Genomic DNA, 54,437 nt, shown 5'->3' with positions numbered 1-54,437 from the left:
GCCTGGCACGTGTCCGACGGAAGGCGAGTGCCCCGCGTTGCGCCTCGTCGACGGCACGGTGCTGAGGCGGCCCGCGACCCGCGAGCTTGCGGGACTGCTCGGCCTCCAGACGCAGCCGCGTCTGGCCGGATACGACACGGCGATCATCGGCGGCGGCCCCGCGGGGCTGGCTGCCGCGGTATACGGCGCGTCGGAAGGTCTGCGCACGCTGGTGCTGGAGCGCGAGGCGCCGGGCGGACAGGCGGGCACGTCCTCGCGCATCGAAAATTATCTCGGCTTTCCCAATGGTGTTTCCGGCGACGAACTCGCGAGCCGCGCGCTGCAACAGGCACGGCGGCTCGGCGCGGAGATCCTCGTGACGCGCTCGGTCGAGCGCATCGATGTGCAGGCGCGGCGGATTCATCTCGACGGCGGCGACGCCGTGCACGCTCGAACCATCATTCTCGCGACGGGCGTCACGTGGCGGCGGCTTGCGATCGACGGCTTCGACCGCTTTATCGGCAAGGGGATTTACTACGGCGCGGCGCGCAGCGAAGCGAGCGCGACGCACGGCCTCGATGTCCATCTGATCGGCGGCGGCAATTCGGCCGGCCAGGCGGCGTTGTACTTCGCCAATCACGCGCGCAGCGTGACGCTCGTCGTGCGCGGCGATTCGCTCGAAAAGGGCATGTCGCGCTATCTCGTCGAACAGCTAGCGGGCAAATCGAATGTCGCGGTGCGGCTGCGCTCCGAAGTCGTCGGCGCGCATGGCGATACGCATTTGACGGCCATCACCGTTCGCGATTCGACGAGCGACGCAGTGAGCCGACACGACTGCGGCGGTCTGTTCGTCTTCATCGGAGCGGATGCGCAGACGGAGTGGCTGCCGCCCGAAATCGCGCGCGATGTGCGCGGCTACGTTCTGACCGGCGATGACGTCGTCAAGGCCGGACGCTGGTCGCATCAGCGCGATCCTTCTCTGCTCGAATCCAGCGTGGCTGGCGTGTTCGCGTGCGGAGACGTGAGACTGAGTCCTGTGAAGCGCGTCGCTTCGGCCGTCGGCGAGGGCAGCATGGCGATTGCTTTCGCGCACAGGTATTTGCAGTCGGACGGAGCTTGAGTTCGTCGCGTGAGTCTGCTGCGCGATCGGGTTGCGCGGCCGCTATGTATTCGCAGGCAGCGCGACGCGTTCCAATACCGTCATCGGGCCGAGCCTTTCGATCACATCCAGCTGAGCCGCATCGCGCACGAACAGCGAACCCGCAAAGCCGAGCGCGTTGACCGACACGCCTTCGACTCGCTCTTGCGATCTCGGCACGAGCAACATCCAGCGCCGCGTGACCAGCAGGTTGTAGGGCGTCGCATGACAGCAGGCACGGTCGATTTCGAGCGCGCCGATATCCGCCGCGTCGAGCAGCGTGCGATAGCGGGAAAGCGCCAGCTTCGGCGCATCCGCGCGAGCCAGATCATCGGCGTGAAAGCGTGCGAACGCATGCCGAAACGGCAGATGCGCCAAGCCGTTCTCCGCACCGAGCAAGGGCTCGACAGGCACGGACGGATCGGCTTCCCCGAGCGGCAGCGGCACGATCTGCAGGTGCTTGTGCGGCTGGCTCGCGCCCGCCTGCGTGCCGGCGTTGTAAAAGCCGATGCCGTCGAATTCGGCCATGCACGCGAGCAGCGCTTCGAAATCGGCAAGATCGAGCAGCGCTTCCTGCCGTTCGAATTCGCGCGTGACGATCAGCAGATGATGATCGATCACGTTGAACTTATTCAGCAACGCGAGGTGAGTATCGGAGATGTCGGCGACGAACAGATCCGGCTCATAGGGAAGAAATGGGTTCGCCTGAGGGTGCTTTGCCGTCTGCAGCTTTCGCGTTTGCTCCCGTTGCTGTTCCTTGCGCGTCAGGCTCGACACCTGACGCACGAGAAAGCGGATGCCGCCGCTGTCGATCACGGACTGTTGCGTGTCGATCGGTCGCAGCGCGCCGCAGCTCAGCGCATGTCCGGTCTGTCGCACAACGGCGGGCCACAGCGTGCCCGGAATCAGGCGTCGTTGTCGTTCCATAGCATGTCGGCAGGCGTGGCGGCGTGCGTGAAGCGGGTGAAAGCGCAGCCGCTACAGCTTGTAGCCTATCGTGCGCAAAAGATCCTTGCGCCATTGAACGTCTTCCGCGCTTTCCGTGCCGACCGGCGAAAAACCATCGATCACGCCGACGATGCCTCGCCCCTGATCTGTTTCGGCGATCAACACTTCGACGGGATTCGCCGTTGCGCAGAAGATGCGGCAGACTTCCGGCACGGCCTTGATCGTGTTCAGCACGTTGACGGGGAAAAAGCCGTCGCCCAGAAACACGAAGAAGCTATGGCCGGCGCCGACGTTGGTTGCGTTCTGGCATGCCATCTCGACGAGGCTTTCGTCCGTGCCGGAGCGCCGCACGAGGCGCTTGCCGGAAGCCTCGCAAAACGCGAGACCGAACTTGATGCCGGGCACCGTGCCCACCATGGCCTCGTGAATATCCTCGACAGATTTGATGAAGTGACTTTGCCCGAGAATGAAGTTGGTCGCTTCGGGCTTGACGACCTTGACGGCGGACAATTGCATGGTGGACCTCGCTCCATTGCGGCAACACGCCGATGAAAACACGTCGAACACGGGCCAACGCGACCGTGGATGGTTCGCGCGTCAGCCGGTCTTCGTCGATCCGGCTTCTAGCCTAGTACTAACCGCGCGTGAGCGAAACCTCGACCGACCACGAGCCGCGGGATTCGAATGCGCCCTGACACCGCTTCCGAGTCGCGCCAGTCCAGGATCGAGCAGGCAGAGAAAGCCTGGCTTATGGCGGCACTGATCGACCAAAAGCCGATCCATCCTCATAGCGTTTTGACCCGCTTTAAACCCCATCGCACCGCGGCAAGCTCTCCGGGTCAACAAGGTCAACCGCCGGTTTACGCCCCCGACCGAGTGTGCAAGTATCTTCACCAAGCCGCATCCCGCACACTCTTGCGAGGTTCACGATGGCCTGGAAACTTTGGAAGACCGAGAAGCGGTACGACGAGACGCGAAGCTGGCCGAGCGGCACGCATGAGTCGTTGAAGCAGCTTCTGGATATGTACCTGGGCAGCGACTCGCCACCGTTTGCGAACTGGGCCGCGCCTGGAATTACTTTTGCGCCCGAAGTCGAAACGCTCGCGCGAAACGGAGTCCGGGGGTATCAGCTTGCCCTCTGGTTGTGGCTTTTCGCCGAGAAGCACGGCACGATCGCGGCAAAAATGGTGCGTGAGTCTTTGTGCCTGCTCGCCGGCGCGATGCAACCGTCGTCCGGCGACAAGATCGACTCGCTCCTCGACCTCGAAAACCGCCTCGCGCATTCTGTCGAGGACCTTTCCGCTCAACAGCGCACCTTCCGACTGGAGGGTCTGTCCGTCGAGCTACCCATGGAGTTTTTCCTCGCCACTGCTTTTCTCCGGCTCGCACCGGACTCGCCTTATGCCGGGAATGAAGGCACCGACCTGCAAGGCAACGACTTCAAACTGGCCGACTGTTTTCAGCATGCAACCGAAGAGGGGCTGGCGGTATTCCGGCCCATGATAGACGCGGTCGACTTCGACGCGAAATCGCTGCCCAACTGGAGATGGAGCGCTCATCCCGGCGCCGCCGAGCGACACCTGCAACGCCGCCACAAGAATCCCCTTTTCGCCCTTCATCGCCAGATGGTGACGGCTCACGAGGTCTATGAGGCACGGCTTGCCGACGCTCGGGCCATCGAGGACATCAGGACCGAGCTCAATGAGACTAGCCGGTCGTTCTCCGAGACGACCGAATTGCCCTTGAACTGGCAGCCCTTCCTCGAAGGATACCGGGACCACGTCGACAGGCTTGACGAACGCCGGCTCGTCGTTGGCGGACAGAGCACGTCGCTCGGCAATGCAATTGCAGCGTTGCGCGCCGACATACTTGCGACCTGGCGCGCTTCGATTCACAAGAACCGACACAGTCTCGCGACTCTGGAGCAGGAAGAAGCGAAACGGGCTGAGCGACGGACGCTGCTGTATGGATGCGAGTGGACGGCCCAGCTTTTGAGCCACGGATCGCTGATCCCGCCGGAAGAGGTGGTTCCCGCCCTGCTAAGCGAGCCCCCCTCCGAGCTGGAAAAGGTGGTGACCGGTCTGCGGGGCGAACCGCGACTGCATGAGACGCTTGCGCAGTGTTGCGCAACTGCGCATCGGCTTGTCAACGAGCTTCGCGCGGCTGGCCATCAGCTTCCCGACATCGACGACAAGCTTCGCATTCTGGATGGTGCGCCCGGCCAGTTGCCGGTCTGATCGTCTTCCAGGTGTGCCATGTCGTGTTACCTATTTGGACCCCACGCCCGACCCACAAAGGCCACTTATGAACTCTTCCTCTCGCGACCCGCTCGATGTAGCGACCGAGGCGGTATCTACGCTTTCAGAGTACCTGGAGCTTTCGCTAGACAAAGGAAAGAGCCTGATTTTGGTGCTCTCTCAAGGCGAAAATTGCGAAGTCTACCTTGGTGATCCTGGCGAGCCAGACGCGGACTGGATAAGCTGCGCGGCCATTCCGAACAAGCTGGTCCACGCGCTTCTGGAGACCACGCGGTCAGGATTCAACCAGTTGGTCATTGAAGGACAGACCTACCGCTTCGCTCGGACCTTCGCGCAAGTTGCCGAGCATGGCGCTGTCGTCTTCACACCTGCGTAGACGTTGTAGCCAATCACGTTGATGCATTTGATCATGGATGATCGTGACGATTTCCTTGTGCGCAACATGGCGTTCCGCGAGGTCGATCTGGCAGTCGAATGGGCTGCGGCAGAGGGGTGGAATCCGGGCCTCGACGACGCGAGGTGCTTCTGGAATGCAGACCCCAATGGCTTTTTCGTCGGTACCTGGCGTGGGGAGCCGGTGGCATGTATCTCGGCAGTCGCCTACGATGAGCGCTTCGGTTTCATTGGCCTCTACATCGTCAAGCCGGCGTTTCGCGCCAGGGGTTTCGGTCTGCGCACCTGGCAGCACGCGATGCGCTATCTGGGAGATCGTACGATCGGCCTCGATGGTGTCGTTGCCCAGCAGCAGAACTATCAAAAATCCGGTTTCCAGCTCGCCTATCGCAACATCCGCTTCCAGGGCGTCGTGCAAGCTGCGTCGACGCCAAACCTGACGAACGCGCGGGAGGTACCCTTCGCGCAACTGGTTGCCTACGACAGCGCATGTTTTTCGACCGCCCGTCCCCGCTTCCTGGCGGACTGGATCGCGCAACCACAGGCGCGGGCCCTGGCGGATGTGCGCAACGCTCAGATAAGGGGGTACGGCGTGCTGCGCCGTTGCGGGACCGGCTACAAGATCGGTCCGCTCTTTGCCGACGACGCACGGATTGCCAATGATCTGTTCGACGGACTGGTCGCGAGCGTCGCAGGCGAAGTCATCGCGTTCGACGTCCCGGAGGTCAACGCGGCCGCCGTAGCGCTCGCTGAACGCTACGGCATGGTTAGCGCGTTCGAAACGGCGCGAATGTACACTCGCACCCCGCCGGCCATTCCCGTGCAACGCGTGTTCGGGGTGAGTTCGTTCGAACTAGGTTGACTGCAAAGATCGAGCCGCTGGAAAAAACCCGCGGTGATGCGCTAGACCTCCACTACGATTCGGGCGGTCCGCCCCGAAAGGGAACGATTATCGAGCGACCGCAAGCGACGACTCACGCATCTGTGCGTAGGTCGACTCGGCAAGCTTCACTTCGTCTCGCGAAGGCTTGGTACGAACGCTCAGATAGCCGACGGTCTTGCCGCCTTCAATCACCGGTGTGACGTTCGCGCATACCCAGTAATGGTCACCATTCTTGCGGCGGTTTTTCACGAGCGCTGTCCTCGCGACATGAACGTCACTTTCGCGAGACCCTCTTCTTCCTTTCCGGAACTTCGACGGCGGCGTCGACCGGTGTGAACGGTGCGTGAAAATGATCGACGAGGAAGTCGATGAAGGCGCGCGCCCGCGCGGTCTGATTGCGCTGCCTTGGGTAATAGACGAACAGGTCCGCGGACGGCAGCACGGTATTCGGCAGCACCAGCTTAAGGCGCCCGCTCTGTACATACTTGGCCAGATCCCATTCAGAGCGAATCAGAATCCCATGACCGTCGAGCGCCCACCGAAGGACAATGTCGCCGTCATTGCTCGATAGCGCGCCTTTCACCTTGATCGCCTCGATGTGGTCGTTCACGATGTAGCGCCACACGCCATAAGCGTCATCGTTCTGCCGATGAATGATGCAGCGATGCTGGTGCAGGTCCTCCACCCGCTCGGGCGTTCCAGAACGTTCCAGATATTTCGGGGACGCGCAAAGAAAGCGGCGATTGCTCATGATGCGCCTCGCGCTCAGGCGACTGTCGGGTAGCTCGCCGAACCGTATCGCCATGTCGAAGGCCCCTTCGACGAGATCGACCGGCCGGTCCGTCACCTCGAACTGAACTTCGACATTCGGAAAACGCTTTGCGAAGTCAGAGACGAGCGGTGCGATGGTCGTCCTGCCAAAACCGAGCGTCGCGTTGATGCGCAACGGCCCATGCGGATCGCGTCTGGCGCCGGATATGGCCTCCTCCATCTCGCGGACCTGCCCGACGATCTGGGACGCGTAGCGCAGATAGGTCTCGCCCTCGGGTGTCAGGCTGACGCTGCGCGTGGTCCGGTTGACCAGACGCGCGCCGAGCCGCTGCTCGATGATCCCCAGCCGCTTGGTCGCCGCTGGCGGACTCAGATCGAGCGCCCGGGCGGCGCCGGACATGCTCCTGAGTTTCGCCAGGAGAATGAAGAACTCAAAGTCGGATGCGGGAGCAGTACTCACTTTTGGTGAAATATGTAGTGAACGTAAGTGAATTCTAGCAAGCTCTTTCGCGGCTAAGCTATGTATCACATTGAAGCCGGGGTGGCTCAATAACTGTTCAAATCTCTGGAGACAGTGGCGTGAGAATCGTTGAAATCCGCGAAAAAACCGTTCCGATCAGTTCCCCGATCCGGAACGCCTACATCGACTTCAGCAAAATGACCTCGAGTCTCGTCGCGGTCGTCACGGACGTCATTCGCGACGGCAAGCCGGTGATCGGCTACGGCTTCAACTCGAACGGCCGTTACGGCCAGGGCAAGCTGATGCGCGAGCGCTTCATTCCGCGCCTGCTCGAGGCCGCCCCTGCCTCGCTGGTCGACGACTCCGGCGACAACCTCGATCCCCACAAGATCTGGGCGACGATGTTCATCAACGAGAAGCCCGGTGGCCACGGTGAGCGGTCCGTCGCCATCGGCACGATCGACATGGCCGTCTGGGACGCGGTGGCGAAGATCGCGGGCAAACCGCTGTTTCAGCTCCTCGCGCAACGGTACGGCAATGGCCAGGCCAACCGCAAGATCTTCGTCTACGCGGCGGGCGGCTACTACTATCCGGGCCAGGACCACGAAAAGCTCAAGGATGAGATGCGCAGCTACATCGACCGGGGCTACACAGTCGTGAAGAAGAAAATCGGCGGTGCCTCGCTCGACGAAGACCTGCGACGCATCGACTCGATCCTCAGCGTGCTGCAGGACGGCCAGAAGCTCGCGGTCGATGCCAATGGCCGCTTCGACCTCGATACGGCGATCAGGTATGCGAAGGCCCTGTCGCAGTACGACCTGTTCTGGTACGAAGAGGCGGGCGACCCGCTCGACTTCGAGTTGCAGGCGACGCTGCGCAACTACTATGACAAGCCGATGGCAACTGGCGAAAACCTGTTCTCGATGCAGGATGCTCGCAACCTGATCCGCTACGGCGGCATGCGCCCCGATCGCGACTGGCTGCAATTCGATTGCGCGTTGAGCTACGGCCTCGTTGAATATCTGCGAACGCTCGACATGCTGCATCAGCATGGCTGGTCGCGCAGCCGTTGTATTCCCCACGGCGGGCACCAGATGTCGCTGAACATCGCGGCGGGCCTCGGACTTGGCGGCAACGAATCGTACCCGGACCTGTTCCAGCCATACGGCGGCTTCCCCGACGGCGTTCGCGTCGAGAACGGATATATCACGATGCCGGAGCTGCCCGGCATCGGCTTCGAAGGCAAATCCGACCTCATCGCCGAGATGCGCAAGTTGGCTGAATAACGCGCGCGCAACGGCACCGACCAGTATTCCCGGTTGAATGGCTCATATAAAGACGGAACGAAGCCGGCTCAATGCGGCCTTTCCACGCTGCTGCGTGGGAGGGCCGCATTTTCCCTTTGAAGACGCCGTGCACAGGAGACAGACATGCCAGTATCGAAAGTAAGAAGAGCACTTTCCAAGCTGTACGTTCAGGTCCTCATCGGGATTGTGGCCGGTGTCCTGCTCGGCCACTTCTACCCCGAGCTCGCCTCGCAGATGAAACCGCTGGGCGACCTGTTCATCAAGCTGATCCGGATGCTGCTTGCACCGATCATCTTTGCATCGGTCGTGGTCGGGATTGCGCGCATGAACGACCTTCATCAAGCGGGCCGGGTTGGCGTGAAAGCCCTCCTGTATTTCGAACTGGCGTCGACCATTGCGCTCATAGCGGGAATGGTGGTCGTCAATGTCATCAAACCCGGCAGCGGAATGAACATCGATCCCTCGCAGATCGATGCCGCTGCGATTTCGACCTACACGCACGCGGCGCAGCAACACGGCATGCTCGACTTCTTCATGAGCATTGTTCCGAATAGCATCGTCGGGGCATTCGCCAAAGGCGAGATGCTTCCCATCATTTTCTTTTCAGTCCTGCTCGCCATCTCACTGGCAAAGCTCGGACCTCGTGCCGCGCCATTCGTCGACATGCTCGACATGTTCCTTCAAGGAATGTTCGGCGTCGTGCGAATCGTCATGTACGTTGCTCCGATCGGCGCGTTCGGGGGCATGGCCTTCACCATCGGCAAATACGGCATCGGCACCCTGGCATCGTTCGGCGAGTTGATGCTTTGTCTGTATCTGACTTCGTTCTTCTTCGTGTTCGTCGTGCTCGGCCTCGTCATGAAAATGTGCGGGCTATCGCTGTGGAAGTTTCTCCGCTACATCAGGGACGAGATTCTGATTACGCTCGGCACGGCGTCGACGGAAGCGGTGTTGCCGCAGATGCTGATCAAGCTGGAGGCGCTGGGCTGCGCTCGCCCAGTGGTCGGCATGGTCTTGCCCACCGGCTACACGTTCAATGCCGATGGAACGGCGATTTATCTGACGATGGCGGCCTTGTTCATCGCCCAGGCGATGAACGTCCACCTGAGCATCTGGGACCAGTTGCTCGTGCTCGGCGTACTGCTGCTCACGTCGAAGGGCTCTGCGGGCGTGGCCGGGGCGGGATTCGTCGCACTGGCCGCGACGCTCGCCTCGATGCACAAGATTCCCGTGGAAGGCCTCGTGCTGCTGCTCGGCGTGGACCGCTTTCTCAACGAGGCGCGCGCAGTCACGAACCTGATCGGCAATGGCGTTGCCACCGTCGTCGTCGCTCGCTGGGAGGGGCAACTCGACAGGAAGCTGGCGCGCGCGGTGCTGGATCGCGACAATACGCCTCACTTCCACACACCTGGTCCTGCCGCGCAACCGGCGATCCCGCCGGCACCGACGACCGAAGCCGCCGCGGTTCTCGACGGCTCGCCGAATCATCGCTAGAACTGAACTTTTCCGGGTGGGTGCCGTTAATGCAGAGATATCTCACTCCACCGAATTCAGCATGAAACTGACCATCAAGTTCCGCCTTCTCGCCACACTCACCTTGCTCGGGATCCTGCTGACGGTGAACGGCGTGCTGGGGATCGCCGGCATGCGTGGTTCAAACCATGCCGTTGCGCAGGCGTACACGAACGACGTGGCTGCCGCTACCGCGCTCGGCAGGTCCAACCTGAACCTGACGGTAGTGCGTACCACGCTCGACCGCGTGCTGCTGCACCCGGAAGCAGCGGACAGAGCCGCGCTCATCGATAAGGCGCGCAACTATCTTGCGGTCTCCGACAAGGCCTGGAAAGAGTACCGCGCACTGCCCGTTTCCGAGGCCGAGGCGGCCTTGTCGAAGGCCGTGGCCGACGCCCGTGAAGCGATGCTGCATGGCGGACTCGAGCCGATGATGGACGCGATGAGCCGTGGCGACCATGAAGCCGCCGACCACGATGCGATGGTCGTGATGCCACCGCTGTCGGCGGCTCTCACGCAGAAAACCGCGGCTCTGGACAAGTTTCGCAACGAGCAGGGCAATGTGCGTTACAAGACGGCACAGGACCGGTATGACACCCTCGTGACAATTACCGGAATCGCGATCGCCGTCGGTCTTCTGACCTGCGTCACCTGCGGTTTCACGCTGCTTCGCGCAATTGCGCGCCCGATCGATATGACGGTGCGCCATGTCGAGCGACTCGCTCAGGGTGACATGTCGCAGCAATTGCGCTTCGACAGTGATGACGAAATGGGTCGCCTCGTCAGAAGCGTCGGGCAGATGCAGAAGGACATCGGCACGATGATCGAACAGATCGCGCGCGGCAGCGAGTCGATCGCATCCGCGACCCAGCAGATCTCGGCCGGCAACGCGGACCTGTCGGCGCGCACCGAGACGCAGGCGGCGTCCATCGAGGAAACGGCGGCGAGCATTGAGCAACTCACCAATGCCGTCACGGAGAACGCCGCGCATGCGCGTGAAGCGCGCGAGCTGGCCGACGCGACGAAGACGACGGCCGGTGCGGGTGCGGACGTGGTGCGTCAGGTCATCGCCGCGATGAGCGACATTCACGACGGTGCGAAGAGGATGGGCGAGATCATTGGCGTGATCGAAGGCATCGCCTTTCAAACCAACATCCTTGCGTTGAATGCGGCTGTCGAGGCTGCTCGCGCCGGAGAGGAAGGACGTGGCTTTGCCGTCGTCGCTGGCGAGGTGCGCAATCTCGCCCAGCGCTCAGCGACAGCGGCGAAGGAAATCAAGGAGCTTATCGACGCCTCGACGGCCCGCGTCGCGGACGGTTCGCGCCTGGTCGGTCGGGCCGGTGAGACCATGGGCGAAGTACAGACGGCCGTCAGCCGCGTCACGTCGATCATGAGCGACATCGCGACGGCCTCGGCCGAACAGAGCGATGGCATCGAGGAAGTCAATCGGGCGATTACGCAGATGGACCAGATGTCGCAGCAAAATGCCGCGCTGGTCGAGCAGGCAGCCGCCGCGGCCGCGTCGCTGACCGAGCAGACCGGTCTGTTGACGAAGGCGGCGGGTCGATTTCGCTTTGCGTCCCTGTCCTGATGCCGCGCTACGGGCTCGCCTGCCGCTGCTGGCCTTAGCTGCGCGCGTCGCCGGAGGTCGTGGCGTCGGGCTCACCGGTAGCCACCGCCTCGAGAAAGCCGCGCCCCATCTCAGCCTCGAAGCGCGAAGCGCTGCCCTCCCAGATGATGCGTGCATGTTCGAGCACGTAGACACGGTCCGCCTGCGGCAGCGCAAACCTGACGTTCTGCTCGCCCAGCAGTACGGTAATGGGCGTGGACTTTTGCAGCGAATCCAGCGCTTTCGACAGTTGCTCGAGAATCACGGGCGCGAGCCCCAATGTCGGTTCGTCGAGAATCAGCAGCTTCGGCTGGGTCATCAGCGCGCGCGCGATCGCGAGCATTTGCTGCTCGCCGCCGGAAAGCGTGCGCGCGGTTTGGCCCTGGCGCGATTTGAGGATCGGAAAGAGATCGAACAGCCACGACAGCTGTTTGGCGCGCACCGTATCGGCGAGATGATATCCGCCGAGTTCGAGATTCTCGCGTACCGTCATGTCGCCGAATAGCTCGCGCGTTTCCGGGCATTGCACGAGGCCGGCGCGCGAGATCGCGGCACCGCTGCTGCCGCGCAGATCGCGCCCATCGAAGCGAATCGTCCCCTTGTACGGCACGAGGCCCGAGAGCGCGTTGAAAAGCGTCGTCTTGCCCGCGCCGTTCAGCCCGACAACCGATACGAACTCGCCCTCGCGCACCTGCAGACTGACGTCGTCGAGTGCGCACGCCTTGTCGTAAAGCACACGCACACCGGTCACCTCGAGGATCGTGGGCCTGGCAATGCCCGCGGCTTCGGTGCGCTGGCGCAACTCCAGCTTGCTGCCCAGATAGACCCGGCGCACTGTCTCGTTCCGCATCACTTGTTCGGCGGTGCCCTCGGCGACATGCTCGCCAAGGTACATCGCGAGCACGCGGTCGGCGAGTGCGGACAGACTTTTGACGTTGTGATCGACCAGCAGCACCGCGCGGCCTTCGGCGCGAAAGCCGCGAATCAGCTCGGAAAACGCCTCCGATTCCGCCACCGTCAGTCCCGCGAACGGCTCGTCCACCAGCACCACCTGCGGGTCGCGCGCAATCGCTTTGGCCATCTCCATGCGGCGCAGATCCGCAAATGGCAGTGTCGCGGGATGCCGATGCATGACGGCGGCAAGGCCCACACGCGAGGCAATTTCCTGCGCGCGCTGGTGCACGTGCGGTTCGGCGGCCAGCTTGACGAGCGAATCAGGAAGCAGCGCAAGCTTGATGTGTTCCAGCACCGTCTGCCGATGGAGCGGCCGCGAATGCTGAAACACGATGCCCACGCCCGCGCGCGCGATCCGGTGCGGCGCCCAGCCGGCCATCTCCACGCCGTTCACCCTGACCGACCCCGCGTTGGGCCGCTCGATGCCCATGATCAGCTTCATGACGGTGGACTTGCCCGAGCCGTTTGGTCCGATCAGGCCCAGAATCTCGCCGGGCCGGATGTCGAAGCCGATATCCTTGACGGCGACGAGACCGCCGAAGCGCTTGGTCAGTCCGCGTACGGAGAGCAGCGGCGTGTCGTTCATTGGCGCTCCCTCGCACGCAGCAGATTGCCGAGCAGACCGTCTGGAAAGAACAGCAGCGCCGCGAGCGCGACCGCCGCGACGACGAATGTGTTGAGCTGGCCGAGCGGGCGCAGAAACTCGCCGGCGACGATCAGGAAGATCGAGCCGAGCACCGCGCCGAGTATCGTGCGGCGTCCGCCGAGCACGGCCGCGATGATGATCTGTACTCCCACGCTGAGATCCACCACCGTGCTCACGGAGGCCGTGCCCTGGTAGAACACCAGCATCGCGCCGGCCACGCCGGAGAAAACGGCGCTGATGCAAAAGGCCACGAGCTTGTGTCGCGTGACATTGAAACCCAGCGCCTGCGCGCCGGTCGCGTCCTGGCCGCTTGCCTGCAGGATCAGACCGACTGCCGAACGCGACAGGCCGAACAGCAGGACGGCGCAAACGATCAGGAATGCGAGCGCGATCCAGTAGTTATGGTTCGCATCGACCGACATCACGTCCGGCACCATCATGCCGATCTCGCCGCCAGTTATGCCCGCAAAGATCACGATGGCGTTCTGCAGCAGCAGCACGGCCACGAGCGTAACCAGCCCGAAGTAAGGACCACGCAACCGCAGCGCGGGCACCGCCAGCAGCAGGCCGCCCACCAGCGCGACGCCGCCGCCAGCGAGCACGCAAACGGGTATGGGCAGACCCCATCTGGCGTCGAGGATCGCGGCCGAATAGGCGCCGAGTCCGATCAGGAACGTCGGCCCGAAGTTGACCTCGCCGGCAAAGCCGAACAACAGGTCCCACGACATGGCGAACACGCCGAAGTAATACGCAACCGTGAGCACGCCGAGGATGTAGCCCGAAAGCCACCACGGCAACGTCGCCGCCATCGCGACGAGCGCAACGGCGATCCATGCGCCACGCGAACGGAGAAGAACGGACATGGGGGTACGCTCCATTCGCACTGTTAGCGGCGTCCCAGGAAGCCCTGGGGTCTTACATACACCACGAGCACCAGCAGCAGCAACGCGGGCAGCGGCCGCAGGGTCGGCGCGATCAGATAGGCCGTAATGGTTTCCAGATAACCGACGACATACGCGGCCATCAGCGAACCGGACACGCTGCCGAGCCCGCCCAGCACCACAATGGAGAATGCGCTGGCCGTGAGCTGCCCCGCATTGTTGGTGCTCACGCCGAGGAACGAAGCGAGCAGCACGCCCGCGATACCGGCCAGCACCCCATAGATGCTCCACGCGAGAAGATAGATTCGGGAGAGTTCGAAACCGAGCAGCGTGAGACCACGAGGGTTCATCGAAGCCGCGAGCAGCGCCTTGCCTGCGCGCGTGCGGTTCACGAACAGCCACAACATGGCGATCACGGCCCAGCAGACCACCGCGATCATGATTTCGTTGAACGGCACGCGCACGCTGCCGACCATCGCCACACCGCTGATCAGCGGGCGCATCGTCACCGGGTTGTCGGTGAAGAGCCACGCCATGCCCTGCTGGATCATGATGCCCCACAGCAGCGTGCCGGTGAGCACGAAGATTTCCTTCTCTTCGCCGGGAATCGCGGCCGAGCGTTGAATGGGCCGCACCACCATCAGGTAGGTGACGAAGGCCGTCACGAGACCCGCCAACACGCCGAGCAGCGTGCCGAGATAGGTGCCAAGTCCCGCCTCGCCCGCGAGCATCCAGCCCATCAGCGCCGCGACCAGCATCACGCCGCCGTGCGCGAGATTCAAGATGCCGGAGACGCCGAAGATCAACGTGAAACCGATCGCGCCCAGCGCGTAGAGGGAACTGATTGCAAAGCCGTCGACGAGAATCTGCAGTAGCAACATGCCCGGCCTTTCATGTTGGTTAAGGTGTCGATGCGTGCGCTGTCCGGGCCTTCGCTACGCGCGGGTCCGGACAGTCGCGATCGTCGCGCTGCTAGTTCGCGCTTGCCTGCTGCACCTTCATGAAGGTCGGGAATTTGACCACGCCGTTGGCAATCGACTTGGGCCAGATCGCAACCTGCTTGCCGTTTTGCCATTGCAGGTCGATGCCCGTGATATAGCCGGGCCCGTACTTCAGCGCGTGCGTGAACTGATCGCTCTTGCCGTAGAACTGCCAGCGTCCAATCGTGCCCACGTAGTCGGTTTTCTCGAGTGCGTCGACCATCTGGTCCGGATCGGTCGAGCCCTTGTTGCGCTTGATCGCGTCCGCGAGGATGTAGACGAGGTCGTAGCTCGTGAAGCCGCAATACGCCGGAGAAACGCCGAACTTCTTCTGATACTCATCCGTAAAAGGAACCGTTTTCGGTGTGATCGCCACGCCCGGCGCCGCGGCCGAGGCCGTGATCACGCCTTCCGTCGCGCCGTTCGTGTCCTTCCAGAAACTCGTGGTCGTGGCCTGCGAGCTTTGGCCCGACATCGGGATCGGCACCTGCTGGTCGTGCCATTGCACGGTCGGCTGCACGCCAACGTGGCTGATGCCGGTGGTGATCGTGTCGGGGTGCTTCGCCTCGATCTGGTTGAAGATCGGCGTGAAGTCGGAAGTGTCAGGATTGAAGCGGATGTGATCGAGCACCTGAAGTCCCGCTTTGGGCAGGCATTCGAGGTAGCGTTCGTCGAGCGGCTTGGTCCACGCCGCGTCCTCGCTCATGACGACCGTCGTTTTCATCTTGAACTGGCCGACCAGAACGTCGTGTGAGAAGTCGCAGATGGACTGTGCGATGAACGCCGACGTCATCCAGCCGTGGAACGTGTACTTGTAGTGGTCGTAGTCGTCGTGAACGTGCTTCGAAATGTCGTTGCTAGCCGCGCCGGGAGTGATGAAGGGCATCTTCAGGCGTGCCGACCACGGCTCCATCGCGAGCGCCACTTCGCTGATGTAGCTGCCGATCACAGCGACTACCTTGTCCTGGGTCGCCGCGCGCTGGAAGGCGCGCACGCCGTCCGAAGCCGATGAATGGTCGTCGTACGCGACGATCTGGATGGGCCGGCCATCGACGCCACCGCTGGCGTTGATCTGGTCCGCGGCGAGTTGCGCCGCCTTGCTGATCGAAGCGCCCGCCACCGAGGATTCTTCGCTGATCACGCCGATCTTGATCGGCTCTGCCGCCGCATGGGCGCCTGCCGCCAGACCTAGCCCCGCCGCTGCCATCCCCGTCGCGACGACGCAATGAAGGTTTCGCCACACATTGTTCCTGGACATCATGCATCTCCGATTCGAAAGGATCGTTGAGCAACATTTGCCCGCCACATCGCAGCATTTGAAGAATGCGCACACAACAATATTCACGGGCCTCGCAACGCTCAATCGGTACAAACGATGACCGGGTCCCTACGGATTTCATGGTGCAGAGCGGAAAAAATTTTGCCGCCCGCGCCGCCGGACGCGGTTTGTCCATCGTGAGAGCGATGGCTATGGACCGCGAGATTAGCGGCCTTCATCCTCTCGCTCATTCGTGATCCGAAGCATTGTGGCCGCATCGCTTTGCGGGGTTGGTGCGGCGGTTCAATGGACCAACCCGCGCCATGATCAGCTGAGGGCGGTCGCGGCGCGGAAACGGACCAGGCGGCAAGTGTGCCTGCGCGCGGGTCCGAACACTACCCGGCAACCCTGCTTGCTGACACATGTACGTCATGCTAGGTTGCTGCAATTCCCGCTGCCGCATCTGGCATCTATTTTTCGCAACGCTGCGCGCGATCAAAAAAAGCGGGGTGGGTTGCTCTGGACTCATCGTACGCATACGCCTTTCCCTAGAGGAATTCAAGAGCCATGGCTTCAATGATCCAGCGGACGACCCTGTTCGCCTGCCTGCGCGCGGCTTGCGTCGCGGCTTGCCTGTCCGTCGCCGCCCTTGGTGCCCATGCCGCGGATCTCGTGATCGCGGGCCGGGACGACATCTACGGCCGCGGACTCGCGCAGGCGGTGGACGGCTACAAGAAACAGCACCCGGGCGTCGATATCGAGTTGCTGAAGCTGCCGAACAACGACCTGTATCAGAAACTGAAGCTGTCATTACGCGAAAACACGCGCGCCTATGACCTGGTGATGATGGACGACACCTGGTCCCCCGAATTCATCGCCAACGGATGGCTTCAGCCGCTGCCCGCCACGCTCGCCGATGCCGACATGGTGACGTCCACGATCTCCCTCGGACGCACGTCGACGGGAACCTTGTACGCGATGCCGATCGTCGGCAATGTCGAGATGTTCGCTTATCGCAAGGATCTGCTTGCGAGTCGCGGCCTGCAGCCGCCGCGCAGTTGGGACGACGTGCTGAAGATCGCGCAGACCATCGGCACTGCCGACAAGGACGTCTCGGCTGTCGTGTTTCGCGGCGTGAAGGGTAACCCCGTCGTCACCGGGTTTCTGCCGATCCTTTGGGCCTATGGCGGAGAAGTCGTCGACACCAACGGCAAGGTCACGATCGATTCGCCCGAAGCGCTGGCCGCGCTGAAGATGCTGCTCGCCCTGAAGAAGTGGGCGCCGAAGGACGTCGACGTATATGGCGCCGGAGAAGTGCGAGACGCCCTGCAAGGCGGCACGGCCGCGCAGGCCATCGAAGTGTGGCCCGCCTGGCTGCCCGCGCTCGACGATCCGGCGAAGTCGCGCGTCGTCGGCCAGGTCGCGCTGCAACCGCCGCCCGGTCAGGTCAAGGGGCCGGCGCCGATGCTCGGCATCTGGCAAATGGGTATTGCGAAAGATGCGGCACATGCGAAAGTGGCGGCGGATTTCCTCGCCTATCTGACTTCGTCGGCCACGCAAACACAACTGGCCGTGCTCGGCATTCCGCCGACGCGCAAGAGCGTCTTCGTCAATCCGACGCTCGTCAAGCAGTATCGCTGGTACCCGGACCAGCTGAAGGCGCTCGAAGCGGGCCGTGCGCGGCCTCGCGTGAAAGACTGGCAGCAGATCGAGGCGATTCTCGGCGACGCGTTGCAACTCGCGCTGACGGGGCAGGCCGCGCCCGACGCAGCCTTGCATCAGGCGGCGCAGAAGATCGCCCAGGCCAACGCCGCATTGCAGTGAAAGCGGCGGTGACAGCGCAGACAAGCGCGGGAAAGAGTCGATGAGCGGGTTGCGACGTTATCTGCCGCTGATCGTCCTGATGAGCCCAGCCGCCCTCGTGCTCGGCGTGCTGGCGCTCTACCCGATGGCGCGCGTGCTGATCGATTCGTTTTTCTCGGTGAATTACGCGTCGGGGCATCGCTCGTTCATCGGGCTCGCCAACTATCGATCGGTCATTGCGGACGGCGAGTTCGGCACGAGTTTCGTCAATACGATCCATTTCATGATCGTGGCCTCGCTCGCTGAAGTCCTGTTCGGCCTCGCGCTCGCGCTGCTGTTCGTCCGCGCGTTTCCGGGCCGGCGCATCGCCTTGCCGCTCGCCGTGCTGCCGATGATGCTCTCCACGCTCGTGTGCTCCGCCATCTGGCGCAATTGGCTCAATTACCGCGGCTTCCTGAATGCGCTGCTCACGGCGGCAGGTCTGCCGGCGGTGCCCTGGTTATCCGATCCGCACCTCGCGCTCTGGTCGCTGATGTTGGTCGATGTCTGGCAATGGACGCCGATGGCATTCCTGATCATTCTCGCGGGGCTGCAGTCAATTCCGCCTGAAATCGCCGAGGCGGCCCGCACCGACGGCGCGAACGAATGGCAGTGCCTGCGATACATCACGCTGCCGCTCGTTGCACCCCACGTCGCCCTCGCGATGCTGCTGCGCTCGATCGACACCTTCAAGCTGTTCGACAAGGTGTACGCATTGACGGGCGGCGGTCCGGGCAATGCCACGCAAACGCTGTCGACGTACATCTACGACACGGGTTTCCGCTTCTTCAACGTAGGACCCGCCAGCGCGGCTTCGGTACTGATGCTGCTCACGTGCGCGGTGCTGGTCTCGGGATACATATGGAAATCGGCCGTCAAGCGCGACCGTTGATGCCTCTCGCACGCTTGCAGGGTTTCGCGCGACGCTCGTCCGCTGCCGCGGTGCGAGGTCTGTTGCGGATCGCTGCGCTGGCGGTGTTGCTGCTGCCGTGCATATGGATGGCTGGCGCGGCCTTCACGCCGACGCTGGAACGCCTCGCCCATCCGCTCGCGTTGTGGCCTTCGGCGCCCACGTTCGAGCACTTCGCGGCGGTGTGGGAAAGCGGCATGGCCCAGTCGGTGCTGAACTCCGTGTGGGTCGCGCCAGGCGCCACGTTGCTCGCGCTCGCGCTGGCTTTTCCGGCCGCTTATGCCCTCGCGCGGCTTGCGTTTCCCGCGCGCCTCGATCTGCTGTTCCTGCTGCTCGTGCTGGCACTGAAGCTGATGCCGCCGATTACGGTGGCCGTACCGCTGTTCTCGCTGGCCAAGTGGCTCCATCTGCTCGATTCGCTGTTTGGGCTGATACTCGCCTATCAGCTGTACGCGCTGCCGATGGCGATCTGGATGTTGCTGCCGTTCGTGCGCGACGTGCCGATCGAATTCGAGGAGGCCGCGGCGCTCGACGGCGCGAACCTCGCGCAGCGCATCGTCTTCATCGTCGTGCCGCTGTGCGCGCCAGGTCTCGTTGCCACCGCCATCTTCGTGTTCATCATCGCGTGGAACGAGTTTCTGCTGGCGCTGTTGTTCGTCTCGTCGCCGAGTCATTTCACGCTGCCGCTCTCCATGGCGGGTTATGTGAGCGAGAACGGCATCGACTGGGGCGAACTGATGAGCGCGGGGCTGATTTCGTCGGTGCCGACGCTTCTGCTCGCGGGCTATGTGCAGCGCTATCTGCTGCAGGGCTTTTCGGGCGGGTTGAAGTAGGGGGCTCCGACTTCACGCCGCCGCTGCAGCAGACGCTTTGCTTATCCAGAGGTTCTCTTGCGCCCTGCCCTGACTGATCACACCGTTTCGCCGGCTGACTGGATGTCGGCCATCGATGGCAGCCGCTTGCTGTCCGCACTGACCTTGCCGGGTAGCCATGACACCTGCGCCTACACGGTCGATGGCATTCACGAGCAACTTGCGGAGCGACTCGCGGCTCGTCCGGAACCATGCGGCACGCTGATGCTCGATTTTTGCGACTGGCAGGACTGGCGCCTCGTTGATGCGTTGATCGACTGCAACTGGAGCCGATAAGGTTTCGCTGCGGGTATGACGTTGCCCGCGAACGTCAGCGTGGTTCCTTGTTTGCATGAGGCTGCCGCGGTGGCGGCTTCGATTCTTGTCCGCGTCGCGCCGGTTCACGCGTACAGGCGTCCGGCGGCGTGACATAAGGAACGTCGTCGCGGCAACACGCATAGATCGGAAACCCGTACGCGTTCGTGCCGACGATGGTCGTTGGCCCGTGCAGCGGGCACACCGCCTTCATGGCGCCCCCTTGAAACTCATCGATCAATCGCTTCCATCTTACGCTCGCGTGCGAACGGTGTTCTATGTGCGCCTGCATTGCCCTTCGAAACCCGGTCCCGTTCACCGCCGCCGACACGCATTCGCTATGCGTGCCGCGCCGCAGCGTTCGCCATTCTCTACAGCACGCGCCGCGGACGAGCGACGCTGCCTGGGCAGCCGCCCCGTCGTGCAGCGAGCCGGCCGGGCCCAGGCAGGAGTGTCTGACAGGGTCGGCTGAATTGTCATTTTCTTGCATAATATGCAATGATGCATCCGGTGGTGCTCACTGCAGTGTCCTGTCATTTCGGCCATTTTCGTGACATTGTTGGGGTGCTCTGCGAAGCAATCGGAGAGCGCACTCATCATCGCTGGCCATTCGCGTCCTTCGTTCGGACGTTCAAACGTCGATTTAGCGCGACTACGCCCCTGACAGCCGACCTTTCTGGATAGGGTATTCACCTAGCCCCTTCTTCTCAAAAATTTAACATTTCGAAGTTAGAATTAACCTTCTAAAATCGATTGTTATGTCATTTCATGACAGTTGAAATAGAGGGCGAAGCATCCGGTCAGTGGCACGGCACGACTGACGAGGGTTATGGCCAACCGATCGGCCGCGACCCGATGATGGACACCGTGTCGTCATTCGACTGTTGAATACCGACGATCAGAAGTGCGATCCGGGCCGAACTGGTTTTGTGGTGTTTATTTAGTCTTACTTATAACACTTTTGCTCCGGAATCCTCTCCGACCGACATTCAGCACATTCATTGCGCATGTCGTCTCCGGGGCAAGCGGGTTCGAAATCAATCCAGGGAGAAGCAATGAGAGACCTTTCGTCCGAAGTTTTGCTGAAATTCTGCCGAACGAATGCGTCGATTTTTCTTTCGCTCGCCAGCGAAGCGTTTGAAGGGCACAGAAACTCGCCGCCCTGAACCGGCAGGCGAGAAACACCATTCGGGGCATCTGGAATCTTTGAGCAGTGCGCCGGCGCGGCATATCGCCGCGAGCTGACGCACCCGGCTCCATTCGCGCAATACCACAAGCCTATAAAAACCCGCGCAGTTCAATCAATGCCGCAGCCGTTCCTCCCTCGACGCTGGAGGCGGCAGCGCATTGTGGCAAAGCGATGGCGGGTATGCGAGACGGCCATTGGGTATTCACGATCCTCGCAGACGTTACGATCACGGATGGAAAGGATGACGAAACGAATCGTAGTAGTAACGGGCGGCATGGGCGGCCTGGGAGAAGCGATCAGTACGAAACTGCACGACGCAGGGTATGCGGTGGTAGTCACGCACTCGCCGAACAACACCGGTGCGGACAAATGGCTGGCTGACATGGAAACTCAGGGCCGGAGCTTCCGCGCTTACCCGGTCGATGTGGCCGACTACGACTCATGCCAGCGTTGCGCGGACAAGATTCGGGCGGAGGTCGGCCCGGTCGACATCCTGGTCAACAACGCGGGGATCACCCAGGACATGACTCTCAGGAAGATGGACAAGGTGAACTGGGATGCGGTCATTCGCACGAACCTCGATTCGGTCTTCAACATGACCAAGCCGCTGTGCGAAGAGATGGTCGCGCGAGGCTGGGGGCGCATCGTCAATATTTCGTCCGTCAACGGTTCAAAAGGCTCGGTCGGCCAGACCAACTACGCCGCGGCCAAGGCCGGCATGCACGGCTTCACCAAGTCGCTAGCACTGGAAGTGGCGCGCAAAGGGGTCACCGTCAACACGATTTCGCCGGGCTACCTGGCCACCAGGATGGTCACCGCGATTCCGCAGGAGATCCTCGATACGAAGGTCCTGCCGCATATCCCGATGGGACGTCTCGGCAAGCCCGAGGAAGTCGCGGCGCTCGTGCTCTATCTCTGCTCGGACGATGCCGGCTTCGTGACCGGCTCTAATATCGCGATCAACGGTGGCCAGCACATGCAGTAACGCGACACACCGCGCCGGTACGCCCCGGAACATCGGACGAAGCGGCGTGAACCATTCACGCAACACCCCTGTGCTTCCATGAGAGGAACGTGTCATGAGTGAGACCTGGATGGGCCTGATCATTGGGGGCTCGGCCCTCGGCATCGCAATGCTGATGGTGATTGATCACTATCGCCGTGAGCGCAGACGGGCACGACTGCTACGACATCTGGATCATCATGAGTGGTGGCATCAACCGCGCGGGCGAATGTAGGTGCATCGTCCGTGCCAATAACAAATCAGATACATCGAGAGGGCTGAAGAATGACACCGGAAACCACCGGACAACTAAAGGCCACAGGCCATCAGATTACGGTTCGTGCGAGGCGCGGCTGCATGCGGGTCGCCGCAGTGTGGCAGGTATTGATGCCGGTCGCAGATGCCATCGAGGACGTACGGATTACGAGCAACCGTAAACGTGACGTCGAAGACATGACGATCGCGTTTGCCGACAGGCTCTCCGGATCGCTGCACACCGTTCTCAGGCAGTTCGAGACGATGCCTTGGGTGGCCGCCGCGGAGCTTTGCTGAACGCCGGGGCCGTGCCGCTAGCAATGGGTCGCGTCGCCACGCGACCCCACGCGCGTCATGCTGCCTGGCCCGCCAGGTAGCTGGCGGGCGCGCGCCCCGCATGGGTTGTTTGGCACGAACCGGCCAATTGAAGTCGGACGTATACGACCGGACCCAGCCGCTCACCACCTGAGAGAAGTGGATGAAAACAACAATCAAGAAAGGGCCTCCGGACAGGGAGAGCCCCTATACACCCCTGACCGCTGGAGATGCGATTTCCCATCTCGAACGGATCCTGTCCTCCGATGGCGCGGATTCGTTGTTCAGCCGGACCTACTGGCGCGCGCGTGTTCAGCAGGTGAGCGCTACTCAAGGACTGACTCCGCAGCAGCAGGCAAGGCTCGTGAAGTTGCTCGAGTCGCTCCCGCCCCCGGTCCCGAGCGAAGAATCGTGCTAGGGCCTGTTCACTTTTCGACCTCGCTACGTCGTGGAGATTCGGGCGCAACTCGATTGGCACGCGGCCGCCGGCTCGGACAGCCAATCGCCAAGCCGCGGACGTACGCCGTCCGCGATGGATCAGAGCTGATCGTTGACATCCAGCAGCCGATCCGCCACATGCAGGTCTTCGGCGCACTCTCCCCGCAAGGGCAGCTCACCGCCTTCCGCTCGGAGTCGATCGCGGACCATTTGGCAGAGGCGTTCGCGCACGAGGATACGTTGTGCCGTGTCCATCTGCGCGTAACGCTGAATCTGCGAATCCGAAAAGTGGAGTGTGAACACGCATCGCGCATCCAGCGTCGTGTCGCCATGTGACTCGACGACCCAGGAGGCCTGGATGAAGAACGTCCGGCCGTCGTCGTAGCTGCTGATCGCGGGCGCCTTCGGCGACTCGAATAGTGTGGAAAGAGCCAGTTCGATTTCTTCTACGCGCTGGTTCAGATCGATGTCTTTCATTGAAAGTCCTCCTTGCGGTCGAGGGCCCGGTTGCATGGCATCGGGCGTCGTCGTGACCGCGGGTTCGCTCGACGCTGCGCCCGAGTCGCCCGCTGGCACGACGGCGCTCGCGGGTCCGCACTACGCGTGCCGGCTTTGCGCCTGGCCCCGCCGAATTGATGAATCGATGAATACGCGAGCAAGAACTGTGTCCGGCTGCCTCTGGCCGCCCAATGAGGAGGCAGCGTGCTTCGGCTGAAGCCGTCGAAATCGCTGGCGCGTCCCGAAGTGGGCGCGCGGCTATTGAAGCAAAGCGCGGACTCCGACCGTGCCGTCGAACAGATCGTCGGGTTGCAAGCCGAAGGCCTCCGTAGTCAGGCTATCCAAACCCTGAACAAGGACCTGCTGCCGATCTACATCGGTTACACGGCGACACTCGAGGACATCAACCAGTTTCAGGTCGCCGGGACAACGAAGGCCACCGCCGCCATCACGGACATCGCCCAGAAGAGCTGTTTGATATTGGCCTGCCTGGGCGCGGCGGTCCTTGCCATGAGCGTTGGTTTCGGCTGAGTGATCACACGCAGCATCACACGCCCGCTCGCGGAAGCCTTCAACATTGGCATCGTCGGTCACACGCGTCGTTTTAGCGGACGGATCGAGCTCGATGGCAAGGACGTCACCGCATTCAAGCCGCACCAGCGCGCGCTGGCCGGCATCGGCTGGGTGCCGCAGGAACGCAATATCTTCAAGTCGCTGACGGTCGAAGAGAACCTGACGTCGATCGCCGTGTCCGGTCCGTGGGATCTGGCTCGCATCTATCGGATGTTCCCGCGCCTGCAGGAGCGCCGCGCCAATATGGGCAACCAGCTCTCCGGCGGCGAGCAGCAGATGTTGGCCATCGGCCGCGCGCTGATGCTCAATCCCAAGGTGCTGCTGCTCGACGAGCCGCTCGAGGGCCTCGCGCCGATTATCGTGCAGGACTTGATGCGCATCCTCTCGGAGATCATCCGCGAAGGCCTCTCAGTGATTCTGGTCGAGCAGAACGCGCGCAAGGCGCTGGGCATCACGCACAACGCCGCGGTGCTCGAGCGCGGCTCGGTCGTTCATTCGAGTACGGCGGCCGAGTTGCTGGCCCAGGATCACAAGATCGATACCTTGCTGGCCGGGAAAACCAGCGTGCACGCCGGAGCACTCTCCCGTCAACCGGGCTACGCCGCGAAAGTCGCAACCGCCCTGTTGAACGCATCCGGTCTCGCGACATTCATCCCATGCGACGCACCGTCGATCGTTTCGCGTTCGGCAAACTCGATCCACTGTTCGAGCTTGTCGACCGTATTGCGGAACATACGGGGACTTTTCTGGCCGTCGATCAACAACGTACGGCACTTGATATCGCGCGCGGCTCCCGGCGTATAGGCGGGAAGCGGATCGAGCAACTGCTTTGGCAGCGTGAGCGCGTTGTCGAGCGCCATGCGACGAAAGCTCTCCGGGCTTTTGTTCCAGAACCCCGGCATGCTCACCGAGTCGACGAACATCGACACGCCGGCGTCGAACTCGCCCCGCTCGATCAGTTCCGCGACCCGTGCGCGCAACACGTTGGTCGCTGGCGGCATGAACGCAGGCTGCCCCCTCGGTTCGGTTTGCAGCGTGCCGCCGGGATCGGCTAGCGTCAGCGTTTTCACGAGGCGCGGAAATTCGCGCGCGAGATGGAAAGCCACGCACCCACCCCGCGAGTGACCGACCAGATGAACGGGAGCAAGGTCGAGCGCCGTGATGAATCCGGCAATTTCCTCGACGTGCGCCTCCCAACTGAAGTCGCTGTGTCCAAATGCATCGATCTCGGGCCAGTAATGGCTCAAGCTCGGCGCGAAGCAGCGAAACCGGCCCGACAGGGAGGCCATCTGGGCGTCCCAATAGCGATAGTCGCAAAGCGAGCCGTGCACGAACACCATCGGCTCGCCGCGCCCGGACTCGACGTACGGTATCGCAAGACTCGATGCGGTGGTCACAAACGATGGCGCGGACGCGCCAAAGGCCGGGGCCAGAATCGATGGGCTGGTACGTGCATTCATCAGAGGGCTCCTTTGGCGCCACTATCGAGGGTGTGCTCGCAAAAGAAAATCGCATAATATTGATGGAATCGATCTACTTTTCTGATATCAACCATCATGGCAACGGAAATGAAAGCGCTCGATCTGGACGTGCTGTCCATGATCATCGCGGTCGCGGACGCCGGCACGATCAGTCGCGCGGCGCAGGTCGTGCATCGTTCGCAATCGGCGGTGAGCATGCAGATCAAGACGCTCGAGACGGCGCTCGGCAAGGCGCTTTTCGTGCGCAAGCCTCGCAGCGTGGTGCCGACGCAGGACGGCGAAATGCTGTTGACCTACGCGCGGCGGATGATCGCCCTGCGCGACGAAGCGTGGGCAGCGGTGGTACGGCCCGACGTGACCGGACGCGTGGTGATCGGCGTGCCTGACGACTATGCGACGTCACTGTTCCCGCCGATCCTCAAGAAATTCTCGGCGACCTATCCGAAGGTGGAGATTCAGGTAGTGGGCCTGCCAAGCGTCGCTCTCGAGCCCATGTTGAAAGACGGCACGGTCGATCTCGTCTGCGCGACGCGCGTGAAAGGATTGCACGGCGAGTTCCTGCGTCACGAACCGATGGTCTGGGCCGCCGCGCCAGGCGCGACCGAGATCTGGCGTGAAAGGCCCTTGCCCATCGCCGTGTTTTTGCCCGGCAGCGTCGCGCGGGAGAAAGCCATCCGGAGCCTGGAGCGCGCGCGCATCACGTATCGAACCTCGTATGAAAGTCCGAGTCTGCTGGGTCTGCTGACGATGGCCGAGGCCGGACTCGCGGTGACTCCTTTGGCCAAGTGCGCGGTACCGGCTCACTTCTCGCTGCTGGGTACCGCGAATGGCCTGCCGGAAATCGGCACGCTTGAAGTCGTGCTGGCGCGAAGTGCCGCTTCGAAACGGCCTGTGTGCGATTTTCTCGCGGAACGCATTCTCGCCGACCTGAAGAATTAACCCGCAGATCGACGGTTGCGTATCACGCCGCGGCGGACAGTTCCGACGGAGCGTACTTCGAGGTCGCGAGCGCTTCGGCGGGAACGGCAACGTGCGCGCGCCGCACCAGCGCGCCGCCGAGAAACAGTCCGCTCGGGCGCTCTCGTCCGCCGCTAAGACGTGGCGGTGCCAACGACCTCAGGACGACTCCCCCTCCTGGACCCCGCGCGACGCGCACATCCGCCACGACGCCTTCGGCACGGCAGCGGTTTGCGCAACGTCGCGCCACCAGCGTTCGCCGCGATGCACCGCAGTCAGATCGAGCCGCTCGCCCATGCGCGGTGTCGACAGCGCGACGCCGCGCGCGAGCGCCAGCCCCGTCACCCTTTCGAACGGCTCCTGCCAGCGATGCATCGCGAGGTCGAAGGTGCCGTTATGGATCGGCACGAGCCAGCGGCCGCGCAGGTCGATATGCGCCTGCACGGTTTCTTCAGGCTGCATATGGACGTATGGCCACATCGCGTCGTACGCGCCGGTCTCGATCAACGTGACGTCGAATGGTCCGAGGCGCTCGCCGATCGCGCTGAAACCCTCGAAGTAACCGGTGTCGCCGCTGAAAAACACGCGTAAATCGTGATCGACGATCACCCACGACGCCCACAACGTCCGGTTGCCGTCGAACAGGCCGCGCCCGGAGAAGTGCTGCGCGGGCGTCGCGGTGAACTCGATGCCCTCGACCTCCGTGCCCTGCCACCAGTCGAACTGCCGGACCTTTGCCGCGTCGATACCCCATTCGATGAGCCGGTCGCCGACCCCAAGCGGCGTCAAAAACACCTCGGTACGCTGCGCCAGTATCAGCACGGTTTCGCGGTCGAGATGGTCGTAGTGATCGTGCGACAGGATCACGCCGTGCAGCGGCGGCAAATCGTCGAGCGAGATCGGCGGCGCATGAAAGCGCTTCGGACCGAGATTGCGGAACGGAGACGCCCGCTCGGCGAACACGGGATCGGTCAGCCAGAATTTGCCGCACAACTTCAAAAGCATCGTCGAATGACCGAGCCGGTACAGGCTGCGGTCGGGCGCCGCGTCGAGTTGCGCGCGCGTCAGCGTTTCGACCGGCAATGCGTCGGCCGGCACGGTGCCGCTCGGCTTGTTGAACAACACCGTCCACGCGAGCCTGAGCGTTTTGCGCAGGCTTTCCGCCGGACGCGGCTTGACGTTGCGAAAGCGCTCGCCGTCATGCTGCGGCGACAGGCTGAACCTCGCGCGGCTGCGCTGTGCGGCGTTCACGCCGAGCATTCGGCGGACCAGGGCGGGAAGCGACGTCATGAAGTTGACCTTCCGAAGAAAATTTACACTCGGCAGTGTAGTTTATTTCCAAGAAAAGTAAACTGCTCAGTGTAAAATCGTTGGATGGAATCCAGTCCCCGCCCCCAACGTCTGACTGACCGAAAGCGCGTCGCGATCGTCGCTGCCGCGATCGAGGAATTCCTCGCGGCCGGCTACGACGCTACCAGCATGGACCGTATCGCCGCCCGCGCGAACGTCTCGAAGCGCACGGTCTATAACCATTTCCCGAGCAAGGAAGCGCTTTTCGCGGCGATTCTCCATCAGCTGTGGGACGCGAGCCATGACGGCGATGCACCCTCTTATCGTGCTGACCAACCGTTGCGCGCGCAGTTGCTCGATCTGCTGGAGCGCAAGCTGCGGCTGCTTCACGACGAGTCCTTTTTGTCGCTTGCCCGGGTGGCGATCGCGGCTGGCATACATTCACCGGAGCGCGCACGGGACATGGTCGCTCGCATGGGGGAACGCGAGGAAGATCTGACGGCGTGGGTCCGGGCGGCCGCCGCGGACGGCCGCATCAAGACCGATGACCCCGTCTTCGCGGCACTGCAGTTGCAGGGGCTCGTGAAGGCTTTCGCCTTCTGGCCGCAAGTGGCGATGGGGCAAGTGCCGCTCGATGCCAAGGGGCAGAAGCGCATCGCGGAAGCGGCGGCGGATATGTTTCTCGCGCGGTATGCGTGAGTCGGTTTGCCGGGTTGGGGCGTCACGTCGATGGCGTCCCGACGAGCCTACGCGTAGCAATCGCTGTGGCTGTACCCGATAGGGCAAGAAGTTCTTTGCTCGAAGACGGAGGGGCACGCAGCAACTTTCCGGGAAGCGCCGCCGCGAGAGCGAACTCTTTCTTTTTCGCAAACGTTTGCCCCCAGGTATCAAGTCTCAGCATCCCAAGCCGAAAACGCGTACATCGCTACGAAACTTTGGAGACCCCGACGTGACGCGCGTTGTGCTCTTACTTGCCGTAATGTTTGTAACAGGCTGCGCACAACTGCAGCAGCCCAATACGGCTCAAGCCGAGAAACCTGCGGTGTCGGACGTGATCATGAAGTTCGACATTCCCGCCGATGCACTCGGCGCGCGCGATCCGCAACTGACTACGGTCCTCGCCAAGGCGGGTGCGCTTGCTGCCGCGCAGAAGCAGCCCACTGTGATCCGCGTAACGGCGCTGGGCCAGGACTTCAAGTACATCAACCAGGCGATCTGGCGGGGCGTGCCGCAGCAGGGGCTCAAACCCACGCTCGAAAACCTTACGACCGGCGCGAACCAGACGTACAGCGTCTCGATCCAGCCGCTACATGCGGGGAGCTGACACGATGCGCCTGATTGCTTTCGCCGCGGCATCGCTATGCTTAAGTTCGGCCACATGGGCGGGCCAGCCCGCTGCCAGCGCGCCTGCAACTGCGGCCAGCACTGCCACCGCTGCCACCACAGCCTCTGCGGACAAGGTCTACCCGCCGCTGCCCACGCTCGCCATGCTGCCGCCCTCCACCGGGGACGACGACGACCTTCCCGCGCCGCGCTCGACGTCGCACAACAAGAAGAAGACGCACCAGCACGATTGCCGCTGCGCGATGCCGACGCCGCGCCTCGTCGTCTCCGATGCGTCGCGCACCTATCTCAAGGACATCGAGCGGCAGCTCGATTCCGCGCTGGCGCAGTAAAGCAGGACCTGGAGCCCCGACCCGTGGACCAGCACAAGACCAACGCCTTCCGCCCTTTGCGGTCGTGGGCCATATGCGCCTGGGCGGCGCTGCTGGCGCTCGGCAGTTCGGCCGCGCAAGCCGCCCCGTCCGCCGACGATTGCTTCGACAAGGCCGGCGCTTACCAGGGCGTCAATCCGCACGTGCTGCGCGCCGTGGCATGGCGCGAATCGAAAGGCGACGCGACCGCCATCAACCGCAACGCCAACGGTTCGATCGACGTGGGACAATTGCAGATCAATTCGATCCACTTTCCGGAACTCGAGAGCCGGGGCATTCCGCACCGCGCGCTCACGGACCCGTGCGTGAATATCTTCGTGGCCGCCTGGCTGCTCAAGCAGAAGATGGTGCGATACGGCAACACATGGCGTGCAATCGGAGCGTATCACTCGGAATCGCCGCACGAGCGCGACGCCTACGCGCGCAGCATCCAGGCGATTCTCGTGAGCTGGGGGCTGTTGCAGCCGGAGCGGTGAGATTCAGGCGCAGGCCTGTCGGGGCAAAGCCGCCACGCCCGACCTGACGAAGCAGGCAAACGCAACCCGCTCCGCTAACTGCTCGTCGATGCAAGCTCCATTCGCTTGCGCTGCAGGAACCGGCGCACGGCCGGATCACGCTCAAGGCCGATTGCCAGATCGTACGCGCCGAGTGCTTGCGCAGTCGCGCCGGCACGCGCGAGCAGATTGGCGCGTGCGGCCCAGTAGGGCTGGTAGTCGCCCAGCCGCGGATCGTCCGCATACGGCGCAAGTGCGTCGAGCGCCGCCTGCGGGCCGTCGCGTTCGGCCACGGCAAGCGCACGGTTCACGGCGACCACCGGCGACGCTGCAATGGCGAGCAGCCCATCGTAGAGCTGCACGATTTCGTCCCAGTTCGGGCGACGCGTCCGGCAGCGATCCACATGCGCCGACTGCAGCGCGGCCTCGAGCTGAAAGCGCCCGATTGCATTGAGCGCGTTCGCGCGCCGCAGCAGTGCGTTCGCCGCGTCGATCATCGGCGCGTTCCACGTTGCAGGGTCCTGGGCCGACAGCGGCACGTAGTCGCCAGCCGCATCGCGTCGCGCATCACGCCGCGCCTGTGCAAACAGCATCAGCGCGAGCAGGCCCAACGTCTCCGGTTCGTCGGGAAGCAACTCGACGAGCAGTTGCGCGAGATACAGCGCCTCGTCCGCGAGGTCGCGTCGCTCGGTATCGCCGCCGACCGGGTCCGTCCAACCTTCCGCATACGCCGCATAGACCGCTTCGAGCACCGCGTCGAGCCGGCCCGGCAGCTCCTCGCGCTCGGGCACGCTGAACGGAATGCCCGCTTCGCGGATCTTGGTCTTCGCCCGCACGAGACGTTTGCTCATCGCGGCGGGCGACATCAGGAACGCCGACGCAATCGTCTTCGCTTCCAGCCCCAACACCACTTGCAGCATCAGCGGCGTCCGAATCGCGGCCTCTAGCGCAGGGTGCGTGCACGCGAACAGCAGCGCAAGCCGCCGGTCGGGCAACGCGCCTGCCTCACTCTCGTCGATCTCGTCGGCGAGGATCATCAGTTGGTTCGCCACGTCGTCGCCGACCTGGCGATGACGCGCGCCGTCGATCGCCCGGCGGCGCGCAACCGTCATCAGCCACGCTTCCGGACTCGCGGGACAGCCGTGCTCCGGCCAGTCCGCGAGCGCGGCCGCGAATGCGTCGGCGAGCGCGTCCTCGGCTGCGGCGACGTCGCGTGTGCGCATCGCCAGCAGCGCGACGAGCTTGCCGTAGCTGCGGCGAGCAACCGCCTCGGCAATCGAACGCGCGGCGCCGTCATCGCCAAGGGCGCCGCCGGACGCACTCATGCAGTGGGTGCCTCGTAAGGGGCGGTCCAGACCGGGCGCACCTCCATGACGCCGTGCGCCGCGCCGGGACAACGCGACGCCCACGACATTGCCGCGTCGAGGTTCGGCACGTCGATCAGGTAGTAGCCGGCGAGTTGCTCCTTCGAATCGGAATACGGTCCATCGAGCACCTGCGGCTTGCCGTCGACGAGCCGCACCGTGGTGGCCGTGTTCGTGTGCTGCAGCCGGTTGGCCCCCACCAGAGCCCCCGCTTTCTTCAACGATTCGGTGTACGCGTGATAGGCGGCAACGCCTTGCTGCCGCTCGCTGTCGGTCATCTTGTTCCAGCCGTTTTCTTCCGAGTAGATCATCAACAGGTATTCCATTTGAGCCTCCGTCCTGGGGTTGAGGCGGATGAATTGCATCGGCCGCCATCACAATGACGCGCGGGCCGCATGCTGACGGACAGGGGGCGTCAAAAAAATCGCGGACGACCACCTGGGACCCACGCCGCATTGGAAAAAGACACTTGGATCGCAGCCGGTTCGACCGTGTTTCGCCAAGCATTGTCGAACGGGTCAAGTGCCTTGTCGACCGGGGATTGGCTGCGGCGCGGTAAGGCCGGACCGCGATCCCTGTTCGGCATGATCCGGTGTCGGCGGAGCACTCGCTAGGTCCTGACCGGGACAAAGGCCGGACCGGGATCAGACGTGAGAATTTCCGCAACGAAATCGATAAATATGCGGGTCTTGGTCGGCAATCGTCGGCCGGCAGGATGAACGGCGTGGATGGGCATCGGCGCCGGCGCGAAATCCGGCAACAGGCTGACGACCGCACCGCTCGCGATCTCCGGTGCAAAGAGCCACGCCGGCGCTTGAACCAGTCCCATATGGGCGAGCACGGCAGCGCGAATCTGTTCCGCGTCGCCGGTGTGAAAATTGCCGGACGGGACGTGCAAGCCGGGACCGTCGACGTTTTCGAAGCGCCACGCCCGCGGCTCGCGCAGCGGTGCGAAAACGACGCAGGCATGTCGGGCGAGATCCTGTGGCCGTTCGGGGCGCCCGTGTTTTTCGAGGTAATCCGGCGTTGCGACGACAACGACTGGACTCGATGCCAGCTGCCTTGCAATCATCGAAGAGTCGGCAAGCCGCCCGCTTTTGATCGAAAGGTCGAAGCCCTCCTCGACCAGATTGACGGTTCGCTCCGTTGCCGACAGGTCCACGGACACGTTCGGATACCTGGCGAAAAATGCCGGCAGGCGCGGCACCACATACAGCCGGCCAAAAACCGGCGCCACGGTGACCCGGACCATCCCGGCCGGCGAAACCTGACCGCGCCCGACGGACGATTCGAGCTCCGTGAAATCTCCAATGATGCGCAAACCCGCTTCATAGACCGATTGTCCCGTCTCGGTCAGCGTCATGCTGCGCGACGTGCGCCTGACCAGTTGCGCGCCAAGATGGCGTTCGAGCGACGCGATCTGCTTGCTGACCGCGGGCTGGCCCACGCCTATTTCGCGCGCCGCCGCAGCGAAACTGCCACTCTCGACGATGCGGACGAAAAGTTTGAGCGCATCCAGACGGTCCACTCCTTGCCTCCCAAAACTTCCAGAATGGAATTGATTGTATTCCGTTCGGCCTTCTTCTGGACGCTGGGCGGAATCGATATCGTCTGCCCATCGACCACCACTAACGAAGGAGCAAATGATGAGCGTCGTACAGCAGACCAACCTGATCGAGATGCGGCACCCCTTGAGTGACGACGACCGCGAGGCGGCGATATCGGTGCTCGACCGTACTCAGCGACTCTTTGCGGAATTCGGCGGAGCCTCGCGTGAGGCCTACGACGCGATGACGGCGCAAACGCCTATAGCGGATGGCGTCGATCTTGAAAGAGTCGAGAGCGCGGACGTAAAGGGTTGGTGGATTCGACCCGAATCCACCGTGGCCGGTCGCGCGATCCTCTTTCTGCATGGAGGCGCGTTCGTGCTCGGGTCTGCCACCGGTTATCGCGGCCTGGCGAGTCAGATCGCCGTGCGTGCCGGCATCGACACCTTCGTTCTCGACTATCCGCTTGCGCCCGAGCATGCGTTTCCCGCGGCATACGATGCCGTGATCGAAGCGTTGCGGTGGATGGCGCAGTCAGGCATTCGCGACATCGCGCTGGTTGGCGACTCGGCAGGCGGCGGGCTCGCGCTTGCGGCGCTGGGCGCTGATGGAGGCCGGTCGATGAACGTTTCTTGTGTGGCCACTTTTTCGCCGTGGCTCGATCTTGCGTTGACGGGCCCGTCGTCGCGCAGTGAGGAGACCCGCGACCCGGTCTTGACGCGGCCCATACTCGCCGATGCTGCCGCCGCGTACCTTGGGTCAGCCGATCCCGCGGACCGACGCGCGTCGCCGCTGTACCACGTTCCCGCACATCTGCCGCCGATCGCCATTCAGGTCGGCACGGACGAACTGCTGCTCGACGACGCCCGGCGCTACGCGGCTGCCGCTGCGCAGCGGGGAAACACGGTGCAGTTGGAAATCTACGAGGGACTCCATCACGTGTTCCAGCGCTCGACCGACGAGCTTGCAAGCGCCCGATACGCGTTGGACCAGGTCGCGGGGTTTGTCTTGCGATGCGGATCGGCTATCGCCAGGCCCTGAGCTCGGACCTCGATTCGAACGCCGCAAAAAAAATGGCGCCGCAGGCATTCAGCCCACGGCGCCATTTCGTGGCGCTACGACGCGAACCACACGCCGTAGTCCGGCAGCACACTTACATCGTCACGGCGTCGGCGACTTCCTTGAAGTCCTCGATCTGGTCGAAGTTCATGTATTGATAGATCTTGTCGCCGTTGGCGTTGAGCACGCTCATGTCGGCCATGTACTCTTCCTTGGTCGGGATCTTGCCGAGGCGCGAGCAGATCGCCGCCAGTTCCGCCGAGCCGAGGTACACGTTCGTGTTCTTGCCGAGGCGGTTCGGGAAGTTACGGGTCGACGTCGACATGACCGTCGCGCCTTCGCGCACCTGTGCCTGATTGCCCATGCACAGCGAGCAGCCCGGCATTTCGGTACGCGCACCAGCCGTGCCGAAGACGCCGTAATGGCCTTCCTCGGTCAGCTGCTTCTGGTCCATCTTGGTCGGCGGGGCCACCCACAGCTTGACCGGGATGTCGCGCTTACCTTCCAGCAGCTTCGACGCGGCGCGGAAGTGACCGATGTTGGTCATGCACGAGCCGATGAACACTTCGTCGATCTTCGCGCCGGCTACGTCGGACAGCGTCTTCACGTCGTCCGGATCGTTCGGGCAGGCCACGATCGGCTCGTGGATGTCGGCGAGATCGATCTCGATGACGGCTGCGTATTCGGCGTCGGCATCCGGCGACAGCAGTTGCGGGTCGGCCAGCCACTGCTCCATCGCCTTGATGCGGCGCTGCAGGCTGCGCGGATCCTGGTAGCCCTGGGCGATCATCCACTTCAGCAGCGTGACGTTGCTGTTCAGGTATTCGATGATCGGTTCCTTGTTCAGGTGCACCGTGCAACCGGCGGCCGAGCGCTCGGCGGAAGCATCCGACAGTTCGAACGCTTGCTCGACCTTCAGATCGGGCAGGCCTTCGATTTCGAGAATGCGGCCGGAGAAGATGTTCTTCTTGCCTTGCTTGGCGACCGTCAGCGTGCCTTGCTTGATCGCGTACAGCGGGATTGCGTTGACGAGGTCACGCAGGGTCACGCCCGGCTGCATCTTGCCCTTGAAGCGGACCAGCACCGATTCCGGCATGTCCAGCGGCATCGTGCCCGTGGCGGCCGCGAAGGCGACCAGACCCGAACCGGCCGGGAAGCTGATGCCGATCGGGAAGCGCGTGTGCGAGTCGCCGCCGGTGCCCACGGTGTCGGGCAACAGCATGCGGTTCAGCCACGAGTGGATCACGCCGTCGCCCGGGCGCAGCGCGATGCCGCCACGGTTGCTGATGAAGTTCGGCAGCGTCTGGTGGGTCTTGACGTCCACCGGCTTCGGATAAGCGGCGGTGTGGCAGAACGACTGCATGACGAGATCGGCCGAGAAGCCGAGGCACGCCAGGTCCTTCAGTTCGTCGCGGGTCATCGGGCCCGTGGTGTCCTGCGAGCCGACCGAGGTCATCTTCGGTTCGCAGTACGTGCCCGGACGGACGCCCTGGCCTTCCGGCAGACCGCAAGCGCGGCCGACCATCTTCTGCGCCAGCGAGAAGCCCTTGCCGCTATTGGCGGGCTGCTGCGGCAGGCGGAACAGCGTCGACGGGGCGAGGCCCAGCGCTTCGCGTGCCTTGGCGGTCAGGCCGCGGCCGATGATCAGCGGAATGCGGCCGCCGGCGCGCACTTCATCGAACAGCACGTCGGACTTGACCTGGAACTCGGCGATCACTGCGCCGTTCTTCAGGGCTTTGCCTTCGTACGGGCGCAGTTCGACCACGTCGCCCATTTCCATCTGCGACACGTCGAGTTCGATCGGCAGAGCGCCGGCGTCTTCCATCGTGTTGTAGAAGATCGGGGCGATCTTGCCGCCGAGGCACACGCCGCCGAAGCGCTTGTTCGGGATGAACGGGATGTCTTCGCCCGTGAACCACAGCACCGAGTTGGTGGCCGACTTGCGCGAGGAGCCGGTGCCGACCACGTCGCCCACGTACGCGACCAGGTGGCCCTTTTCTTTCAGCGACTCGATGAACTTGACCGGGCCGCGCTTGCCGTCCTCTTCCGGGGTGATACCGGGACGCGCGTTCTTCAGCATTGCCAGTGCGTGCAGCGGGATGTCCGGACGGGTGGTCGCATCCGGGGCCGGCGACAGGTCGTCGGTGTTGGTTTCGCCCGTCACCTTGAAGACGGTGATGGTCAGGCTTTGCGGCACTTCCGGACGGCTCGTGAACCATTCGGCGTCGGCCCAGCTCTGCATCACGGCCTTCGCATTGGCGTTGCCCTTGTCGGCCAGTTCCTTGACGTCGTGGAACTGGTCGAACATCAGCAGGGTTTTCTTCAGCGCGTCGGCGGCCACGGTGCCCACTTCGGCGTCGGACAGCAATTCGATCAGCGGTTGGATGTTGTAGCCGCCCAGCATCGTGCCGAGCAGTTCGGTGGCACGGGCGCGCGAGATCAGCGCGCAGGCGGTCTGGCCGTTGGCCACGGCGGCGAGGAAGCCTGCCTTCACGCGGGCGGCTTCGTCCACACCGGCGGGCACGCGGTTGGTGATCAGGTCGAGCAGCGTCTGCTCTTCGCCAGCGGGCGGGTTCGTCAGGAGTTCGACCAGCTCGGCGGTCTGCTGAGCCGTCAGCGGCAGGGGAGGAATACCGAGCGCGGCGCGTGCGGCCACGTGAGCACGAAAATTTTCAAGCATGGGGGACCTGCTGGTATTTGCGTTTCAGGGAAAGGCTTTTAAGGCACTCCAAGCTGTGCCGGGCACTGCTTCGATCGCGATTTTAATTGCAATACCCATCCAAGGTCAAATGTCTTATGTCTTATATAAGAGTTGGGCACGAAAATCGTCGATGCGCCACGCGCTTCAGGACCGCCAATCTGACTCCGCGCCCCCCTCCTGCACCGCAAAAGCACCGACTGTGTAAGCCGCTTCAATCATTCGCAGTGCCACGAACACTTTGATTCCTGCCCGCTTAACGGCTACAACTGAGGATGTCCGGCGATCTTCTTCCCGGCCGGATCCAACCGGCAGCGGAGGCGCGAATGAGCTATCAACTGATGGGCAGCATCCTCGAAGTGTGTGAATGCAAGGTGCTGTGTCCGTGCTGGATCGGAGAAGATCCCGATAACGGCGTTTGCCGCAGCGCGCTTGCATACCACTACGAGCAAGGCATGATCGACGGCGTCGATGTATCGGGCCTGACGATCGCGTTCGCGGCGTTCATTCCCGGCAACGTGCTCAAAGGCGGCTGGCGCGTCGCGATGTTCGTCGACGAGCGCGCGAGCGACGCGCAATTCGACGCCCTGGTTAGCGTGCACCGTGGCGAGCGCGGTGGCCCCCTCGCGGATCTCGTGCAGTTGATCGGCGAAGTCGTGTCCGTGGAACGCGCGCCGATCGAATACGCGGTCGTCGACGGCAAGGGCAGGATGAAAGTCGGCGAAGCCATCGAGGCCGAGTTGGAGCCCTATCGCGGCCCGACCGGCGAGCCGACCAAACTGGTCGAAAGCATCTTTTCGACGATACCCGGCTCCCCTGCTTTCGTCGGCAAGGCGAACGCATTCCGCCTGCGGCACGAAAAGCTCGATCTCGACCTCGCCTTGACCGGACATAACGCCATTCAGGGATCGTTCAGCTTCGCGTCGTGAAGATGCTCGCACGCTCGCGGCTGTTCGCGCCGCTCTTCGTCGCATTGACGGGCAGCGCGTGGATCGCGTTATGGATATGGGACGCGGGGCCCTATGCGCGTTTTCTGCGTCATGCGAGTTGGGCCGAACTGCCGCTCGTCGGCGCGATATGCCGTGAGGTGCCCGGCGCGAGCCTCACGATTGCGGCATTGCTGCACAGCGTCGCATGGCTGCTGATGATCGCGGCGATGATGCTGCCGACCTCCTTCCCGCTCTTCGACACCTTCCGGCGGATGACCGTCGCGCGCGCAAACCGGCGCACGCTGATGGCGCTTCTGATCGTCGGTTATGCGATGACGTGGGCGCTGTTCGGCGTGCTCGCGCACGGCTTCGACGCGGCGCTCCATCTGGTCGCGGACCAGTCTGCGAGCTTGCTTGCAAACGGCTGGCTGATCGGCGCCGCGATCGTCGCGCTCGCGGGCCTTTATCAGTTCAGCAGCCTCAAGCATCGATGTCTCGACAAATGCCGCTCGCCGCTGATGTTCATCACCGAGCATTGGCGCGGCAGGAGCGCGCGCCGCGAGAGCTTTGCGCTCGGCATCAGTCACGGCGCGTTCTGCATCGGCTGCTGTTGGGCCCTGATGCTGCTGATGTTCGCGGTCGGCACTGGCAGCGTCGGCTGGATGCTGGCGCTGGGCGCGATCATGTCGGCCGAGAAGAATTTCCGCTGGGGCAGCTCCATCGGCAAGCCGCTCGGCATTGCGTTGCTTGTGTGGTCCGCATGGATCGTCCTACAGCACGCCCCCATCGCCTGAGCCATGCGCGGCATCTTGCGCCCCCGTAGCCCCGTTACCCCTCTGCGCTTCCAAAGAACGCAGTGAGTTCGTCGGCGACCGCGCGCGGTTGTTCTTCTGGAATGAAGTGCCCGCAGTGACTGATGGTGCGGCCTTGGACGTCGGTGAAAAAGGCTCTCAGAGGTGTTGCCATATCGGCGATGGAACCTTGATCGGAACCGAGCGTCAGCAGTGGCAGGTCGAGCATGCCTCGTTGCTTCAGTTCTGCATTCTGTTGGGCGGACACATGCGCGGCCCGGTAATACGCAAGGCCCGCGCGTAAACCGCCGTCTTTCTTGAGAATGCGCAGATATTCATCGATATCGGCGTCAGTGAAAGTATCGGGATTGGCCGCCTTTCGCCGCAAAAACCAGTCGAGGTATTCACGTTCCTTGCCGGCGAGCAGCACTTCCGGCAGGTCCGGTAGCCCGTGAAATGCGAAATGCCAGGTGCGCCATGCACGCTCGGGCGCGCTCGGCAACGCATCAGGCAACGTCACGCCGGGGATCCCCGCATCCAGCAACGCGAGTCGCCGGACCTCGTCGCCGAACATCACGGCGTAAGGAAAAGCCACCCACGCTCCAATGTCGTGTGCAGCAAGAAAGTACCGGGTCATCCCCAGTTGCTGGAGCAAACCGTGAACATGGCTCGCAAGGGTTTGTGTGTCGTAGCCGTCCATCGGACGATCCGAATCACCTTGTCCGGGGAGGTCCGGTGCGACGACTCGGTAGGTCTTTGCAAGCAGTCCCATCACTTTGCGCCAGGCGAACCAGCTCTCGGGAAAGCCCGCGAGCAACACGACCACGTCGCCCTGGGGGTTTCCACCGGTGACGTAGTGCAGCCTCAGTCCGTCGACGGTCGCGAACTTGTGCTCGAATCCTGCTAGCCCCGCAACGGGCCTTGCTACTGGCAACGTGCTTACGATTCTGGAACTCCCTGATGGCACCGGCGAGTGATGTGTTTTCACGAACGAAACTCCTCTGGGTTGGGGGATGACACCGTTGAGCGGCTTTTCTCATTGGCGGATGATGTTAGGAAATTGACGTTTCCTAATAGGGTGACCGGCACGCGGAGGTCATACGATGCTATGTCTTGCTGTGCTTAGTCCAGCAGACGCATGGCCTGATCCGCCGCCGCCATCATGTGTGCCCGGGATCGCCCAACTTTGCCGACGATTCTCAAACCTTGCGTCAGACTCAGCAGTGCGCGGCCGGTAGCGTCCGGATCCACGGCGGACGCGATCGAACCGTCTGTCTGGCCCACTCGGATCAAACGACACAACAGACGCTCCGTTCGCTGCAAAGACGCGACCACGTGACTCGCGACCTCATCATCGAAGGCCAGCAGGTCGACTGCACTTCCGACTACGAGACAGCCTCGCTTGCCCTCTTCGCCAATTGCAGACTCAGCATAAAACCGCAGAATGGCCCGTACCTTGTCGCGGCCGGTCTGCTCCGCATCGAGCAGGCTCTGCAACTGGCCATTTCGTAGATGGATGTAGCGCTCGAGCGCGGCAAGGAATACCGCTCGCTTATCGGCGAACGCCTTGTAGATACTGCCGGCCGTGAGCCCCATCGCGGACCCAAGGTCGCCAAGAGACGTCCCTTGATAACCGCGCTCGCGAAAAATCTGGATTGCGCCGTCCAGCGCGACGTCCATGTCGAATTCGCGTGGACGACCTGGAGCACGTGGCTGTCTGGCAGCATGGTTGGGTGTAGTCATACGGCGATTATAGGAAATGATCATTTCCTAATCAAGATGTCTCAACGTGTACAGGCATTCGCGCCAGGCTCGTCCACCGTCTCATCCACTTTTTCCGTGTACGACTTTTATCTGAGGCCACTGGGGACGATCGGCCGTGACGCGCTCCAGCCAATCCGGTGTAGTCTGACAGTCTGGTGCTCATTTCGGAGGCAGCATGGAACGGGAGCTGAAGCTGCGCGTTGCGAACGAAGATCTCGGCAAATTGCGTAACGCGTCGATGCTTGCGCAATCAGAAGCCACAGCGGGAACGCCTCACCTGCTGACGAGCACCTATTTCGACACGCCCGATTTTTCATTTCACTGGTGCGGGGCTTCGCTGCGCGTGCGCACCGTCGGCAACGACAAAATCCAGACGCTGAAGCGCGAAGGATTGGCCAAGGCGGGGTTGTTCGACCGGGACGAGTTCGAGATGCCCGTGAATAGCGACGCGCCCGATCTGACGCTGCTGTACGACCAGATCCCCGACGACAGCGACTGCGGAAAGCTGATTCGCGACGAGACCGTTGCGGCCCAACTGAAGCCGGTGTTCGTCACGCGGATCAACCGGTCAGCGTTTGTGCTGCGCCAGCCGTCCGGAGACGAACTCGAGCTTGCTCTCGACGAAGGAAGCGTCGAGGCGGATTCGGGATCAGTGCAGATCGCCGCGGTGGAACTGGAACTGAAACAGGGCAATCCGGATGTGCTGTATCGCGTCGCGCTGGAAATGCTCGAAACTGTGCCGCTGCGTATCGATCATCGCAGCAAGGCAGATGTCGGGTATGCACTGCTCATTGACGAGCACAGCGAGGCCGTGAAAGCGCAACCAGTGCGACTGAACAAACGCGATTCGGTCGAGGATGCGTTCTGCGTGATTGTGCGCAACTGTCTGGACCAGGTCCACGCGAATGAACGGGGCGTCGTGTCGGGCCACGATCCATCGAGCGTCCATCAGATGCGCGTGGGACTTCGTCGCTTGCGTTCGGCTCTCGACCTGTTTGCGAAGGTCATCCCCGCCTCGTCCGGATTCGACGAGGAGTTGCGCTGGATTGCCTCGGAACTCGGTGGCGCGCGCGACTGGGAAGTGCTTGCGGGATCGACGCTCGACCATGCCGGCGCCGACGGCAATGCGGACGAGATCCGGCCCGTCAGAGAGGCGTGCGAGCAGATTGCCGTCAACAACCGGCAGCGCGCGGCTGCCGCGGTCGAGTCGGTTCGCTACACGCGGCTCGCGCTCCAGTTCGCGCTTTGGGTGAACCGCAAAGGTTGGCGAGATGAGATGTCCGACGAACAGCGCAACGCAATCAACGGCCCGGTGAAGTCATTCGCCGCCGATGTTCTGTGTCGTCGGCACAAGAAACTGATCAAACGTGGCAAGGGTTTGGCCGATCTGGACGATCACCGTCGTCACCGCGCCCGCATCGCGGCGAAAAAAGTTCGATACGCCACCGAGTTCTTTGCGTCGCTATGCCCGAAGCAGGCCGTTCGCCATTATGTCGACGCGCTCACCGCGCTTCAGGATGATCTCGGCTGGCGCAACGATGCCGTCGTCGCCGATCAGCTTCTGAAGTCGTTGTTGAAAACGTCGCCGGAAGCAGCCTCGGGCGCGGCCTTCGCACGCGGCTTCCTCGCGTCACGCGTCGCTGCCGATCGTCAGACATTGAAGAAGCTGTGGAAGCGCTTCAAACTGCTTTCGTCACCGCACTGACGCGAACAATTCACCCCGATGTATCCGGGCACGAACGTGTCACGCGCAACACTGATCGTGAGGTCTCACGATGTTCGAGATCGAAGTCTTATTATCCGAACAAACGCGACCACGCCGCGCGTACGCGGCGCGCGCGGTCCTCGAACAGGTACGACGCAGCGAGCGCGAACAGGCCTGACATGACCCCCGTCGCGACGTGTTCGAGAACATGAAAGCGGTACTGGCTGAAATGAGAGTAGGCATCGCCGATAGCGGTCAGGCAACCGACGAGCAGTGCGTTGCTATAGCGATTCCCGTACCACTTCGCCGCCGGCGTGAAGGTGAGCAGCAGGGCGAGCACACCGGTGAGCAGCCCGGTTTTGAATGCGATCGCCCAGTGCGTGAGGCTCATGATGTTGCCCCAGCTCCCCGGCATACAGGTCATGCACGCGCTGGTTGGCTGCCAGAAACGCTGGATAAACAGTTTGAAGCGGCGTTTCCATGCGCTTCCCATGATGTACTCCACGATATCCAGCGCGAGATTTCACGCAGACATGGTACATCGCGAGCGTGCCGTAGCGTGGCGTGGCGTGGCGTGGCGTGTGATGAGCGTTCCCACTTTGCACGCTCGAGCGGGTCCAGGGCCCCGACCAACACCTGATCGCATTGATTAGCCAAGGGCGCGACGCCGCTTGCCGTTCGGCTGATGGATACGATAAGCAAACGCCAATGGCTATGACGACCGATCGCGATTACGCGCTCGCGTGGCGCCCGTAATCACCTCGATGCGAGCTTGATTGAATTCATGGTCGAGCGCTTCGGCGCGGAGGCGGCATCGCACAACGGCGATTGACCAAAAGCAGACGAGCCTGAACGCTCGGCACCGACTCTCAATGCGAGTCCCGTTGCCGCCTACGCAGGTCGTCCCGCACACGACGAGCGACCTGCACCGTCAGGTAGTCCGTGATTCGTGCACCTTCGCTATATTCAATCCACGTCTGCGCGTACATCTGCGAGACCGTTTCCTCAGGAGTGTCGGTAGCGGCGGCAATCTGCCTGATGACATCCTCGACGTTTCGCGTGACCATGGCTTGCTCCGAGCGTGCGGTGATAAAGGACCGTCACACACACGTTACCCGCCTCTATGCGTCAGTCAATTGACCCGCGTCAATTGACTTCCTCCATGATCGCTTACAAGCTGTTTGAGGCGGGTGGCATCGAGACCTTCACTGAAACACCGGTTTTCCCGACGCGTCCTTGACCTTGGTCCTCCATTGCGCGCGGATTTCCGACACGACCGAATCCGGCAGCGAAATGTAGTCGAGATCGCTGGCAGCCTGCTCGCCGTTCTTGAACGCCCAGTCGAAGAACTTCAGCACTGCCGCGCCTTGCGCCGGCTTGTCCTGCGTCGCATGCAGCAGCACGAAGGTCGCGCCGACGACCGGCCACGCGTCCTTGCCGGGCTCGTTCGTCAGGATCTGGTAGAAGGACGTCTTCCAGTCCGCGCCCGAGGCGGCCGCCTTGAAGGTTTCGGTCTTCGGCGCAACCACGGTACCGGCCGAATTCTTCAGGCTGGTGTAGATCATGTTGTTTTGCTTCGCATATGCCCACTCGACGTAACCGACCGCGCCCGGCAGGCGTTGCACGAACGCGGCAACGCCGTCATTGCCCTTGCCGCCCGTACCGGTCGGCCAGTTCACCGTCGTGCCTTCGCCGATCTTCGACTTCCACTCCGGGTTCACCTTCGACAGAAAGTTCGTCCAGATGAAGCTCGTGCCCGAACCGTCGGCGCGGCGCACCACGGCGATGTCCGTATCTGGCAGCTTCATACCCGGATTCAGCGCGGCGATCGCCGGATCGTTCCATTTCTTGATCTTGTTCAGATAGATGTCGCCAAGCACGGCACCCGACAGAATGAGTTGACCCGGCTTCACGCCGGGCAGGTTCACGACCGGCACGACGCCGCCGACCACGGTCGGGAATTGGAACAGGCCAGTCTTCGCCAGTTCGTCGTCCTTCATCGGCGCATCGGTACCTGCGAAATCAACGGTCTTCGCGATGATCTGCTTGACGCCGCCCGCTGAACCGATGCCTTGGTAGTTGACCTTGCCGCCTCCCGCCTTATGGTACGCGTCAGCCCACTTGTTATAGATCGGGGCCGCAAAAGTGCTGCCCGCCCCGGTGATGTCGACGGTTTGCGCTTGCGCGGCCGCGAGCGGTAGAGCAACGGCAAGAACTGCAATTCCGCGTTTTAACAGCATGGTTTGCCTCCACGAGATTGACTGACCGGTTCAATGGTTGCAGCAAGCTACGCGCCGCGATCCCTCTCTTGCGCACTCCGCAGGCCCGGCGTGCCCATCGCCGCGTCGAGCCTTGCCATCGGCCCGAACGTCTAAACTTAGGCGGTTCGAATGACATTTCGTTGACAACCGCGGCGCGGCGTTCAATGCGGTTGGCTTTGTCGCGTTGAGGGATGGAATCTCACGGACAGGCTTCGGCTTCTGCATAGTACCGGTTCGGCGCGGGAAAAACTCCGGTGATGACTTCAATCAGAAAGGGGCCGTCATATTGACAAGCTTCACTCAATACACCATCAAGCTCGTCGATGCGCTCAACCGCGCGCGCGGCCACACCGATCGATGATGCAAAAGCCGACCAGCTATGACAGGGCAATTTGGTGAACTGCTCTGAAATCGAACCACTCCTGATAGCGTCGATATGGATTGCGCCATGTGCGGCGTTGTTCAGAACCACATAGATCACCTTGACTCGGTATCGAGCCGCGGTCTGAATCTCCATGCCGTGCATCATCATGCACCCATCGCCGGTCACCACGACACACGGGCGTTCCGGGGCTGCAAGCTTGACGCCGATTCCGGCTGCGATGGCCCAGCCCATCGGGGCGAGCGAGCTCGACGAAAAGTAGTTGCCCTTACCTGACGACAGCCAGTAATGGGCCATGAAGATGCGGTGGGCTCCGGAATCCACCACGACGTTGCTGTCCTTCGGCAGCATCCGGCACAAGTGCTTAACTACGTCTCCAGGATATAGCGCTTCGTCACCGCTGGAAACTCGGGCTCCTAACTGCTCAAACCGGTGGTCGTACAGGGGGGTGTCGTTGATCTCGGCAATCCACCCCTTTCTTCTTTGCAGTGCTTGCGGCAGCCCGGGAGGGTTGTCCGCGGCTTTCTAGGCCAGCAACCGGAAGCTCGCGGAAATTCCGGAGAAGATTCCTTGACGCGAAATGTGCCCCATCGCCGGTGAATCGAAGCTGTCATCAAAGATAAATAGCTCCTTCCCCCCTGTCAGCCTCCTGCTCCAGTTCATGCTGTCTCGCTGGTTCAGGTCGCTACCAAACACGACTAGTACATCAAGTTCGTCGGAGTTGATCGCCCGTGCAGCGCGCGAATGACTTGAAAATCCGTACACACCCAGTGCAAGGGCATGTTGCTCGGGAAATGCACCTTTTCCCGATAGTGTCGTTGCGACTGGAATGTGAAAGCCTTCGGCAACCTCGAGAAGAAGCTTTGCAGTTTCCGCATCATTGCCACGACTTCCGACCAGAAACGCGACTCTCTTCGACTGAAACAGATACTGATCGCACAGCGCATCCAGAGCGGCGCCGTTCGCGGGCACTTCGCATGCGTTAAATTCGCGGTGAGCGTAGGGTTGCCGTGCCACGTCCTGACCGGGCAGGACATCCTGCTTTTGAACGTCTACGGGGATACTGATGAATGACTGCGCTCGACGCATCCAGTTCAACCCTTCGATCGCACGACGCATCTCGGCCTGAGTATTTTCCTTGTTCTTTAGCTCGACGATATCCGTCACCAGACTTCTGACCACGCCGCTTTCAAAAATGCCTCCGGGCGTGGCATCCTGGAACGCCCCTTTGCCTTCCGCATGCGACGAGATCCCGCCGGCAATATAGAGCATCGGAATCCGGTCTGCGTGAGCGGCTGCCATGCCGGGAACGAAATTCATCGTGCCTGGGCCGGAAATCCCTGCGCAAACGCCGAATTTCCGGCTGGCGCGGGCATAGCCATCGGCCATGAAAGCACTGCCAGTCTCATGAGCGCCGACGATTCCGCGAGTCAAAGGGGAGTTGTCGATTGCGTCCAGCAGCGGATAGATCAGTTTTCCCGGGACCAGGAACACGTGGTCTATTCCGGCGGACTCCAACGAGTTCACAACCATTGTCGAGACAGCACTTCGGCACGCAGTCGGGCCGAGCCGTCGACAAGCTCGCGGTGGCTCGCTGGCGTACCGGCGTGACCGGCGCGCCGCTGCTGCTCGATGCGCTCGCGCATTTCGACTGCCGGGTGACCGGCGACATCGAGGCGGGAGATCATCGGCTGATAGTTGGGCGCGTCGTCGATGGCGCGCTAGCCGGCGCGGACGGCGACCCGCTGATCTACGCGCAGACTGGCAATCTCGACATGAGCGAGGATCTTTATCCGGAGACGTTTTCGTAGTTGGCTGGCGTGCTGGCTGCTCAATGCCCGTGCCCGCCATGTCCTCCGTGCCAGTGGCCGTAATAGCCGCCATGGCCATAGCCACCGCCCCAGTAGCCTCCGATCACCACTGACGGTCCCCACCATCCGTAGTAGCCCGGCCATGAATAGCCATAGGGATAGCCGTAATAGCCGGGATAACCGTAATACCCGGGATAGCCGTAATAAGCAGGCGCAGGTACCGCGACGTACGTGCAATTCTGTCCCGACAACGGCAAGTCGTTTGGCGCCGCATTCGCGGCCGCCGTACCGCTCGCCGGCACAGGCGCGTTGCCAGACGATGCTTGCGCGGGGCCAGTGGCAGTGGCGCTGGTGCAGGCGTAATAGCCACCGGCTCCCGGATAGTACGAGTAAGGACCGTAATAGACGCAGCCAGACAACACACATACGCCCGCCACGCCAGTGCATAGACCAACGATTCCACAACGCATGATCGCTCCCCCTATCCGGGCGCAGCGCAGCCGTCTCGACACGGCGTGTTTTTATTCTAGTCTTTGAATCCGGTATCAGGTACGCGCCTTGCGGAGGGCAGGTATTCCGTGGAAATCAGGAGTTTCGACATGAACCCGCTCGATCCTCTCGACCCGAACGCCTCCGCGACTCCCGTACAGCCCAGCGCCGGCGCACGTATCGCCGGCAGCGGCGTCGGCGACGGTCCCGGACCCGAGGTCATGGCCGCCGCGACGCTCGACGGCAACAAGGTGATCTCTTCCGATGGCCAGGACCTCGGCAAAATCTCCGACATCATGCTCGACGTGCGCAGCGGCCGCGTCGCGTATGCGGTGCTGACGGAGGGCGCTTTTCTCGGCATCGGCGGGACCTTGCACGCGATCCCGTGGCGTTCGCTGACGCTCGACACGGACCGCAAGTGCTTCCAGCTGGACGCCACGGCCGAGCAGGTGAAAAGCTCGCCGGGCTTCGACAAGGACCATTGGCCAGCGATGGCCGATCGCGCATGGGGGACGTCGGTCCATCAGTTCTATCATCGCGAACCGTACTGGGAAGCGACGCGCAGTGTCGTCGAAAGCGATCCCGCGACACGTGTCGATCCGACGAGCGGAATCTGAAGACACGCATCGCGACGCTCGAGCACCGCTACCTCGCCCGCGTTGCCTGTTGCGGCGAGCACGCGAGGCGCGGTGCGCTGCTGTTACACCCCGATGGTCCGCGTCGTCTTCAGCGCGATCCACGTCATGCCTTCGCGCAAGCCTTCGAGTACCGCTTCTCTTTCCACGGCGAACACCTGCGACTGATGAAAGGTGCGTTCGAAGTCACCCTCAGGCGACACATGTTTGACATGGATCGTCGACTGAAACCCGCCTTCCTGCGCCTCCCGCGTCTCGACGCTCACGGACCAGGTTCCTTCCTGCGCGTTTGCTGATATGGTCATTGGATGCTCCTCGGGGTTGTCGCGAGCGACTGCCATCGTCAGCGTAATGACCCGCAACGCCTCTCTCGTTGATCCACGTCAACCGTCAACACGAACCATGAGTCACGCTCGACGTCGTTCGCTTTCCCCGATACTTTCAGCTCCGTTTCAGACGCACGCCATCGCGTGAAAACCCTGCCGGGAAAACGCGCAATGCCTCTTGCACGCGGCGTGCTTAGCGCGCCGCGCGCACCGATTTCGCGCCCCTCGCCCCGACGTTTCGCGGTAAGCTTTGCGACGGTATCCGCGTCACGAGTTCGTGCCGGTGCGGCAACGCTGCCCTCATGATCGACGAATGTCGGAGTTCATCATGTGGTACGCCTTCATCGATGCACAGCAACGCCTCGCGCGCGCGATGGTCGGGGGAGTTCTATCCGAATCGGAGTCGGGGCAGCGCCCGCAAGCGGGTTGGCTCGGCCCGGAACAGGCGGCCGACGCGCTGAGCAACTGGCTGCTGAGATCCGCCTGCGCTTTCGAACGAACGCCGACATTCGCGATCCACTCCGTTGCCGCCAACGGTAGCCGCGTTACCGTCGACGAAAGCGTCGTCGCCTCCTTGCCGCTCGGCGCGCTACTCAGGTTCAAGCGCAACCCCTCTACACCCCCTACCGACGCAAAACTGCCGGTGCTGTTGTGCGCGCCCCTCGCCGGACATCACTCAGTCATGCTGCGCGAGACCGCCGAAACGCTGCTCGAGGAACGTGACGTGTTCGTGACCGATTGGGCCGACGCGCGCGACGTGCCGCGCGAAGCGGGCCCGCTATCGCTCGACGACTACGTGCAGGCGCTCGAAAGCTTCGTGGGCGCCGCCCGCGCGTTCGGTTCGCCGGTTCATGTGATCGCGATCTGTCAGGCGAGCGTGCCTGCGCTCGGCGCCGCGGCGCTGCTCGCCATGGACGAGGCGGCGCCGATCGCGAGCCTCTCGCTACTCGGCGGCCCGATCGATACCCGTTTGAACCCGACCATCACCGACCGCTTCGCCAGTTCCCATTCGCTCGAGTGGTTTCACGACCATGCGATCGATATCGTTCCACCGCCCTATTGCGGCGCGGGGCGTCTCGTGTATCCGGGCTTCATCCAGCAGACCGCGATTTTTGCCGCGCATCCGGAGCGGCAGTTGCGACTCGAAGCGGATTACTGGTCCCGATGGCTCGCCGGCGACATGCCCGGTGCGCAGCAGGCGCTGCGCTCGGCAAACGAATATGCCGCGGTGCTCGACATGGCGGAGTGCTACTTCCTCGACATGCTTCGGGTGGTGTTTCACGAACATCTGTTGCCGCGCAATCTGTGGTCGGTCGCCGGGCGCCGGGTACGAATCGCCGCGCTGCGCGATACCCCGCTGTGCACGATCGAGGGTGACAGCGACGAGATCACGGGCGCGGGGCAAACGCATTGCGCGCATGCGCTGTGCGATGCATCGCCGATGCGAGCCGCACGGCAGCTCACCATCGAGCAGTGCAATCACTACGACCTCTTCATCGGGCCGCGTTGGCGCGATGCGGTTCATCCGGGGCTCTGCGAATTCTGGCGCGATGTCGAGCACGCCGCGTTGAAGGTTTGCCGGCCGCGCCGCGCGGCCAGGGGTTCGGCAAACCGCAGATCGGCGTGAGGTGGCCGGGGAAAACGTCAGCAGTCCGCAGCTGACGAACGCCGAGCGTCACGTCACGACGCAAGTTCGTCAGTTCCCACGCTCGGTGCCGATCGCTGTTTCGAGGATCATTTCCGCCACATCGAACGCGCGACGGATCGCCGCTTTGGCGTCGTCGTCAGTGCAGTGCGCGACGGGCTTGAGCTCGTGCGCGGGCGTGACCAGATCCAGCCTCACGTCATACAGCGGATGCGCCGATCCCGGACGCAACGCCTCGATGGCGAGATGGCAGTGCGACACGAGCGCGCCAAACCGCGCGAGACGCACCAGTTGCGCACCTGCTTCCGCTTCGAGCGGAGCGGCACCCGCAAAGCCAAGGTAGACGATCTGCATGTCGATGCCCATCTTCGCCTCCCCTTGCGAGTGTCGATCGAACCTGTTGCGCGCAGACTCAGGGTCCAGGCGCCTGCTATGGGGCTTATCCTGTTCTTGCCAGAAAGGCGGTCATTGACGTGGGTCAAGCGCGGTGAAGGCGAGCACCCTCACTGCATATGCATACCCCCGTTAATCGCAATGTCCGCACCGGTGATAAAAGCCGCCTCCTCTGAGCATAGAAACGCGATCAACGCCGCCACCTCGTCCGGACGTCCCAGCCGGCCGAGCGGAATCTGCGGCAGGATCTTCGTGTCGAGGATCTCGCGCGGCACCGCTTCGACCATCGCGGTCGCGAGATAACCGGGCGACACCGTGTTCACCGTGACGCCGTGCTTCGCGGTTTCGAGCGCAAGTGCCTTCGTGAAGCCGTGCACGCCCGCTTTGGCAGCTGAATAATTGGTTTGCCCGTAGGCGCCGCGCGAACCGTTGACCGACCCCACGTTGACGATGCGGCCGTGGCGCCGCTCGAGCATGCCGGGCAACAGCGGCTTGCTCATGTTGAACAGGCCATCGAGATCGGTGCGCAGCACGGCGTCCCAGTGCTCCTTGCTCATCTTCGCGAAGCTCGTGTCGTGCGTGATGCCCGCGTTGTTGATCAGCACGTCGACCGCGCCCAGTTCGGTCAGCACGCGTTGCGCGCAGCGCGCGCATGAATCGAAGTCGGCGATGTCGGCTTCGTACGCGTGAAAGTCGCGCCCCGTGTCGCGCTCGTGCTGCAGCCATGTCGACACGTGATCGTTGTGCGTCGAGTGCGTCACCGCGACCGTCATGCCCGCGTCACGAAGCGCCCGGCTGACCGCCGTGCCCAAACCGCCCATCCCGCCTGTGACCAATGCCACGCGATCCGATCCCATCTGAACTCCTCCTTGCCGTGTCTGCCATTGACGGTGCGAGCGGCGCGACGCCTGGCGCGATCCCGTACACCGTCTGCCACCACGCATACCAGGCGGCGCAAGCGCGGTTGGCCTCGCCGAACCAGTCCGCCTCGCGCTGCGCGACGAAAGCGATCGACTTGCTCCAGTCGGCGAAGCACCGCTCGGCGTACTCGGGTGCCGCGCCATGTGCGGTCTGATACGCCGCCGCGTAGTCGAGCCAGCCTTCGGGCGGTCCGGACGCCGTCGAGGTCCACGGTGAAGCGGGGCGCCCGGGCGGCGCATCGGATTCGGAAACCATGATCGCTGCCCTCCAGAGCACAGCATAGGATTGCCAGGCGCGGTTGCAAACCGTCGAGCGCGCCTGCTACTGTAATTTGAGCGCGCGGCGGCCCCCGCGTGATCTGCATCAACAGCCGCGGCCGCCGGGCCCTTAGACTCCATTTGACGACGGGCTCGAGTCTGCTTGGCTACAAAAGCATTCTCGTTCACCTCGATACGAGCGTTCGTGCACATCCGCGCCTCGAAATCGCATTGCAGCTCGCACACCGCTTTCATGCGACGCTGACCGGCCTGTTTTCGACGTACGTGCCACCGCGGCACGCGTTCTTCGTGATGGCCGGCACCGCCGACTACTACGCGGAGCACGAGCGCCTGCGGCACGAGCGTGCCAGCGCGCTCGAGCGGCTGTTTCGTGCGGAACTCGCGCGCGCGAACGTCGACGGTCATTGGATCGCCGCGAACGGCTACGCGAACGACGTCGTGCCGCCCTATGCGCGTCTCGCGGATCTGATCGTGCTCGGGCAGACCGCTCCGACCGATCCCGAGGCGTTCGTCGCCGAACAGTTCGTCGAGCACGTCGTGCTGTCGGCCGGGCGGCCGGTGCTGCTGGTGCCGTCGGGCGGCACCTTCGCGGCGCCCGGCCGCCACGTGCTGATCGCGTGGGACGGCAGCCGCGAAGCCACCCGCGCGATCCACGACGCGCTGCCGTTCCTCGCGCACGCGTCCAAAGTGACGCTGCTGACGGTTCATTCGTCGGGCGATCGTCCGCCGCGCGACACGGTGCCGGGCGACGACATCGCACTCACCGTCGCGCGTCACGGCGTCAAGATTGACGTGCGCGAACTAAGCGTCGCGGACGACACGCCGGTCGGCGACGCGCTGCTGTCGCAGGCGGCCGACCTCGGCTGCGACATGATCGTGATGGGCGCCTACGCGCATTCGCGTCTGCACGAAGTCGTACTGGGCGGCGCGACGCGCACGATGCTCGAGTCGATGACCGTGCCGGTGCTGTTGTCGCACTGAAGTGCGCGCTTAAGGAGTCCGCCATGTTTCACCGCCTACTCGTCGCGCTCGACGGCAGCGACACTGCCTCCCGTGCGTTCGACGCCGCGCTGACCCTTGCCGCCGAATCGGGCGCCGAGCCGCAGCCGCTGTGCGTGATCGACGTGTCCGTCATCGCCTACGACGCGCCCGGCTTCGACCCTTGCGTGATCCAGGACGCCTTCATCGAGGAAGGCAAGCGGATCGCGGCCGATGCCCAGAGCCGGATGACCGCGCGCGGGATCAAGGGCACGGCCCGCACCGTCGAAGCCGCGATCACTGGCGAAGACGTCGCGCATCGCATCGTCGAGGCGGCGCTCGAATGGCACGCCGACGCGATCGTGATGGGCACGCACGGCCGCCGTGGTGTTCAACGACTGATGCTCGGCAGCGTCGCCGAGCGCGTGCTGCGCAGCGCCAGCTGCCCGGTGCTGATGGTTCCCGCGCACGCGAACGGCGCGACGCGCGATCAGTCAGTCCCGGCCTGCGCCGAAAACGAACTCACCTGAGCCGCGAAGACCAGGCTGCTGCGCGGCCGCTCCCACGCGATCGCGCCACGGCTCCGCGACGCGGCGCTTCAGGGCCGCGCGTCCCCGTGTTCGTCATGCCGCACGATCAGCACCGGCTTGTCGGTCGCACGCACGAGCGACTCCGCGACGCTGCCGAGCAGAAAGCGCTGGACGCCGCGGCGGCCGTGTGTGCCCATCACGATCAGATCGGCTTCGATTTCGTCGGCGACGCGCGCGAGCACCGCGGACACGCTTTCGGCGTACGCGTCGATCACCCGCACGCCGCCGGGCACCTGCGCCTCGCGCATCAACTCGCGCGGCGCATCGAGCGCGCGGCTGGCGAATTCTTGCGCCGCGGTCGCCGGTTCCGGCTCGAAAGCCACATCGGCATTGTCCGACCACTTGCCGTGCCCTACCACGCAGCAGGCTTCGAGTGTGGCGCCCGTCAGCTTCGCGAGCTTCAGCGCCTCGGCAAAGGCGCGCTGCGCGCTGGGACTGTCGTCGAGCGCAACCAGAATTCGTGCATACATGTTGGACTCCCTGTGAAAGCGCTGGCATGAACCGAAGCGGTGTCGTCGCGTGTCCGCGCCGACAGTGTGAAGCGCGCGCCGCCGCGCGGCTTGACGCAGGTCAATGGCTCGCCGCTCGAGGTCGCCGCTTGCGAGCGGCCCGCAACAACGCCGCCATTCGGCCCGACACAGCGGAGGAATGCCATGCGGTCGCTGGCGCGGATAGCGGACGCTGGCCGCGCACCTGCCCCAGCGGGCGCCAACTCACCCGATCCAGTCTATAGCTAAACGTTGTCGTAGATTCCGGGAAAAGGCGCAATCATCGCCTCTCGCACGTCGCGACGTTTCTGCTGAATCTGTCGAAGCGCTTCAAGGCGCGCGGCTTTTCCGCTGCGGAGTTTCATTTGCGCATGACCCGCGAGGAAATCGGCTGCTTTCTGGGCATGAAGCTCGAAACGGTGAGCCGGATGTTCTCGAAGTTCCAGCGCGAGCGCCTCGTCAAGGCGAACGGCAAAACGATCCGCATCGAAGACGCGGAAGGACCGGCTCGGGTTTGAACGCCGACGCGACGCTCGCCTCACGTTCGTTCGCGGGACATGCCGGGTGGAACAAGCGCTCCCGAACTGATATAACTCGGTGCGTTACGGTGCGCGACCTTGCGTGACCGCCCGGAGGAGCGATGGGTCTGTCAAGCGGCACGCCAAGGCCAGCCGCGTACGCATCGACATGACCTGCGCGGGCCCCATCGTATCGCTCGATATCGAGGATGACGGCGTGGGTGTCGCGCTGGATCGGTCGCAGGGAACAGATTCATTCGGTTTGCTCGGCATTCGCGAACGCGTGCGGCAGTTGCGCGGCAACGTGTCGTTCACCAGCTCGCCGGGCCATGGCTTCAGGATCTCGATCCAGACACCGGCCGACGCACTCGCGTAATGTTCACGCGCTGCCGCGCCCCGCTGTCGCGGGTTACTCTGCAGGCTCATCCTCGGTGCTTTGCTCGCGCATGAGCAGTACCGGACAGGTCGAGAAACGCAGCACCCGCTCCGCCACGCTGCCGATCACGAGGCGCCGCACGCCGCGTCGCCCATGCGTGCCCAGCACAAGCAGATCGGCGTGGATCTGCTCGCCGTGGCGCAGCACGATCGCGGCGACGTCGTCGGACAGGCTCTCCGACTCGATCATTTCAGGGCGGCAAGGCACATCGGCGGCGGCGCAGGCCTGTTCGGCCTCCTCCAGCACCGATTGGCCGTCCTGGCGCAAGGCTTCGACGAGCGTGAGCGGGTCGTAATAGCTGGCATAGGAAAAGAGCGGCGTCTTGT

59 protein-coding genes and 4 pseudogenes (2 of these 63 running past the window's edge) are annotated in these 54,437 nt (G+C 63.0%); 33 read left to right on the top strand and 30 right to left on the bottom strand.

From position 1 onward, the window contains the following. Positions 1–1,099: the 3' portion of an FAD-dependent oxidoreductase gene (locus OKW29_RS05495; RefSeq protein ID WP_429290264.1), read on the top strand. 554 nt of this gene lie to the left of the window's left edge; the window shows 1,099 of its 1,653 coding nt (coding positions 555–1,653); its start codon lies beyond the left edge, outside the window; it ends in the stop codon at positions 1,097–1,099. A gap of 42 nt (positions 1,100–1,141) precedes the next feature. On the opposite strand, the gene OKW29_RS05490 is transcribed toward OKW29_RS05495, so the two are convergent. Together OKW29_RS05490 and OKW29_RS05485 are read right to left on the bottom strand one after the other, a co-directional pair. Beyond that, positions 1,142–2,044: an ATP adenylyltransferase family protein gene (locus tag OKW29_RS05490; RefSeq protein WP_429290263.1), complete on the bottom strand. Its 903-nt coding sequence runs from the start codon at positions 2,042–2,044 to the stop codon at positions 1,142–1,144. 51 nt (positions 2,045–2,095) lie between these two features. Beyond that, positions 2,096–2,581, bottom strand: a complete 486-nt coding sequence (locus tag OKW29_RS05485; protein ID WP_429290262.1) for an adenosine-specific kinase — start codon at positions 2,579–2,581, stop codon at positions 2,096–2,098. A gap of 413 nt (positions 2,582–2,994) precedes the next feature. Here OKW29_RS05485 and OKW29_RS05480 point away from each other — a divergent pair, with 413 nt between their 5' ends. From OKW29_RS05480 to OKW29_RS05470, 3 genes are all read left to right on the top strand, one after another. Then, positions 2,995–4,302 carry a tryptophan leader peptide gene (locus OKW29_RS05480; RefSeq protein ID WP_429290261.1) on the top strand — a complete coding sequence of 436 codons (1,308 nt, stop codon included), beginning with the start codon at positions 2,995–2,997 and terminating at the stop codon, positions 4,300–4,302. A 67-nt stretch (positions 4,303–4,369) separates the two neighbouring features. Further along, positions 4,370–4,699, top strand: a complete 330-nt coding sequence (locus OKW29_RS05475; RefSeq protein WP_429290260.1) for a hypothetical protein — start codon at positions 4,370–4,372, stop codon at positions 4,697–4,699. Positions 4,700–4,732: 33 nt separating this feature from the next. Next, complete coding sequence (locus OKW29_RS05470) at positions 4,733–5,578, top strand: GNAT family N-acetyltransferase (protein WP_429290259.1); 846 nt, start codon at positions 4,733–4,735, stop codon at positions 5,576–5,578. A gap of 114 nt (positions 5,579–5,692) precedes the next feature. Here OKW29_RS05470 and OKW29_RS05465 read toward each other — a convergent pair. Next, positions 5,693–5,857 (bottom strand): annotated as a pseudogene (locus OKW29_RS05465) (chemotaxis protein); the annotation flags it as partial. 16 nt (positions 5,858–5,873) lie between these two features. Beyond that, on the bottom strand, positions 5,874–6,770 hold the full coding sequence (locus OKW29_RS05460) for a LysR substrate-binding domain-containing protein (protein WP_429290739.1): 897 nt from the start codon (positions 6,768–6,770) through the stop codon (positions 5,874–5,876). A 179-nt stretch (positions 6,771–6,949) separates the two neighbouring features. Here OKW29_RS05460 and OKW29_RS05455 point away from each other — a divergent pair, with 179 nt between their 5' ends. The 3 genes from OKW29_RS05455 (at position 6,950) to OKW29_RS05445 (ending at position 11,240) form a co-directional block, all read left to right on the top strand. Continuing rightward, positions 6,950–8,116: a mandelate racemase/muconate lactonizing enzyme family protein gene (locus OKW29_RS05455; RefSeq protein WP_184069617.1), complete on the top strand. Its 1,167-nt coding sequence runs from the start codon at positions 6,950–6,952 to the stop codon at positions 8,114–8,116. A 144-nt stretch (positions 8,117–8,260) separates the two neighbouring features. After that, the gene (gene dctA, locus OKW29_RS05450; RefSeq protein WP_429290258.1) at positions 8,261–9,631 is read left to right on the top strand and encodes a C4-dicarboxylate transporter DctA; all 1,371 of its coding nucleotides are present in this window, start codon (positions 8,261–8,263) and stop codon (positions 9,629–9,631) included. Positions 9,632–9,692: 61 nt separating this feature from the next. Further along, positions 9,693–11,240 (top strand): methyl-accepting chemotaxis protein, encoded by a 1,548-nt coding sequence (locus OKW29_RS05445; RefSeq protein WP_429290738.1) that lies wholly within the window; start codon positions 9,693–9,695, stop codon positions 11,238–11,240. A gap of 34 nt (positions 11,241–11,274) precedes the next feature. Here OKW29_RS05445 and OKW29_RS05440 read toward each other — a convergent pair whose 3' ends face one another. From OKW29_RS05440 to OKW29_RS05425, 4 genes are all read right to left on the bottom strand, one after another. Then, positions 11,275–12,798: an ATP-binding cassette domain-containing protein gene (locus OKW29_RS05440; RefSeq protein WP_429290257.1), complete on the bottom strand. Its 1,524-nt coding sequence runs from the start codon at positions 12,796–12,798 to the stop codon at positions 11,275–11,277. Then, the gene (locus OKW29_RS05435; RefSeq protein ID WP_187613388.1) at positions 12,795–13,721 is read right to left on the bottom strand and encodes a branched-chain amino acid ABC transporter permease; all 927 of its coding nucleotides are present in this window, start codon (positions 13,719–13,721) and stop codon (positions 12,795–12,797) included. Before OKW29_RS05435 ends, OKW29_RS05440 begins: the two co-directional genes overlap by 4 nt. Positions 13,722–13,744: 23 nt before the next feature. Then, a complete protein-coding gene (locus OKW29_RS05430; protein WP_429290256.1) occupies positions 13,745–14,620 on the bottom strand; it encodes a branched-chain amino acid ABC transporter permease in 876 nt (291 codons plus the stop codon). Between the two features lie 91 nt (positions 14,621–14,711). Next, positions 14,712–15,977 carry an ABC transporter substrate-binding protein gene (locus tag OKW29_RS05425; protein WP_187615613.1) on the bottom strand — a complete coding sequence of 422 codons (1,266 nt, stop codon included), beginning with the start codon at positions 15,975–15,977 and terminating at the stop codon, positions 14,712–14,714. A 567-nt stretch (positions 15,978–16,544) separates the two neighbouring features. Here OKW29_RS05425 and OKW29_RS05420 point away from each other — a divergent pair. The 8 genes and pseudogenes from OKW29_RS05420 to OKW29_RS05385 all read left to right on the top strand — a co-directional run bounded on the left by OKW29_RS05420 (position 16,545) and on the right by OKW29_RS05385 (position 23,075). Beyond that, positions 16,545–17,801: an ABC transporter substrate-binding protein gene (locus OKW29_RS05420; protein WP_184069604.1), complete on the top strand. Its 1,257-nt coding sequence runs from the start codon at positions 16,545–16,547 to the stop codon at positions 17,799–17,801. 40 nt (positions 17,802–17,841) lie between these two features. Next, positions 17,842–18,711, top strand: a complete 870-nt coding sequence (locus OKW29_RS05415) for a carbohydrate ABC transporter permease (RefSeq protein ID WP_429290255.1) — start codon at positions 17,842–17,844, stop codon at positions 18,709–18,711. Beyond that, the gene (locus OKW29_RS05410) at positions 18,711–19,562 is read left to right on the top strand and encodes a carbohydrate ABC transporter permease (RefSeq protein WP_429290254.1); all 852 of its coding nucleotides are present in this window, start codon (positions 18,711–18,713) and stop codon (positions 19,560–19,562) included. Before OKW29_RS05415 ends, OKW29_RS05410 begins: the two co-directional genes overlap by 1 nt. Before the next feature lie 57 nt (positions 19,563–19,619). After that, positions 19,620–19,745 (top strand): annotated as a pseudogene (locus OKW29_RS05405) (phosphatidylinositol-specific phospholipase C); the annotation flags it as partial. Positions 19,746–21,325: 1,580 nt separating this feature from the next. Continuing rightward, positions 21,326–22,069, top strand: a complete 744-nt coding sequence (gene phbB / locus OKW29_RS05400) for an acetoacetyl-CoA reductase (protein ID WP_184069596.1) — start codon at positions 21,326–21,328, stop codon at positions 22,067–22,069. 94 nt (positions 22,070–22,163) lie between these two features. Further along, entirely contained in the window at positions 22,164–22,322 is a 159-nt protein-coding gene (locus tag OKW29_RS05395; protein WP_184024011.1) for a hypothetical protein, read from the top strand. Between the two features lie 50 nt (positions 22,323–22,372). Then, the gene (locus OKW29_RS05390; protein ID WP_184024008.1) at positions 22,373–22,639 is read left to right on the top strand and encodes a hypothetical protein; all 267 of its coding nucleotides are present in this window, start codon (positions 22,373–22,375) and stop codon (positions 22,637–22,639) included. Positions 22,640–22,820: 181 nt separating this feature from the next. Next, positions 22,821–23,075, top strand: coding sequence for a hypothetical protein (locus OKW29_RS05385; RefSeq protein WP_090810919.1), 255 nt, complete (start codon positions 22,821–22,823; stop codon positions 23,073–23,075). A gap of 119 nt (positions 23,076–23,194) precedes the next feature. Here OKW29_RS05385 and OKW29_RS05380 read toward each other — a convergent pair whose 3' ends face one another. Beyond that, positions 23,195–23,572 carry a DUF3022 domain-containing protein gene (locus OKW29_RS05380; protein WP_429290253.1) on the bottom strand — a complete coding sequence of 126 codons (378 nt, stop codon included), beginning with the start codon at positions 23,570–23,572 and terminating at the stop codon, positions 23,195–23,197. Positions 23,573–23,797: 225 nt separating this feature from the next. Between OKW29_RS05380 and OKW29_RS05375 the strand changes: the two genes are divergently transcribed. Both OKW29_RS05375 and OKW29_RS05370 read left to right on the top strand, forming a co-directional pair. After that, positions 23,798–24,124 carry a hypothetical protein gene (locus OKW29_RS05375; protein ID WP_429290252.1) on the top strand — a complete coding sequence of 109 codons (327 nt, stop codon included), beginning with the start codon at positions 23,798–23,800 and terminating at the stop codon, positions 24,122–24,124. Positions 24,125–24,175: 51 nt separating this feature from the next. After that, positions 24,176–24,718 (top strand): annotated as a pseudogene (locus tag OKW29_RS05370) (ABC transporter ATP-binding protein); the annotation flags it as partial. A 44-nt stretch (positions 24,719–24,762) separates the two neighbouring features. Here the strand turns inward: OKW29_RS05370 and OKW29_RS05365 are convergent. Next, complete coding sequence (locus tag OKW29_RS05365; protein ID WP_429290251.1) at positions 24,763–25,626, bottom strand: alpha/beta fold hydrolase; 864 nt, start codon at positions 25,624–25,626, stop codon at positions 24,763–24,765. 108 nt (positions 25,627–25,734) lie between these two features. On the opposite strand from OKW29_RS05365, the gene OKW29_RS05360 reads away from it, so the two are divergent. Beyond that, entirely contained in the window at positions 25,735–26,586 is an 852-nt protein-coding gene (locus OKW29_RS05360; protein ID WP_184069590.1) for a LysR substrate-binding domain-containing protein, read from the top strand. Positions 26,587–26,608: 22 nt separating this feature from the next. Here OKW29_RS05360 and OKW29_RS05355 read toward each other — a convergent pair whose 3' ends face one another. Next, entirely contained in the window at positions 26,609–26,758 is a 150-nt protein-coding gene (locus tag OKW29_RS05355; protein ID WP_429290250.1) for a hypothetical protein, read from the bottom strand. Positions 26,759–26,763: 5 nt separating this feature from the next. Next, positions 26,764–27,894, bottom strand: coding sequence for an MBL fold metallo-hydrolase (locus OKW29_RS05350; RefSeq protein ID WP_429290249.1), 1,131 nt, complete (start codon positions 27,892–27,894; stop codon positions 26,764–26,766). Positions 27,895–27,978: 84 nt separating this feature from the next. Here OKW29_RS05350 and OKW29_RS05345 point away from each other — a divergent pair, with 84 nt between their 5' ends. The 4 genes from OKW29_RS05345 to OKW29_RS05330 all read left to right on the top strand — a co-directional run bounded on the left by OKW29_RS05345 (position 27,979) and on the right by OKW29_RS05330 (position 30,085). Further along, positions 27,979–28,593, top strand: coding sequence for a TetR/AcrR family transcriptional regulator (locus tag OKW29_RS05345; RefSeq protein WP_429290248.1), 615 nt, complete (start codon positions 27,979–27,981; stop codon positions 28,591–28,593). Between the two features lie 250 nt (positions 28,594–28,843). Then, entirely contained in the window at positions 28,844–29,218 is a 375-nt protein-coding gene (locus OKW29_RS05340; RefSeq protein WP_184067907.1) for a hypothetical protein, read from the top strand. A 4-nt stretch (positions 29,219–29,222) separates the two neighbouring features. After that, entirely contained in the window at positions 29,223–29,570 is a 348-nt protein-coding gene (locus OKW29_RS05335; RefSeq protein WP_184069583.1) for a hypothetical protein, read from the top strand. A gap of 23 nt (positions 29,571–29,593) precedes the next feature. Then, on the top strand, positions 29,594–30,085 hold the full coding sequence (locus OKW29_RS05330) for a lytic transglycosylase domain-containing protein (RefSeq protein ID WP_184069581.1): 492 nt from the start codon (positions 29,594–29,596) through the stop codon (positions 30,083–30,085). 74 nt (positions 30,086–30,159) lie between these two features. On the opposite strand, the gene OKW29_RS05325 is transcribed toward OKW29_RS05330, so the two are convergent. The 3 genes from OKW29_RS05325 to OKW29_RS05315 all read right to left on the bottom strand — a co-directional run bounded on the left by OKW29_RS05325 (position 30,160) and on the right by OKW29_RS05315 (position 33,136). Further along, positions 30,160–31,428 carry an RNA polymerase sigma factor gene (locus tag OKW29_RS05325; RefSeq protein ID WP_429290247.1) on the bottom strand — a complete coding sequence of 423 codons (1,269 nt, stop codon included), beginning with the start codon at positions 31,426–31,428 and terminating at the stop codon, positions 30,160–30,162. After that, positions 31,425–31,793, bottom strand: a complete 369-nt coding sequence (locus OKW29_RS05320) for a YciI family protein (protein ID WP_018422516.1) — start codon at positions 31,791–31,793, stop codon at positions 31,425–31,427. The genes OKW29_RS05325 and OKW29_RS05320 overlap by 4 nt, the downstream gene beginning before the upstream one ends. A gap of 284 nt (positions 31,794–32,077) precedes the next feature. Continuing rightward, a complete protein-coding gene (locus OKW29_RS05315; RefSeq protein ID WP_429290246.1) occupies positions 32,078–33,136 on the bottom strand; it encodes a LysR substrate-binding domain-containing protein in 1,059 nt (352 codons plus the stop codon). On the opposite strand from OKW29_RS05315, the gene OKW29_RS05310 reads away from it, so the two are divergent. Beyond that, entirely contained in the window at positions 33,114–34,055 is a 942-nt protein-coding gene (locus OKW29_RS05310; protein WP_429290245.1) for an alpha/beta hydrolase fold domain-containing protein, read from the top strand. The genes OKW29_RS05315 and OKW29_RS05310 overlap by 23 nt on opposite strands. 112 nt (positions 34,056–34,167) lie before the next feature. Here the strand turns inward: OKW29_RS05310 and acnB are convergent, their stop codons facing one another. Then, positions 34,168–36,753 (bottom strand): bifunctional aconitate hydratase 2/2-methylisocitrate dehydratase, encoded by a 2,586-nt coding sequence (acnB, locus tag OKW29_RS05305; protein ID WP_184067887.1) that lies wholly within the window; start codon positions 36,751–36,753, stop codon positions 34,168–34,170. 344 nt (positions 36,754–37,097) lie between these two features. Here acnB and OKW29_RS05300 point away from each other — a divergent pair, with 344 nt between their 5' ends. Together OKW29_RS05300 and OKW29_RS05295 are read left to right on the top strand one after the other, a co-directional pair. Next, positions 37,098–37,700 (top strand): DUF1326 domain-containing protein, encoded by a 603-nt coding sequence (locus OKW29_RS05300; RefSeq protein ID WP_184069575.1) that lies wholly within the window; start codon positions 37,098–37,100, stop codon positions 37,698–37,700. 2 nt (positions 37,701–37,702) lie between these two features. Further along, positions 37,703–38,494, top strand: a complete 792-nt coding sequence (locus tag OKW29_RS05295; protein WP_429290737.1) for a DUF2182 domain-containing protein — start codon at positions 37,703–37,705, stop codon at positions 38,492–38,494. 34 nt (positions 38,495–38,528) lie between these two features. Here OKW29_RS05295 and OKW29_RS05290 read toward each other — a convergent pair whose 3' ends face one another. Then, a complete protein-coding gene (locus tag OKW29_RS05290; protein ID WP_429290244.1) occupies positions 38,529–39,479 on the bottom strand; it encodes an alpha/beta fold hydrolase in 951 nt (316 codons plus the stop codon). A gap of 134 nt (positions 39,480–39,613) precedes the next feature. Next, a complete protein-coding gene (locus OKW29_RS05285; protein ID WP_429290243.1) occupies positions 39,614–40,171 on the bottom strand; it encodes a TetR/AcrR family transcriptional regulator in 558 nt (185 codons plus the stop codon). Between the two features lie 259 nt (positions 40,172–40,430). Between OKW29_RS05285 and OKW29_RS05280 the strand changes: the two genes are divergently transcribed. Then, positions 40,431–41,960, top strand: coding sequence for a CHAD domain-containing protein (locus tag OKW29_RS05280; protein ID WP_429290242.1), 1,530 nt, complete (start codon positions 40,431–40,433; stop codon positions 41,958–41,960). 91 nt (positions 41,961–42,051) lie between these two features. Here the strand turns inward: OKW29_RS05280 and OKW29_RS05275 are convergent, their stop codons facing one another. From OKW29_RS05275 to OKW29_RS05255, 5 genes are all read right to left on the bottom strand, one after another. After that, the gene (locus tag OKW29_RS05275) at positions 42,052–42,453 is read right to left on the bottom strand and encodes a hypothetical protein (RefSeq protein WP_187626960.1); all 402 of its coding nucleotides are present in this window, start codon (positions 42,451–42,453) and stop codon (positions 42,052–42,054) included. A gap of 376 nt (positions 42,454–42,829) precedes the next feature. Further along, a complete protein-coding gene (locus OKW29_RS05270) occupies positions 42,830–43,027 on the bottom strand; it encodes a DUF3562 domain-containing protein (RefSeq protein ID WP_429290241.1) in 198 nt (65 codons plus the stop codon). Between the two features lie 138 nt (positions 43,028–43,165). Continuing rightward, positions 43,166–44,200: a phosphate ABC transporter substrate-binding protein PstS gene (pstS, locus tag OKW29_RS05265; protein ID WP_429290240.1), complete on the bottom strand. Its 1,035-nt coding sequence runs from the start codon at positions 44,198–44,200 to the stop codon at positions 43,166–43,168. A 220-nt stretch (positions 44,201–44,420) separates the two neighbouring features. Beyond that, positions 44,421–44,954, bottom strand: a complete 534-nt coding sequence (locus tag OKW29_RS05260) for a thiamine pyrophosphate-dependent enzyme (protein ID WP_260336512.1) — start codon at positions 44,952–44,954, stop codon at positions 44,421–44,423. 174 nt (positions 44,955–45,128) lie between these two features. Beyond that, complete coding sequence (locus OKW29_RS05255) at positions 45,129–46,097, bottom strand: thiamine pyrophosphate-binding protein (RefSeq protein ID WP_429290239.1); 969 nt, start codon at positions 46,095–46,097, stop codon at positions 45,129–45,131. A 38-nt stretch (positions 46,098–46,135) separates the two neighbouring features. Here OKW29_RS05255 and OKW29_RS05250 point away from each other — a divergent pair, with 38 nt between their 5' ends. Continuing rightward, a complete protein-coding gene (locus OKW29_RS05250) occupies positions 46,136–46,414 on the top strand; it encodes a flavin reductase family protein (RefSeq protein WP_429290238.1) in 279 nt (92 codons plus the stop codon). Between the two features lie 20 nt (positions 46,415–46,434). On the opposite strand, the gene OKW29_RS05245 is transcribed toward OKW29_RS05250, so the two are convergent. Then, complete coding sequence (locus OKW29_RS05245; RefSeq protein ID WP_429290237.1) at positions 46,435–46,884, bottom strand: hypothetical protein; 450 nt, start codon at positions 46,882–46,884, stop codon at positions 46,435–46,437. A gap of 129 nt (positions 46,885–47,013) precedes the next feature. Between OKW29_RS05245 and OKW29_RS05240 the strand changes: the two genes are divergently transcribed. Beyond that, positions 47,014–47,520, top strand: a complete 507-nt coding sequence (locus tag OKW29_RS05240) for a PRC-barrel domain-containing protein (protein ID WP_429290236.1) — start codon at positions 47,014–47,016, stop codon at positions 47,518–47,520. An 83-nt stretch (positions 47,521–47,603) separates the two neighbouring features. Here OKW29_RS05240 and OKW29_RS05235 read toward each other — a convergent pair whose 3' ends face one another. After that, a complete protein-coding gene (locus OKW29_RS05235; RefSeq protein ID WP_429290235.1) occupies positions 47,604–47,843 on the bottom strand; it encodes a hypothetical protein in 240 nt (79 codons plus the stop codon). Between the two features lie 349 nt (positions 47,844–48,192). Here OKW29_RS05235 and phaZ point away from each other — a divergent pair, with 349 nt between their 5' ends. Continuing rightward, positions 48,193–49,491 (top strand): polyhydroxyalkanoate depolymerase, encoded by a 1,299-nt coding sequence (gene phaZ / locus OKW29_RS05230; RefSeq protein ID WP_429290234.1) that lies wholly within the window; start codon positions 48,193–48,195, stop codon positions 49,489–49,491. Positions 49,492–49,560: 69 nt separating this feature from the next. Here the strand turns inward: phaZ and OKW29_RS05225 are convergent, their stop codons facing one another. The 3 genes from OKW29_RS05225 to OKW29_RS05215 all read right to left on the bottom strand — a co-directional run bounded on the left by OKW29_RS05225 (position 49,561) and on the right by OKW29_RS05215 (position 51,078). Beyond that, entirely contained in the window at positions 49,561–49,875 is a 315-nt protein-coding gene (locus tag OKW29_RS05225) for a hypothetical protein (RefSeq protein ID WP_429290233.1), read from the bottom strand. A 137-nt stretch (positions 49,876–50,012) separates the two neighbouring features. Then, positions 50,013–50,759 carry an acetoacetyl-CoA reductase gene (phbB, locus tag OKW29_RS05220; protein ID WP_429290232.1) on the bottom strand — a complete coding sequence of 249 codons (747 nt, stop codon included), beginning with the start codon at positions 50,757–50,759 and terminating at the stop codon, positions 50,013–50,015. Next, positions 50,683–51,078 (bottom strand): polyketide synthase, encoded by a 396-nt coding sequence (locus OKW29_RS05215; protein ID WP_429290231.1) that lies wholly within the window; start codon positions 51,076–51,078, stop codon positions 50,683–50,685. The genes phbB (OKW29_RS05220) and OKW29_RS05215 overlap by 77 nt, the downstream gene beginning before the upstream one ends. Positions 51,079–51,239: 161 nt before the next feature. Between OKW29_RS05215 and OKW29_RS05210 the strand changes: the two genes are divergently transcribed. Continuing rightward, complete coding sequence (locus OKW29_RS05210) at positions 51,240–52,082, top strand: universal stress protein (protein ID WP_429290736.1); 843 nt, start codon at positions 51,240–51,242, stop codon at positions 52,080–52,082. Positions 52,083–52,105: 23 nt separating this feature from the next. Further along, a complete protein-coding gene (locus OKW29_RS05205; protein ID WP_429290230.1) occupies positions 52,106–52,609 on the top strand; it encodes a universal stress protein in 504 nt (167 codons plus the stop codon). A gap of 68 nt (positions 52,610–52,677) precedes the next feature. On the opposite strand, the gene OKW29_RS05200 is transcribed toward OKW29_RS05205, so the two are convergent. Beyond that, positions 52,678–53,139 (bottom strand): universal stress protein, encoded by a 462-nt coding sequence (locus OKW29_RS05200; RefSeq protein ID WP_429290229.1) that lies wholly within the window; start codon positions 53,137–53,139, stop codon positions 52,678–52,680. 314 nt (positions 53,140–53,453) lie between these two features. On the opposite strand from OKW29_RS05200, the pseudogene OKW29_RS05195 reads away from it, so the two are divergent. After that, positions 53,454–53,675 (top strand): annotated as a pseudogene (locus OKW29_RS05195) (helix-turn-helix domain-containing protein); the annotation flags it as partial. 79 nt (positions 53,676–53,754) lie between these two features. Further along, positions 53,755–54,051, top strand: coding sequence for an ATP-binding protein (locus OKW29_RS05190; RefSeq protein WP_429290228.1), 297 nt, complete (start codon positions 53,755–53,757; stop codon positions 54,049–54,051). Between the two features lie 33 nt (positions 54,052–54,084). On the opposite strand, the gene OKW29_RS05185 is transcribed toward OKW29_RS05190, so the two are convergent. Continuing rightward, a protein-coding gene (locus OKW29_RS05185) for a universal stress protein (protein ID WP_429290227.1) crosses the window boundary here: on the bottom strand, positions 54,085–54,437 show its 3' portion. The gene runs 118 nt beyond the window's last position; the window shows 353 of its 471 coding nt (coding positions 119–471); its start codon lies beyond the right edge, outside the window — the gene reads right to left on this strand; the stop codon is at positions 54,085–54,087.

It is taken from the genome of Paraburkholderia sp. CI3 (genome assembly GCF_050436505.1).
Classification (GTDB): Bacteria; Pseudomonadota; Gammaproteobacteria; order Burkholderiales; family Burkholderiaceae; genus Paraburkholderia; species Paraburkholderia tuberum.
The sequence above is the reverse complement of the archived record's forward strand: the minus strand, read 5'-3'. Positions and strand labels throughout refer to the sequence as shown.

Excerpts from the sequence above, each read along its gene's own strand:
- OKW29_RS05490 (WP_429290263.1), bottom strand. The coding sequence starts at position 2,044 with ATGGAACGACAACGACGCCTGATTCCGGGCACGCTGTGGCCCGCCGTT.
- OKW29_RS05485 (WP_429290262.1), bottom strand. The coding sequence starts at position 2,581 with ATGCAATTGTCCGCCGTCAAGGTCGTCAAGCCCGAAGCGACCAACTTC.
- OKW29_RS05480 (WP_429290261.1), top strand. The coding sequence starts at position 2,995 with ATGGCCTGGAAACTTTGGAAGACCGAGAAGCGGTACGACGAGACGCGA.
- OKW29_RS05475 (WP_429290260.1), top strand. The coding sequence starts at position 4,370 with ATGAACTCTTCCTCTCGCGACCCGCTCGATGTAGCGACCGAGGCGGTA.
- OKW29_RS05470 (WP_429290259.1), top strand. The coding sequence starts at position 4,733 with ATGGATGATCGTGACGATTTCCTTGTGCGCAACATGGCGTTCCGCGAG.
- OKW29_RS05460 (WP_429290739.1), bottom strand. The coding sequence starts at position 6,770 with ATGTCCGGCGCCGCCCGGGCGCTCGATCTGAGTCCGCCAGCGGCGACC.
- dctA (WP_429290258.1), top strand. The coding sequence starts at position 8,261 with ATGCCAGTATCGAAAGTAAGAAGAGCACTTTCCAAGCTGTACGTTCAG.
- OKW29_RS05445 (WP_429290738.1), top strand. The coding sequence starts at position 9,693 with ATGAAACTGACCATCAAGTTCCGCCTTCTCGCCACACTCACCTTGCTC.
- OKW29_RS05440 (WP_429290257.1), bottom strand. The coding sequence starts at position 12,798 with ATGAACGACACGCCGCTGCTCTCCGTACGCGGACTGACCAAGCGCTTC.
- OKW29_RS05435 (WP_187613388.1), bottom strand. The coding sequence starts at position 13,721 with ATGTCCGTTCTTCTCCGTTCGCGTGGCGCATGGATCGCCGTTGCGCTC.
- OKW29_RS05430 (WP_429290256.1), bottom strand. The coding sequence starts at position 14,620 with ATGTTGCTACTGCAGATTCTCGTCGACGGCTTTGCAATCAGTTCCCTC.
- OKW29_RS05425 (WP_187615613.1), bottom strand. The coding sequence starts at position 15,977 with ATGTCCAGGAACAATGTGTGGCGAAACCTTCATTGCGTCGTCGCGACG.
- OKW29_RS05420 (WP_184069604.1), top strand. The coding sequence starts at position 16,545 with ATGGCTTCAATGATCCAGCGGACGACCCTGTTCGCCTGCCTGCGCGCG.
- OKW29_RS05415 (WP_429290255.1), top strand. The coding sequence starts at position 17,842 with ATGAGCGGGTTGCGACGTTATCTGCCGCTGATCGTCCTGATGAGCCCA.
- OKW29_RS05410 (WP_429290254.1), top strand. The coding sequence starts at position 18,711 with ATGCCTCTCGCACGCTTGCAGGGTTTCGCGCGACGCTCGTCCGCTGCC.
- phbB (WP_184069596.1), top strand. The coding sequence starts at position 21,326 with ATGACGAAACGAATCGTAGTAGTAACGGGCGGCATGGGCGGCCTGGGA.
- OKW29_RS05395 (WP_184024011.1), top strand. The coding sequence starts at position 22,164 with ATGAGTGAGACCTGGATGGGCCTGATCATTGGGGGCTCGGCCCTCGGC.
- OKW29_RS05390 (WP_184024008.1), top strand. The coding sequence starts at position 22,373 with ATGACACCGGAAACCACCGGACAACTAAAGGCCACAGGCCATCAGATT.
- OKW29_RS05385 (WP_090810919.1), top strand. The coding sequence starts at position 22,821 with ATGAAAACAACAATCAAGAAAGGGCCTCCGGACAGGGAGAGCCCCTAT.
- OKW29_RS05380 (WP_429290253.1), bottom strand. The coding sequence starts at position 23,572 with ATGAAAGACATCGATCTGAACCAGCGCGTAGAAGAAATCGAACTGGCT.
- OKW29_RS05365 (WP_429290251.1), bottom strand. The coding sequence starts at position 25,626 with ATGAATGCACGTACCAGCCCATCGATTCTGGCCCCGGCCTTTGGCGCG.
- OKW29_RS05360 (WP_184069590.1), top strand. The coding sequence starts at position 25,735 with ATGAAAGCGCTCGATCTGGACGTGCTGTCCATGATCATCGCGGTCGCG.
- OKW29_RS05350 (WP_429290249.1), bottom strand. The coding sequence starts at position 27,894 with ATGACGTCGCTTCCCGCCCTGGTCCGCCGAATGCTCGGCGTGAACGCC.
- OKW29_RS05345 (WP_429290248.1), top strand. The coding sequence starts at position 27,979 with ATGGAATCCAGTCCCCGCCCCCAACGTCTGACTGACCGAAAGCGCGTC.
- OKW29_RS05335 (WP_184069583.1), top strand. The coding sequence starts at position 29,223 with ATGCGCCTGATTGCTTTCGCCGCGGCATCGCTATGCTTAAGTTCGGCC.
- OKW29_RS05325 (WP_429290247.1), bottom strand. The coding sequence starts at position 31,428 with ATGAGTGCGTCCGGCGGCGCCCTTGGCGATGACGGCGCCGCGCGTTCG.
- OKW29_RS05320 (WP_018422516.1), bottom strand. The coding sequence starts at position 31,793 with ATGGAATACCTGTTGATGATCTACTCGGAAGAAAACGGCTGGAACAAG.
- OKW29_RS05310 (WP_429290245.1), top strand. The coding sequence starts at position 33,114 with ATGAGCGTCGTACAGCAGACCAACCTGATCGAGATGCGGCACCCCTTG.
- acnB (WP_184067887.1), bottom strand. The coding sequence starts at position 36,753 with ATGCTTGAAAATTTTCGTGCTCACGTGGCCGCACGCGCCGCGCTCGGT.
- OKW29_RS05300 (WP_184069575.1), top strand. The coding sequence starts at position 37,098 with ATGAGCTATCAACTGATGGGCAGCATCCTCGAAGTGTGTGAATGCAAG.
- OKW29_RS05295 (WP_429290737.1), top strand. The coding sequence starts at position 37,703 with ATGCTCGCACGCTCGCGGCTGTTCGCGCCGCTCTTCGTCGCATTGACG.
- OKW29_RS05285 (WP_429290243.1), bottom strand. The coding sequence starts at position 40,171 with ATGGACGTCGCGCTGGACGGCGCAATCCAGATTTTTCGCGAGCGCGGT.
- OKW29_RS05280 (WP_429290242.1), top strand. The coding sequence starts at position 40,431 with ATGGAACGGGAGCTGAAGCTGCGCGTTGCGAACGAAGATCTCGGCAAA.
- OKW29_RS05275 (WP_187626960.1), bottom strand. The coding sequence starts at position 42,453 with ATGGGAAGCGCATGGAAACGCCGCTTCAAACTGTTTATCCAGCGTTTC.
- OKW29_RS05270 (WP_429290241.1), bottom strand. The coding sequence starts at position 43,027 with ATGGTCACGCGAAACGTCGAGGATGTCATCAGGCAGATTGCCGCCGCT.
- pstS (WP_429290240.1), bottom strand. The coding sequence starts at position 44,200 with ATGCTGTTAAAACGCGGAATTGCAGTTCTTGCCGTTGCTCTACCGCTC.
- OKW29_RS05260 (WP_260336512.1), bottom strand. The coding sequence starts at position 44,954 with ATGCTGCCGAAGGACAGCAACGTCGTGGTGGATTCCGGAGCCCACCGC.
- OKW29_RS05245 (WP_429290237.1), bottom strand. The coding sequence starts at position 46,884 with ATGCGTTGTGGAATCGTTGGTCTATGCACTGGCGTGGCGGGCGTATGT.
- OKW29_RS05240 (WP_429290236.1), top strand. The coding sequence starts at position 47,014 with ATGAACCCGCTCGATCCTCTCGACCCGAACGCCTCCGCGACTCCCGTA.
- OKW29_RS05235 (WP_429290235.1), bottom strand. The coding sequence starts at position 47,843 with ATGACCATATCAGCAAACGCGCAGGAAGGAACCTGGTCCGTGAGCGTC.
- phaZ (WP_429290234.1), top strand. The coding sequence starts at position 48,193 with ATGTGGTACGCCTTCATCGATGCACAGCAACGCCTCGCGCGCGCGATG.
- OKW29_RS05225 (WP_429290233.1), bottom strand. The coding sequence starts at position 49,875 with ATGGGCATCGACATGCAGATCGTCTACCTTGGCTTTGCGGGTGCCGCT.
- phbB (WP_429290232.1), bottom strand. The coding sequence starts at position 50,759 with ATGGGATCGGATCGCGTGGCATTGGTCACAGGCGGGATGGGCGGTTTG.
- OKW29_RS05215 (WP_429290231.1), bottom strand. The coding sequence starts at position 51,078 with ATGGTTTCCGAATCCGATGCGCCGCCCGGGCGCCCCGCTTCACCGTGG.
- OKW29_RS05205 (WP_429290230.1), top strand. The coding sequence starts at position 52,106 with ATGTTTCACCGCCTACTCGTCGCGCTCGACGGCAGCGACACTGCCTCC.
- OKW29_RS05200 (WP_429290229.1), bottom strand. The coding sequence starts at position 53,139 with ATGTATGCACGAATTCTGGTTGCGCTCGACGACAGTCCCAGCGCGCAG.